56 protein-coding genes and 1 other RNA gene (1 of these 57 cut by a window edge) are annotated in these 57,671 nt (G+C 36.0%); 9 read left to right on the forward strand and 48 right to left on the reverse strand.

Translation table 11 applies throughout. The annotated features are described in order from the left end of the window. The 5 genes from HBN42_RS01655 to HBN42_RS01675 form a co-directional block, all read right to left on the reverse strand. Nucleotides 1-237 carry the 5' portion of a BMP family lipoprotein gene (locus HBN42_RS01655; RefSeq protein WP_165993086.1) on the reverse strand. 819 nt of this gene lie to the left of the window's left edge, so only the first 237 of its 1,056 coding nucleotides appear in the window; the start codon lies at nucleotides 235-237; its stop codon lies beyond the left edge, outside the window. Between the two features lie 88 nt (nucleotides 238-325). Then, on the reverse strand, nucleotides 326-715 hold the full coding sequence (locus tag HBN42_RS01660; RefSeq protein WP_165993754.1) for a cytidine deaminase: 390 nt from the start codon (nucleotides 713-715) through the stop codon (nucleotides 326-328). Beyond that, nucleotides 702-1,364 carry a deoxyribose-phosphate aldolase gene (gene deoC, locus HBN42_RS01665; protein WP_165993088.1) on the reverse strand — a complete coding sequence of 221 codons (663 nt, stop codon included), beginning with the start codon at nucleotides 1,362-1,364 and terminating at the stop codon, nucleotides 702-704. The genes HBN42_RS01660 and deoC overlap by 14 nt, the downstream gene beginning before the upstream one ends. 12 nt (nucleotides 1,365-1,376) lie before the next feature. Next, the gene (locus HBN42_RS01670) at nucleotides 1,377-2,654 is read right to left on the reverse strand and encodes a pyrimidine-nucleoside phosphorylase (RefSeq protein WP_165993090.1); all 1,278 of its coding nucleotides are present in this window, start codon (nucleotides 2,652-2,654) and stop codon (nucleotides 1,377-1,379) included. Next, entirely contained in the window at nucleotides 2,641-3,240 is a 600-nt protein-coding gene (locus tag HBN42_RS01675; RefSeq protein WP_328804271.1) for a class I SAM-dependent methyltransferase, read from the reverse strand. The genes HBN42_RS01670 and HBN42_RS01675 overlap by 14 nt, the downstream gene beginning before the upstream one ends. A 251-nt stretch (nucleotides 3,241-3,491) precedes the next feature. Here HBN42_RS01675 and coaA point away from each other — a divergent pair, with 251 nt between their 5' ends. Next, a complete protein-coding gene (gene coaA / locus HBN42_RS01680; protein WP_165993094.1) occupies nucleotides 3,492-4,412 on the forward strand; it encodes a type I pantothenate kinase in 921 nt (306 codons plus the stop codon). Between the two features lie 59 nt (nucleotides 4,413-4,471). Next, on the forward strand, nucleotides 4,472-4,714 hold the full coding sequence (rpsT, locus tag HBN42_RS01685) for a 30S ribosomal protein S20 (RefSeq protein ID WP_165993096.1): 243 nt from the start codon (nucleotides 4,472-4,474) through the stop codon (nucleotides 4,712-4,714). A 204-nt stretch (nucleotides 4,715-4,918) separates the two neighbouring features. Here the strand turns inward: rpsT and HBN42_RS01690 are convergent, their stop codons facing one another. The 19 genes from HBN42_RS01690 to HBN42_RS01780 form a co-directional block, all read right to left on the reverse strand. Next, complete coding sequence (locus HBN42_RS01690) at nucleotides 4,919-6,214, reverse strand: sensor histidine kinase (protein WP_165993098.1); 1,296 nt, start codon at nucleotides 6,212-6,214, stop codon at nucleotides 4,919-4,921. Further along, complete coding sequence (locus tag HBN42_RS01695) at nucleotides 6,207-6,881, reverse strand: response regulator transcription factor (protein ID WP_165993100.1); 675 nt, start codon at nucleotides 6,879-6,881, stop codon at nucleotides 6,207-6,209. The genes HBN42_RS01690 and HBN42_RS01695 overlap by 8 nt, the downstream gene beginning before the upstream one ends. 219 nt (nucleotides 6,882-7,100) lie before the next feature. Continuing rightward, nucleotides 7,101-9,638 (reverse strand): M1 family metallopeptidase, encoded by a 2,538-nt coding sequence (locus HBN42_RS01700; protein WP_165993102.1) that lies wholly within the window; start codon nucleotides 9,636-9,638, stop codon nucleotides 7,101-7,103. A 70-nt stretch (nucleotides 9,639-9,708) separates the two neighbouring features. After that, nucleotides 9,709-10,362: a phosphate signaling complex protein PhoU gene (gene phoU, locus HBN42_RS01705; protein WP_165993104.1), complete on the reverse strand. Its 654-nt coding sequence runs from the start codon at nucleotides 10,360-10,362 to the stop codon at nucleotides 9,709-9,711. A gap of 69 nt (nucleotides 10,363-10,431) precedes the next feature. Continuing rightward, complete coding sequence (gene pstB, locus HBN42_RS01710) at nucleotides 10,432-11,190, reverse strand: phosphate ABC transporter ATP-binding protein PstB (RefSeq protein WP_165993105.1); 759 nt, start codon at nucleotides 11,188-11,190, stop codon at nucleotides 10,432-10,434. Nucleotides 11,191-11,201: 11 nt separating this feature from the next. Then, entirely contained in the window at nucleotides 11,202-12,005 is an 804-nt protein-coding gene (gene pstB / locus HBN42_RS01715) for a phosphate ABC transporter ATP-binding protein PstB (RefSeq protein WP_165993107.1), read from the reverse strand. A 15-nt stretch (nucleotides 12,006-12,020) separates the two neighbouring features. Continuing rightward, nucleotides 12,021-12,908: a phosphate ABC transporter permease PstA gene (gene pstA, locus HBN42_RS01720; RefSeq protein ID WP_165993110.1), complete on the reverse strand. Its 888-nt coding sequence runs from the start codon at nucleotides 12,906-12,908 to the stop codon at nucleotides 12,021-12,023. Further along, nucleotides 12,898-13,833: a phosphate ABC transporter permease subunit PstC gene (gene pstC, locus HBN42_RS01725; RefSeq protein ID WP_165993112.1), complete on the reverse strand. Its 936-nt coding sequence runs from the start codon at nucleotides 13,831-13,833 to the stop codon at nucleotides 12,898-12,900. The genes pstA and pstC overlap by 11 nt, the downstream gene beginning before the upstream one ends. Nucleotides 13,834-13,843: 10 nt before the next feature. Further along, nucleotides 13,844-14,710, reverse strand: a complete 867-nt coding sequence (locus tag HBN42_RS01730) for a phosphate ABC transporter substrate-binding protein PstS family protein (RefSeq protein WP_165993114.1) — start codon at nucleotides 14,708-14,710, stop codon at nucleotides 13,844-13,846. A gap of 154 nt (nucleotides 14,711-14,864) precedes the next feature. Further along, entirely contained in the window at nucleotides 14,865-15,632 is a 768-nt protein-coding gene (locus HBN42_RS01735; RefSeq protein WP_165993116.1) for an inositol monophosphatase family protein, read from the reverse strand. Continuing rightward, nucleotides 15,622-15,900, reverse strand: a complete 279-nt coding sequence (locus HBN42_RS01740; RefSeq protein ID WP_165993118.1) for a UPF0223 family protein — start codon at nucleotides 15,898-15,900, stop codon at nucleotides 15,622-15,624. The genes HBN42_RS01735 and HBN42_RS01740 overlap by 11 nt, the downstream gene beginning before the upstream one ends. A 2-nt stretch (nucleotides 15,901-15,902) precedes the next feature. Next, nucleotides 15,903-16,307, reverse strand: coding sequence for a Spx/MgsR family RNA polymerase-binding regulatory protein (locus tag HBN42_RS01745; protein ID WP_165993120.1), 405 nt, complete (start codon nucleotides 16,305-16,307; stop codon nucleotides 15,903-15,905). 41 nt (nucleotides 16,308-16,348) lie between these two features. Beyond that, complete coding sequence (locus tag HBN42_RS01750; protein ID WP_165993123.1) at nucleotides 16,349-17,281, reverse strand: bifunctional riboflavin kinase/FAD synthetase; 933 nt, start codon at nucleotides 17,279-17,281, stop codon at nucleotides 16,349-16,351. 27 nt (nucleotides 17,282-17,308) lie between these two features. Further along, entirely contained in the window at nucleotides 17,309-18,190 is an 882-nt protein-coding gene (truB, locus tag HBN42_RS01755) for a tRNA pseudouridine(55) synthase TruB (protein ID WP_165993755.1), read from the reverse strand. 245 nt (nucleotides 18,191-18,435) lie between these two features. Next, a complete protein-coding gene (locus HBN42_RS01760) occupies nucleotides 18,436-19,686 on the reverse strand; it encodes a DUF2130 domain-containing protein (RefSeq protein WP_165993124.1) in 1,251 nt (416 codons plus the stop codon). Between the two features lie 82 nt (nucleotides 19,687-19,768). Further along, on the reverse strand, nucleotides 19,769-20,728 hold the full coding sequence (locus HBN42_RS01765; RefSeq protein WP_165993126.1) for an aromatic acid exporter family protein: 960 nt from the start codon (nucleotides 20,726-20,728) through the stop codon (nucleotides 19,769-19,771). 10 nt (nucleotides 20,729-20,738) lie between these two features. Next, nucleotides 20,739-21,335 carry a restriction endonuclease subunit S domain-containing protein gene (locus HBN42_RS01770; RefSeq protein WP_165993128.1) on the reverse strand — a complete coding sequence of 199 codons (597 nt, stop codon included), beginning with the start codon at nucleotides 21,333-21,335 and terminating at the stop codon, nucleotides 20,739-20,741. Nucleotides 21,336-21,470: 135 nt separating this feature from the next. After that, nucleotides 21,471-24,107, reverse strand: a complete 2,637-nt coding sequence (locus HBN42_RS01775; RefSeq protein ID WP_165993130.1) for an FtsX-like permease family protein — start codon at nucleotides 24,105-24,107, stop codon at nucleotides 21,471-21,473. Between the two features lie 12 nt (nucleotides 24,108-24,119). Further along, on the reverse strand, nucleotides 24,120-24,821 hold the full coding sequence (locus HBN42_RS01780; protein WP_165993131.1) for an ABC transporter ATP-binding protein: 702 nt from the start codon (nucleotides 24,819-24,821) through the stop codon (nucleotides 24,120-24,122). A 114-nt stretch (nucleotides 24,822-24,935) separates the two neighbouring features. Here HBN42_RS01780 and HBN42_RS01785 point away from each other — a divergent pair, with 114 nt between their 5' ends. Then, a complete protein-coding gene (locus tag HBN42_RS01785) occupies nucleotides 24,936-25,484 on the forward strand; it encodes a TetR family transcriptional regulator (protein ID WP_165993133.1) in 549 nt (182 codons plus the stop codon). 75 nt (nucleotides 25,485-25,559) lie between these two features. On the opposite strand, the gene tpx is transcribed toward HBN42_RS01785, so the two are convergent. The 9 genes from tpx to pcrA form a co-directional block, all read right to left on the reverse strand. After that, a complete protein-coding gene (tpx, locus tag HBN42_RS01790; protein ID WP_165993135.1) occupies nucleotides 25,560-26,051 on the reverse strand; it encodes a thiol peroxidase in 492 nt (163 codons plus the stop codon). Between the two features lie 135 nt (nucleotides 26,052-26,186). Continuing rightward, nucleotides 26,187-26,831 (reverse strand): GntR family transcriptional regulator, encoded by a 645-nt coding sequence (locus HBN42_RS01795; RefSeq protein ID WP_165993137.1) that lies wholly within the window; start codon nucleotides 26,829-26,831, stop codon nucleotides 26,187-26,189. A 154-nt stretch (nucleotides 26,832-26,985) separates the two neighbouring features. Then, nucleotides 26,986-27,474 carry an Asp23/Gls24 family envelope stress response protein gene (locus HBN42_RS01800; protein WP_165993139.1) on the reverse strand — a complete coding sequence of 163 codons (489 nt, stop codon included), beginning with the start codon at nucleotides 27,472-27,474 and terminating at the stop codon, nucleotides 26,986-26,988. A gap of 10 nt (nucleotides 27,475-27,484) precedes the next feature. After that, entirely contained in the window at nucleotides 27,485-27,682 is a 198-nt protein-coding gene (locus tag HBN42_RS01805) for a CsbD family protein (protein ID WP_165993141.1), read from the reverse strand. Between the two features lie 30 nt (nucleotides 27,683-27,712). Further along, on the reverse strand, nucleotides 27,713-28,231 hold the full coding sequence (locus HBN42_RS01810) for an Asp23/Gls24 family envelope stress response protein (protein ID WP_165993144.1): 519 nt from the start codon (nucleotides 28,229-28,231) through the stop codon (nucleotides 27,713-27,715). A 60-nt stretch (nucleotides 28,232-28,291) separates the two neighbouring features. Next, nucleotides 28,292-28,480: a DUF2273 domain-containing protein gene (locus HBN42_RS01815; RefSeq protein WP_165993146.1), complete on the reverse strand. Its 189-nt coding sequence runs from the start codon at nucleotides 28,478-28,480 to the stop codon at nucleotides 28,292-28,294. A 9-nt stretch (nucleotides 28,481-28,489) separates the two neighbouring features. Continuing rightward, nucleotides 28,490-29,071 (reverse strand): alkaline shock response membrane anchor protein AmaP, encoded by a 582-nt coding sequence (amaP, locus tag HBN42_RS01820; RefSeq protein WP_165993148.1) that lies wholly within the window; start codon nucleotides 29,069-29,071, stop codon nucleotides 28,490-28,492. A gap of 76 nt (nucleotides 29,072-29,147) precedes the next feature. After that, entirely contained in the window at nucleotides 29,148-29,393 is a 246-nt protein-coding gene (locus HBN42_RS01825) for a GlsB/YeaQ/YmgE family stress response membrane protein (protein ID WP_165993150.1), read from the reverse strand. A 319-nt stretch (nucleotides 29,394-29,712) separates the two neighbouring features. Then, nucleotides 29,713-31,995: a DNA helicase PcrA gene (gene pcrA, locus HBN42_RS01830; protein ID WP_165993152.1), complete on the reverse strand. Its 2,283-nt coding sequence runs from the start codon at nucleotides 31,993-31,995 to the stop codon at nucleotides 29,713-29,715. Nucleotides 31,996-32,275: 280 nt separating this feature from the next. Here pcrA and HBN42_RS01835 point away from each other — a divergent pair, with 280 nt between their 5' ends. Further along, nucleotides 32,276-33,073 (forward strand): LacI family DNA-binding transcriptional regulator, encoded by a 798-nt coding sequence (locus tag HBN42_RS01835; RefSeq protein WP_165993154.1) that lies wholly within the window; start codon nucleotides 32,276-32,278, stop codon nucleotides 33,071-33,073. A 97-nt stretch (nucleotides 33,074-33,170) separates the two neighbouring features. Here the strand turns inward: HBN42_RS01835 and HBN42_RS01840 are convergent, their stop codons facing one another. From HBN42_RS01840 to HBN42_RS01865, 6 genes are all read right to left on the reverse strand, one after another. Next, nucleotides 33,171-33,998, reverse strand: coding sequence for a maltodextrose utilization protein malA (locus HBN42_RS01840; protein WP_165993156.1), 828 nt, complete (start codon nucleotides 33,996-33,998; stop codon nucleotides 33,171-33,173). A 20-nt stretch (nucleotides 33,999-34,018) separates the two neighbouring features. Further along, a complete protein-coding gene (locus HBN42_RS01845; protein WP_165993159.1) occupies nucleotides 34,019-34,879 on the reverse strand; it encodes a sugar ABC transporter permease in 861 nt (286 codons plus the stop codon). After that, nucleotides 34,879-36,183 (reverse strand): carbohydrate ABC transporter permease, encoded by a 1,305-nt coding sequence (locus HBN42_RS01850; RefSeq protein ID WP_165993161.1) that lies wholly within the window; start codon nucleotides 36,181-36,183, stop codon nucleotides 34,879-34,881. The genes HBN42_RS01845 and HBN42_RS01850 overlap by 1 nt, the downstream gene beginning before the upstream one ends. 75 nt (nucleotides 36,184-36,258) lie before the next feature. Next, on the reverse strand, nucleotides 36,259-38,391 hold the full coding sequence (locus HBN42_RS01855) for an alpha-amylase family glycosyl hydrolase (RefSeq protein WP_165993165.1): 2,133 nt from the start codon (nucleotides 38,389-38,391) through the stop codon (nucleotides 36,259-36,261). Nucleotides 38,392-38,418: 27 nt separating this feature from the next. Beyond that, on the reverse strand, nucleotides 38,419-40,122 hold the full coding sequence (locus tag HBN42_RS01860) for a glycoside hydrolase family 13 protein (protein WP_165993167.1): 1,704 nt from the start codon (nucleotides 40,120-40,122) through the stop codon (nucleotides 38,419-38,421). Between the two features lie 149 nt (nucleotides 40,123-40,271). Further along, a complete protein-coding gene (locus tag HBN42_RS01865) occupies nucleotides 40,272-41,534 on the reverse strand; it encodes an extracellular solute-binding protein (RefSeq protein WP_165993169.1) in 1,263 nt (420 codons plus the stop codon). A gap of 554 nt (nucleotides 41,535-42,088) precedes the next feature. On the opposite strand from HBN42_RS01865, the gene HBN42_RS01870 reads away from it, so the two are divergent. Beyond that, the gene (locus HBN42_RS01870) at nucleotides 42,089-43,330 is read left to right on the forward strand and encodes a cation diffusion facilitator family transporter (protein WP_165993171.1); all 1,242 of its coding nucleotides are present in this window, start codon (nucleotides 42,089-42,091) and stop codon (nucleotides 43,328-43,330) included. A gap of 99 nt (nucleotides 43,331-43,429) precedes the next feature. Here the strand turns inward: HBN42_RS01870 and HBN42_RS01875 are convergent, their stop codons facing one another. From HBN42_RS01875 to HBN42_RS01910, 8 genes are all read right to left on the reverse strand, one after another. Beyond that, entirely contained in the window at nucleotides 43,430-44,200 is a 771-nt protein-coding gene (locus HBN42_RS01875; protein ID WP_165993173.1) for a CAMP factor family pore-forming toxin, read from the reverse strand. 497 nt (nucleotides 44,201-44,697) lie between these two features. After that, nucleotides 44,698-45,030 (reverse strand): zinc ribbon domain-containing protein YjdM, encoded by a 333-nt coding sequence (locus tag HBN42_RS01880; protein WP_165993175.1) that lies wholly within the window; start codon nucleotides 45,028-45,030, stop codon nucleotides 44,698-44,700. A 216-nt stretch (nucleotides 45,031-45,246) separates the two neighbouring features. Next, the gene (gene glmS, locus HBN42_RS01885) at nucleotides 45,247-47,061 is read right to left on the reverse strand and encodes a glutamine--fructose-6-phosphate transaminase (isomerizing) (RefSeq protein ID WP_165993177.1); all 1,815 of its coding nucleotides are present in this window, start codon (nucleotides 47,059-47,061) and stop codon (nucleotides 45,247-45,249) included. A 168-nt stretch (nucleotides 47,062-47,229) separates the two neighbouring features. Then, the gene (gene lepB / locus HBN42_RS01890) at nucleotides 47,230-47,787 is read right to left on the reverse strand and encodes a signal peptidase I (protein ID WP_165993180.1); all 558 of its coding nucleotides are present in this window, start codon (nucleotides 47,785-47,787) and stop codon (nucleotides 47,230-47,232) included. A 163-nt stretch (nucleotides 47,788-47,950) separates the two neighbouring features. After that, the gene (tnpA, locus tag HBN42_RS01895) at nucleotides 47,951-48,415 is read right to left on the reverse strand and encodes an IS200/IS605 family transposase (protein WP_165993182.1); all 465 of its coding nucleotides are present in this window, start codon (nucleotides 48,413-48,415) and stop codon (nucleotides 47,951-47,953) included. Between the two features lie 193 nt (nucleotides 48,416-48,608). Further along, on the reverse strand, nucleotides 48,609-50,111 hold the full coding sequence (pyk, locus tag HBN42_RS01900; protein ID WP_165993183.1) for a pyruvate kinase: 1,503 nt from the start codon (nucleotides 50,109-50,111) through the stop codon (nucleotides 48,609-48,611). Between the two features lie 74 nt (nucleotides 50,112-50,185). After that, on the reverse strand, nucleotides 50,186-51,199 hold the full coding sequence (gene pfkA, locus HBN42_RS01905) for a 6-phosphofructokinase (protein WP_165993185.1): 1,014 nt from the start codon (nucleotides 51,197-51,199) through the stop codon (nucleotides 50,186-50,188). Nucleotides 51,200-51,273: 74 nt separating this feature from the next. Next, nucleotides 51,274-54,384: a DNA polymerase III subunit alpha gene (locus HBN42_RS01910; RefSeq protein WP_165993187.1), complete on the reverse strand. Its 3,111-nt coding sequence runs from the start codon at nucleotides 54,382-54,384 to the stop codon at nucleotides 51,274-51,276. 184 nt (nucleotides 54,385-54,568) lie between these two features. Between HBN42_RS01910 and HBN42_RS01915 the strand changes: the two genes are divergently transcribed. From HBN42_RS01915 to HBN42_RS01925, 3 genes are read left to right on the forward strand one after another with little or no spacing between them, the layout of a single operon-like run. Beyond that, a complete protein-coding gene (locus tag HBN42_RS01915) occupies nucleotides 54,569-54,937 on the forward strand; it encodes a GntR family transcriptional regulator (RefSeq protein WP_165993190.1) in 369 nt (122 codons plus the stop codon). Between the two features lies 1 nt (nucleotide 54,938). Further along, the gene (locus tag HBN42_RS01920) at nucleotides 54,939-55,637 is read left to right on the forward strand and encodes an ABC transporter ATP-binding protein (RefSeq protein WP_165993192.1); all 699 of its coding nucleotides are present in this window, start codon (nucleotides 54,939-54,941) and stop codon (nucleotides 55,635-55,637) included. Between the two features lie 9 nt (nucleotides 55,638-55,646). Continuing rightward, a complete protein-coding gene (locus HBN42_RS01925) occupies nucleotides 55,647-56,438 on the forward strand; it encodes an ABC transporter permease (protein WP_165993194.1) in 792 nt (263 codons plus the stop codon). 29 nt (nucleotides 56,439-56,467) lie between these two features. Here HBN42_RS01925 and HBN42_RS01930 read toward each other — a convergent pair whose 3' ends face one another. Next, complete coding sequence (locus HBN42_RS01930; protein ID WP_165993195.1) at nucleotides 56,468-57,079, reverse strand: TVP38/TMEM64 family protein; 612 nt, start codon at nucleotides 57,077-57,079, stop codon at nucleotides 56,468-56,470. Nucleotides 57,080-57,171: 92 nt separating this feature from the next. Here HBN42_RS01930 and ssrA point away from each other — a divergent pair. Next, nucleotides 57,172-57,519: a transfer-messenger RNA gene (gene ssrA, locus HBN42_RS01935) on the forward strand. The last annotated feature ends 152 nt before the right edge of the window (nucleotides 57,520-57,671 follow it).

The raw sequence follows: 57,671 nt of genomic DNA on the forward strand, positions 1-57,671 counted from the left end.
ATAATCAAAACCAGCACCTTTTTTAAGGCCATTTTCTTTACCCCAAGCTTGTAGACCTTCCCAGGCAGATTGGTTAAATGACTTGTCATCAACACCGCCAGTATCAGTAACAATTGCTGCTTTCAAATCTGTTTTAGCATTTTTGCTATCAGATTTAGAAGCTCCACGATTTCCGCATGCAGCTAAACCTAAAACTGCTACAGAAGCTAAACCTAGACCAATAAATTTCTTGTTCATGAAAATGAACCCTCCTAAAAAGTTTCTAGCAATTGCTTGCTTAAAAAATATAAATAACCTTATGGTTAGTTAACGAAAATTAAACAGATTAAGTAAGATCTGTGAATGAATAAGGTAATAAGTCCCCTACTGTCGTAACTCGTGTCTGACCATCCTTAGAAATTAGAGTCACTTTTGCTGTTGAAGGGAAAAATTCTGCCATTACCTGACGACAAGCTCCACAGGGAGAGACGGGTTCATTGGTATTGCCAAAAATTGCAATTTCTGAAAATTCTTGATAACCCTCTGACACGGCTTTAAAAATAGCCGTACGCTCACCACAATTGGTCAAACCAAAGCTAGCATTTTCAACGTTACAGCCCGTAAAAACATGGCCGTCTTTTGTCAGTACAGCTGCCCCTACTGGAAAATGTGAATAGGGTACATAAGCATTCTTACTGACTTCCATTGCTAAGGAGACTAAATTAGTAGGCTCCATTGGCAATTTCTCCATTAATAATTTTCACTCCTGAAGAGGTACCAATACGAGTGGCTCCAGCTTCAATAAAGGCTAGGGCATCCTCTAAAGAACGTGCACCACCAGCTGCCTTAACACCGATATTTGGCCCAACAGTTTGACGCATAATCTTAACATCAGAAATGGTTGCGCCACCAGTTGAAAAGCCTGTTGAGGTTTTAACAAAATCTGCTCCAGCACTAACTGCTAATTGGCAGGCTTTGACTTTTTCAGTATCTGTCAATAGGCAGGTCTCAATGATAACTTTAACAAGCTTATCTCCACTTGCTTCTACAACTGCACGGATATCATCCTCCACAGCATCATAGTCACCTTGCTTAAGTAGACCAATATTAATAACCATGTCAATCTCGTCAGCACCCTTTTCAATAGCATCTTTTGTTTCAAATACTTTGGTTGCTGAAGTTGTTGCTCCTAAGGGGAAGCCAACAACGGTACAGACTTTAACATCAGTTCCTTTTAATACCTTAGCGGCATAGGCAACCCAGCTTGGATTGATACAAACGCTAGCAAAGTGGTGATCTTTAGCTTCTGAAAGCAGTTGATCAATCTGTTCTTTTACACTATCAGCTTTTAATAAAGTGTGGTCAATATATTTACTAATACTCAAGGATTTTTCCTCCTAGGAAATGATTTTAATGATCTCTTTTGACTCAGTATACTCTACACCTATTTTAACATTTTTTTCAAATTCTGTAAGCCCTTTTTTATCCAAAAGTTGACTAGAATAAATGACTGCTAGACGGTCTCCCTTAGAGACATAGTCTCCAATTTTTTTATCAAAAACAATACCATTTTCATAATCTAATGGATCCGTTTTCACAGATCGTCCAGCACCAAGGCGCATGGCAAATAAACCAAATGCTAAGGCTGGTAATTCTGTAATATAACCTTCTTTATGAGCAAAAACTTCAATTTTTTCTTTTGAATGTGATGGTCTGTACAAATCCTTAAGGTCTCCACCTTGGTAACGAACCATCTCTTCAAATTTTTGAAGGGCACTGCCATCAGTCAGATTTTTTTCAATGTCTTGAAGGGACTTATCAAGGCCTGCTAATTCAAGCATAATCTGAGCTAGGCGACAGATAAATTCTGTAATGTCTTGTCGTCCCTTGCCCTGCATAATCTCAAGTGCTTCCAGAACTTCCAGACGATTACCAATGGAGCGTCCCAAGGGTTGGTTCATATTAGTAATAACAGCTACCGTTTTTCGCCCTACTGCCTTACCTAAATCAACCATCAGTCGTGAAAGCTCTTCAGCTTCTTCAATTGTTTTCATAAAAGCTCCATCACCAACTGTTACATCTAGTAAGATGCTATCAGCTCCCGCTGCTATTTTCTTACTCATAACAGAGCTGGCAATGAGAGGTATAATATCAACTGTTGCAGTCACATCTCGTAAGGCATATAAGAGTTTATCAGCTTTTACCAGTTGATCTGATTGTCCTATTACGGATAGTCCAATCTCTTGAACCTGTTTAATAAATTCTTCTTGGCTCCGATCAATCTGAAAACCTTTGATAGATTCTAACTTATCAAGGGTACCACCGGTGTGCCCCAGGCCACGTCCACTCATTTTAGCAACAGGGACTCCAAAGCTAGCCACAAGAGGGGCTAAGATGAGGGTTACCTTATCACCAACACCACCTGTAGAATGCTTATCCGTCTTAATACCTTGAATGGTAGACAGGTCAATTTCATCACCTGTTTTAACCATAGCCATTGTTAAGTCGCGAGTTTCCCTAGTGGTCATGCCTCTAAAATAAACGGCCATAGCAAAGGCAGACATTTGATAATCTGGTATCTGTCCAGCTGCATAAGAGCTGATCAACCACTGGATTTCTTCTTTTGTAAGCTCATGTCCGTCACGCTTTTTTTGGATTAAATCAACTGTTCTCATCCTTTACGCTCCTTAGGATATAGTAGCCTTTATCTTTTTTAATGGTTTCAACATTGCCGAAGGTCATTGCCATTTTTTCTTTGGCACTCGGTGCGCCTTGTTTCTTTTGGATAACAATGGTTAAGTCACCACCTGTCTTAAGAAAGCGAATGCTTTCTTCTATGATCTGGTGTACAACTTTTTTTCCAGCTCTTATTGGAGGGTTACTGATGATATGATCAAAGCTCCCGCTAACCTTTTCATAGATATTAGACTGAAAGATCTGTGCTTCAACGCCATTTTTTAAAGCATTCTTTTTAGCCAATTCCAAAGCACGATTGTTGATATCAACCATGGTCACTTTTGTTCCTTGAACCTTGGCTAGAGAAATCCCCAAAGGTCCATAACCACATCCTAAGTCTAAAAGACTTTCCTTTTCTTTGAAGTCTAAGGCATTTAAAAGCACTTGACTTCCATAGTCAATCATCTTCTTTGAGAAAACACCTGAATCACTCAAAAAAGTGAACTTATGATCAAGTAAAGTCACCTTTAATTCATGAATGTCATGAAGGCTGTCTGGGTTTTCATCATAATACATTTTAGTCATCGTTTTTCCTATTCGTTTTTCATGCTTAAACATTTTAACACACTTTGAAACGGTTTACAAGACGCTTGTTCTAAAAGTATCTAGAGCAAACGTTAGTTAATAACCGAACATTATGTGGGAGATAAATGCTTTATATTCTCCTTTGTTTTATTCTATAATTTATCAGATATCAGATTTTTCAAAGTGATTTTTTTAATTTTTCCTAGAGAAATGTTATAATAATTGGACTGTAAATCCTAAGGGGAGCAATTATGACAAATGAGTTTATAAATTTTCAAAAGATTACGCGAGAGACTTGGAAAGAATTGCACCAGCAATCACGTCCTTTATTGACAGAAGAAGAGCTTGATACTATCACCAGTTTAAATGATAATATCAATATTGGTGACGTTACTGAAATTTACTTACCACTTCTAAATCTCATTCAACTCTATAAAATCAATCAAGAAAACCTGTCCTTTTCAAAAAGTTTATTCTTAAAAAAGGATGCTCACTATCGTCCTTTTATTATTGGTATTTCTGGTTCTGTAGCTGTTGGTAAATCAACTACTAGTCGCTTGCTTCAACTCTTATTGGCTCGGACCTTTAAAAGCAGTAGGGTTGAAATGGTTACCACAGATGGCTTCTTATACCCTAATAGCCATTTAGAAGACAAGAAGATCTTAAACCGCAAGGGCTTCCCTGAATCTTACAATATGGAATTATTACTGGATTTCTTAGATGCTATGAAAAATGGTTTTTCTGCCACTATTCCCGTCTACTCTCATGAAGTCTATGATATTGTTCCTGGCAAACTACAATCCATTTCCAGCCCTGATTTTCTCATTGTTGAAGGTATCAATGTCTTTCAAAATCAACAAAACAATCGCTTGTACATGAGTGACTACTTTGATTTTTCTATCTATATTGATGCCGATAGTAAGCATATTGAATCATGGTATTTAGAACGCTTTGAAAGTATTCTAGATCTGGCTAAGAACGATGATTCAAGTTTCTACTCCAAATATGCTAAAATGGATAGGTCAAAGGCCATCGACTTTGCTAAAGAAGTTTGGAAAACAGTTAATTTAGAGAACCTGGAAAAGTTTATTGAACCCACACGAAATCGTGCTGAAATCATACTTCATAAAGCTAGCGACCATAAAATAGACGAAATTTATCTTAAAAAATGATAAAGGCTTGCCAAACCATTATTATTTCTATATAATAGTGTAGTTAGATTAATACGGAGGTGAAAACATTGGCAAATATTAAATCAGCTATCAAGCGCGCTGAACTTAACGTTAAAGCAAACGAAAAAAATTCAGCACAAAAATCAGCTATGCGTACTGCAATCAAAGCATTTGAAGCTAATCCAACTGAAGAGCTTTTCCGCGCTGCTTCTTCAAGCATCGACAAAGCTCAATCTAAAGGATTGATTCACGCTAACAAAGCTAGCCGCGATAAAGCACGTCTTGCTGCAAAACTTGGCTAATAAATATCCAATGAAAACTCCTCAAGGAGTTTTTTTCTTTCCCATAAAAAGCTAATAGCAGAGCTTAAAGAAAAAAAGCGATCAAGCCACACCTTTAGAGTCATCAAAAGGTAGAAGCTGTTCGCTTTTTTTATATAAATGTTGGATTAAAAAATTTTATAAAGCATTTCTGGGTAGAAGCTTTTATCCCAGGCTTATTTGTTTTTAAATTTTCACTTCAAATATTGTGCCTTTAGGACTGTTATCTTTGATAGTAATGCTACCTTTTAAGGCTGTAACAATTTGTTGAGCTAGAGATAATCCTAGACCAAAACCGCCCTTACTACGACTTCTTGATTTATCAACACGGTAAAAGCGATCAAAGACTTTTTTCTTGTCACTGTCTTTGATTCCTGAACCATTGTCAGCCACTCTTATGTATAGATTTTTTTCAGTGGTTCTTACACTGAGTTGGATTTGACCATTGGCATCTGTATATTTGATGGCATTATCAAAGAGAATGGTAATAAGTTGTTTTAACAAGGATTTATCTAGTTTAATCCTATGCCTTACTAAATTTTCAGTTCTTAAGTTCTTACCGTAATCATGAGCCACTAACTGCAAGTTATCGAAAATAGAATCAAAATAGCTAGCGGTAAGCTCTTCATTTTCAGGATTGATGCCGTCATCTCGTCTTGCCAGATTAAGCAGATTAGTTGTCAATATTTTCATATTTCTGACTTCTTCTAAACTGGAAGCAATGGGCTCACTATTTTCTAAAATGGTTTCATTGGGTTTTCGAAAGAGGGTTTCCAACCTATTTTGCAAGACAGCCAGTGGCGTTCTTAATTCATGGCTGGCATTTTCAACAAACATCTTCTGCTTTTCGTAACTTTCCAAAATAGGTTTTCTACTCCAGTTTGCCAAATAGATACTGGCTATAATTGAAATTAACCAAAAAGTGATCATCACGAAAATAATAATTTTTTCATATCTTTCATTTGCCCGATCAAGTTGTTCAACATTAACCACAGCCATTAAATAAGCAAGAGCTGGATAGTTGCTGGAATGCACTTTAACAGTAATGGTATGATATTTTTCTAAATGGCCATAGAAATTGAGCTGCTTTCGTGTACTAATTTCATTTAATTCGCTGGTGTTTAATTTGAATTGTCGAAAATTGAGGCCATCAAATGAATTAAGGATTGTTCCATTAGTACTAAAGAGGATAATATCCGTATTTGCAACAGGCTGCTCCATGGTTTTTATCTTTAGATTCTGACTGTTTAGGTCTTGATTGTCAAAATAGAAGGAAGAAATCCTCTCCATGGTACGATTAGCATAATTTGAAGAATCTCTGGCGACCGCAATCAAACTACTATCAACTGATGAATAAACTCCAAACCGCATAATTTGCAAGATAATAATGGTCATGACCACAAAAATACCTGTAAAGATGGCAAAGAAATGAAAGAAATGATCAAAACTGTCTGATTTATGTATTAATTTAATTTTAGTCATAAGATTTCAAGATATAGCCTACGCTTCTTAAGGTTTGGAGATTTGCGACAAAATCAGTTCCTTTCAGCTTCTTTCTGATCTTTGAAACATAGACTTCTACAACTGAGATAGTTGTATCACTGTCAAAGCCCCAGATGCGATCAAAGATTTGGGTTTTAGGCAAAATAACATTCTGATTTTGAAGAAGGTAAATAAGCAGTTCATATTCTTTACCCAGTAGTTCCACTTCCTTGCCATCTATTAGTACCAAGTTTTGATCAAGGTTGATGGCAATATTACCAAAGTTTAACTGGTTGCTATTGATTTTTCCCGTTCTTTTTAAGAGAGCTTGGATACGCATCTTTAGCTCTTCAAGATAAAAGGGCTTGGTCAAGTAATCGTCTGCCCCCAGGTTAAAGCCATGACCTTTATCATCTATGCTTTCTTTTGCAGTCATGATCAAAACAGGTGTTTTGATGTCTTTTTCACGGATTTCCTTTAAGACTTCGAAGCCATTTTTTTCTGGTAGCATAAGATCCAAGAGGATCAAATCATAGACACCACTCTCAGCTTCATAGAGGCCTTCGTCACCATCAAAAACTTGTAAGACATCAGCAAAATCATCCAAAAAATCAAAGATAGAATTGGAAAGACTTAAGTCATCTTCTACTAATAATATTTTTATCATCTACTACCCCACTACTTTTTTCATAGAAAAGTTATCTACTTATGATCATACCACACATTTCTTAATCATTTCTAAAAAATGCCCCTAAAAGCTTGTCTTTCAAGAACTATTCCTTCTCATAATCATTTCTATTGAAAGTAAGAAATAGCTTTATAACTAGTAAAACTCTGATTGAGAAGTCTCAAAAAGCTTAGGATAGTTCCCTAAGCCTTTTTAACTTTAATAGTTTGCCAGAGCCCTTTTAACAGATTCTTTTTCAGTCTCAATCAGGCTAACACGTGCTGAAATTTCATTAATTCCCATGCTAATATTTCGGCTGATAGCCATATCATCAAGTTTTGGTTGGAAGAATGTTTTATACTCTTCCAGTCTTTCTTGTGTTCTGAAGTGGTTAGCAGGATAGATAACAAAACGGTCGAAACTCATATCGCCACCTAAGGCTGCCTTTATCCAATCCCAATCTTCTCTTGCCCATTGCCAAAGTTTTTCTTGGGTAAATGATTGGGTCAATAAGTAGTTATACCACATTGCCAAATCTTGAGGTTTAACAATAGACTTGTCTTTTAAACTAGCTAGGATTCGTCTTAAAGTGCTTTCGCTGTGTGTTCTAGAAAGAGCATAGGCTAAGTCCAGTCTGATATTGTTATTATTTGTCTTAACATAAGTGTCGAAGTAAAGATCAATAATAGAATCATCTTCATAATACTTGACTTGGTTAAGCAAGACATAACGACGAATGGCGGCTGGAATATCAGAAATATGGCTTTCATATTTTTCAAAAATAGCCTTAGCTTTTTCAACAACTTCCACATTTCCATTACTAATCAACTGATTGAGAGTAATCTGGCGAACCAGCTCTTCTTCGTCAGACTCATTTTCAGTTTGATCAAAGCCAAGTAGCCTATAGTCTTCTTCAAAAATGGATGAAGTCAGACGTTTAAAGGATAGTTCTTCTTCTGTCTCTTCCTCAACAAATCTTTCTAAACCAGCGATTACTTGTTGAATTGCAGAAGCTACCATGTATGATTTTTGACCTGTAAACTTAGCTATTAAATCCACTAGATCTGCATATAAAATCTTACCACTCTCAGCAAGCAAGCGACGTTCTTGGATCATTTGCAAGAGGCTGACATTATCTAGAGAATCAATGGATTCTACCAATAAACCTAATAACTGTCCTTGATAATCCGTGATATAATGAGCAGTGTTTTCGGTATTAAAACGTAATGGTCCCTCATTAGTAGCCCGCAGCTGATCAAAGTTTGGAATAACCATGGTTTTTTCAGTTAGGGTTTCTGGAAGGCCTTTCCAGCTACTGTTTAAAGGAATTGGCCATATACGATCTTGCTTATTATTGTCACCAATAAAGAATTGTTCTTGGCTTAAAATAAGCTGATTATCTTCAACCTTGGCTGTTAAAACAGGATAACCTGGTTGCTCTAACCAAGCATCCATAAAGTCTGCAACATCTTTACCTGAGCTTTCAGACAAGGCATTCCATAGGTCACTGCCTATAGAGTTGCTGTATTGGTGTTTTTCAAAATAAATGCCTAGACCTTTTGCAAAATCTTTGTCCCCAATCCAACGTCTTAACATATGCATGAGGCGACTACCTTTAGCATAAACGATTGCTGGGTCAAAGAGTGTATTGATCTCATCGGGATGGTTAACGTCCACATGAACAGATTGAACACCATCTGTGGCATCACGTTTTAATGCCAACTGAAGTCCACCTGTTTGGAAGTCTTCGAAAATTTTCCATGATGGTTCAATGGCATCTACAGACACATATTCCATCATATTAGCGAAGCTTTCATTTAACCACAAATCATCCCACCATTTCATGGTAACAAGATTACCAAACCACTGATGAGCCAACTCATGTGCGACAACCAGAGCCACTTGTTGTCTACTATGAACAGTAGAATTTTCATCCACTAACAAATAGATTTCTCTATAGGTGATTAAGCCCCAGTTCTCCATTGCTCCTGATGAAAAGTCTGGTAAAGCAATGTTATAAGATTGAGGTATTGGATATTTAACACCAAAATAGTCTTCATAAAAGTCGATAACTCTCAGTGCAATATCTAATGAAAACTCTAAAGAACTAGTTGGATGCGCTTTGGTCGCAAAAACACCCACTTCTGTTCCATTTTTAGTCTTTGCGGTGATTCCGTGTAAGTCTCCTAGAGCAAAGGCTAACAAATAAGAAGACATTCTCGGTGTGGTATCAAATGTCCAAAGACCTGTTTCTTGTCTCAAATCAACATTAATCTCTGGCATATTTGACAAGACTATTTCATCAGCCTCTTGATCAAACTTAATGCTTAAATCAAAGCTTGCTTTAGCCTGTGGTTCATCAATACAGGGGAATGCTTCACGTGCAAAGTGGCTTTCAAATTGTGTAGAAATGACCTCTTTTTCTTTACCGTCTACAGTATAATAAGAAGGATAAATGCCAGTCATATTATCTGTAATCTTACCAGAAAATTCAATGACTAGTGTCATGATCCCCGTAAAAGGTAATTCAACATGTAGAGTTTCATTGTCATGGTCTTCACTAAATAGAACGGGTTCATTATCTAAGAGAATAGATTGAATGGATAAATCTTTCTGGTGAAAAGAAACATTATTATCTAAAGCTTCACCATTTATAGCAACATTTCCGCTAAAAGTTTTCGTTTTACGGTTGATGTCCAAAAAGATATTATAGTTCTCTGGAACAAATTTCTCAATCAGGTGTTCTACTGTTTTCATAAAGCTCCTTTATGTAAATAAAAATAGTGGTATAGGAAAACTCTCCTATCCACTATTATAACACATTATATTACAATTCAATAATTTTACCAGTTTTAAGGTAAACGATCCACTCACAAATATTACGAGCGTAGTCACCGATTCTTTCCAAATACATTAGTACTTGGAAATACTCTTTACCGGCAAAGACAGCATCAGGAGTTTTTCTAATTTCTTCAACTGCTAAGGTTTGAATATCCCTGAAATAGTTATCAATGACTTCATCATGAGCAGCAATTTCATAAGCCTTAGCATCGTCTCCATTGATATAAGCATTTAAGGCATCTTCAACCATCTGCTTAACGACTTTACCCATCTGATTGATCTGTTCTTCAACAATAGGAATACGCTCTTCACCTTTCATCCGAATGGTTGCTTTAGCAATTGATGAGGCATGATCCCCAATGCGTTCGATATCACTTGAAGCCTTCAAAACAGTGATGACAGTTCTTAGGTCATTTGAAACAGGCTGTTGTAAGGCAATAATTTCAAGTGATTTCTTTTCTAGCTTTGTTTCAAATTCATTGACAACTTCATCTTCTTCAATAACTTCTTTAGCTAAATCGCGATCGTGACTAACAAAAGCTCGAACTGTTTTATTTAGCTGTGCTAAAACTTCAGTTCCCATTGAGTAGAATTGATTATGTAATTTATCTAACTCTTCATCAAATTTTGTTCTTAACATTATTTTTTCCTTCAATTCTTTGTTTATTTTGTACTACTTCTTAAAACAGTCTTGAAGATTACAGGTAGTCTATCCAAATTTCCCTGAAATATAATCTTCTGTTTCTTTCATCTTAGGATTCATAAACATTGTTTTTGTATTACCAAATTCAAGTAAGTCACCTGCTAAGAAAAATCCTGTACGGTCAGATAAACGAGAAGCCTGTTGCATAGATCTGGTAACAACGACCATTGTATAGTCTTTTTTGAGACTAAATAAAGTCTCTTCGATTTTACCAGCTGAAATAGGGTCAAGAGCTGATGTAGGCTCATCTAGCAAAATAATCTTTGGACTGGTAGCTAGTACCCTGGCTACACAAACCCGTTGCTGTTGACCACCTGATAAACCAATGGCTGAATCATGTAAACGATCTTTCACTTCATTCCAAATAGAAGCTCCCTTCAAAGAAGATTCCACAGCTTGGTCTAAAATGTGTCGATCTTTAATCCCTTTTAAACGTAATCCATAAACAACATTTTCGTAGATGGACATTGGAAAAGGATTGGGCTGTTGAAAGACCATGCCGATTTCCTTACGCAAGTCTACAGTGTCCGTTCTTGGACTGTAAATATTTCGTCCATTATATGTGATTGATCCTGTAACCGTAACCTCTGGATTTAAGTCACTCATCCGATTGATAGCTCTTAAAAGAGTTGACTTCCCTGACCCAGATGGACCAATAAATGCTGTGATCTCATTAGGGAATAAATCAAGTGTAACATTTTTTAAAGTCTTCTTTTTATTATAGTAAACAGAAAGGTCTCTTATTTGTAAAATAGGTTCAGACATGTGACCTCTTTCTATCCAAAGTGACCAGAAACATAATCATTGGTTGATTGACATTTGGCATTTTGGAAAATATTTCTTGTTTTGTCATATTCTATTAAATCGCCTAGATAAAAGAATGCGGTATAATCACTAGCACGAGCTGCCTGTTGCATGTTATGAGTCACAATGATGATGGTATAATTTTTTTTCAACTCAAACATGGTTTCTTCTAATTGCATGGTTGCGATTGGATCAAGCGCTGATGCTGGTTCATCCATCAATAAAATATCTGGCTTTACAGAGATGGCACGGGCAATACATAATCTTTGTTGTTGACCACCTGAAAGAGTAAAGGCTGATTTATGGAGGTCATCCTTAACCTGATCCCATAAGGCTGCCTGTTTTAAGGATGTTTCAACGATTTCATCTAAAACGGCCTTATCCTTAACTCCTGCTCTTTCATGGGCAAAGGTAATATTACGATAGATTGATTTTGCAAATGGATTAGGTCTTTGAAATACCATGCCAATATGTTTTCTGATTTCAAAAACATTCATATCTTGACGATTAATATCAATTCCTTGATAGAGTATTTCACCAGTTACCTTAGCAACATCGATGGTATCATTCATTCGATTGAGACTTCTTAGGTAGGTAGATTTCCCACAACCTGAAGGGCCAATGAGGGCAGTGATTTTATTTTTTTCAAACTGCATATCAATCCCCTTGATAGCTTCTTTTTCCCCATAATAAACATGTAAATCCTTAGTGGATAAAGCTATTGACTCTTCTTTGATGGTCATGATATGTCGTTCATTCCAATTATATTCTGTCATGTTCTCTCCTATGTCTTACTTAGCCGCTGTCATTTTAGAATGAAGTCTTTTACCAATAAAACGAGCTGATAAGTTAAATATTAAGATAAAGATTAATAGCACAGCAGCACTACCCGCAGAAACTAGGGTTCCATCAGGAATAGTTCCTTCACTGTTAACTTTCCAAATATGAACAGCCAAGGTTTCTGATTGACGGAAGATGGAAATTGGACTGGTAACACTTAGTGGGTTCCAATTTGACCAATCTAAGGCTGGAGCTGATTGACCTGCCGTATAGATAAGCGCAGCAGCTTCACCAAAAATACGCCCTGAGGCTAAGACAATACCAGTTACGATACCTGGCAAAGCTTCTGGAATAACAACATAAAAAACAGTTTCCCAGCGAGATAGACCTAAGGCTAAACCAGCTTCTCTTTGTGTATGGTGAACATGTAACAGGCTATCTTCAACATTACGAGTCATTTGTGGAAGATTAAAGACAGTTAGGGCTAAGGCACCAGATATAATGGAAAATCCATACTGAAATTGTACCACAAAAATCAGATAACCAAATAAACCAACTACCACAGATGGTAAAGATGACAAGATTTCAATACAGGTACGAATAAAATTGGTCAATGGACCCTTTTTAGCATACTCAGCCAAATAGATGCCTGCTCCTGTTGAAAGGGGTATTGAAATAATAAGTGTGACAATGAGTAAGAAAAAGGAATTATAAAGCTGAATTCCGATCCCTCCACCTGCTTCATAAGAAGAGGATTGGCCAGTTAAGAAAGACCAAGAAACATGGGGTAAACCACGAACAAGGATGAAGAGAATCAATGACGTTAAGATAGCTATTATTATTCCAGCAATAGCATACAAGCTACCAGTTGCTATTTTATCCACTTTTTTAGCGTTCATAATTTCTCTTTCTCTCTTTCGTAATTAATTTTACAAGTGAATTAAAGGCTAAGCTCATTAGTAACAATACTAAGGCCAATGACCATAGAACATTGTTTTGAACAGTTCCCATTACAGTATTTCCAATTCCCATTGTCAAAACTGAGGTTAGAGTGGCTGCTGGGGTTGTTAGAGAAGTTGGCATAACAGCGGAATTTCCTACAACCATTTGGATTGCTAAGGCTTCACCAAAGGCTCTGGCCATACCAAATATTATAGCTGTGAAGATACCTGGACGAGCAGCATTTAAAACAACTCGCCAAATGGTTTGCCAGCGCGTAGCTCCCATAGCTAAAGAAGCTTCACGGTAGTGTCTTGGAACAGCTCTTAAGCTATCAACTGTCATGAAGGTAACAGTTGGCAGAATCATAACAAATAGGACACAAACCCCTGATAAGATACCAAAGCCAGTTCCTCCAAAGAGAGTACGAATAAAGGGAACAATAACCTGAAGCCCAATAAAACCATAAACAACTGATGGGATACCGACCAGCAATTCAACTGCTGGTTGCAATATTTTAGAACCATATTTTGGTGAAATTTCAGTCATAAAGACTGCTGCACCGATCGCAAAGGGCGTTGCAATGATCGCTGATAAAATGGTAACGATAAAAGAGCCACTGATCATTGGTAGTGCACCAAGGATAGGCAATCCATTTTTACCCTTAATACTTGGTTGCCATTCAGTACCAAATAAGAAATCAAACAGATTAACTTTATCTACAAAAAATGTTGACAGCCCTTTTTGCGCTACAAAGATTAAAATCATTGCAACAATAAAAACGATTAATCCCAAACAAAGAAAAGTTAAGGTTTTCCCAAATTTTTCCAAGCGTGAATTTTTCGAAGGCGAAACTAATTTTTTTGCCAATTCCTGATTTTTCATACTTCCCCCACTACTTCTTAGTGACTTTTCCATCATGAGTTTTTACAACTTTCATGTCTGTGATTGGAATATAGCCCATATGTGAAACTATCTTTTTTTGTACTTCTTCAGACATCATATAAGACAAGAATTCTTCTGTTAAGTCATCTTTTTTTCCATTAGTGTACATGTGCTCATATGACCACAATGGCCAATTATTTGTTGTTACATTTTCTGCTACAGGAGCAAAGCCGTTCAGATTAATAGATTTAACGGAATCATCAACATATGAGAAAGCTAGATAAGAAATCGCCCCCGGTGTTTGTGAAACAATGGATTTGACCATACCATTTGAATCTTGTTCCTGACTTTGCTTAGGATGCACGTCTTTCATGATAACATCATCAAAAGTAGCACGTGACCCTGAGCTGGCCGCCCTATTGATCACTGAAATATCTAGATTCTGGCCTCCAACCTGTTTCCAGTTAGTGTATTCACCTGAAAAAATTCTTCTTAATTGGTCTGTTGTTAAATTGGATACCTTAATTTTAGGATTGACAATTACTGCTAGTCCCGCAACAGCAACTTGATGATCTTTTAGTTTTGAAGCATCAATACCATCTTTTTCCTCAGCAAATAAATCACTGTTTCCGATTTGAACAGATTTGGACTGTACCTGTGACAAGCCGGTTCCTGAACCACCACCTTGAACATTGATTGTTTTTCCCAAGTTGTTTTTTCCAAATTCATCAGCAGCAGCTTCTACCAAGGGTTGCAAAGCAGTAGATCCTACCGCAGTAATCGATTCACCTTTTTGAATCCAACTCGAACAAGCTGTCAAAAACACCGTTGAAAGCGTGAACAGACTTAATAAGAATAATTTCTTTTTTAAATTCATTGTACTTTTCCTATTCGTAAATTTTAAAGATTGAGATACCAAAATTATAGTCCAAAGGCTATACTATCACAAGTGAATGCTCATTTAAAGAGCTATTAACTTAAAAAATAATTAAAAATATTGCTCTAAGCTTACAAGACCTATTTAAGAGCTATCATGTTTCTGAATTTAGAAAGCTCTTAACAAGTGCTAACTCAACTTCTGGTATAAACATGACCTTTTCTCGACTTCTGAAATTGGGTAGCTGTCCATCTAGTGTTAACAAGCAATAGCCCAGTTTCTTACCGATTATTAAAGGGGCTGCATAGTCCCAAGGTTGAATATATGAAAAATAGGCAAAAAGTTTCCGAGTCATCACCTTCAACATGGTAATTCCAGCCCCTCCATATACCCTGACACCCAAGGTCTCTTTAATGAGATTACTGATTCCCCGATCATTATGAGCATACATCCCAGAGTTACAGCCAATCAAAGAACGGTTTAAACTTGTTTTTTGATAAGGTTCTAGAAGGTCTTCATTTAAACGAACATCAAAGGAACCACCGCCACATAAAAGCTGATCATTCATGACATCATAAATAAGACCAAACTGTCCCTTACCTTCTTCAAAATAAGCAATCATAATCGCAAAGTCTTCACCTTGAACAATAAAGTTCACTGTTCCGTCTATAGGATCTAATACCCAAACAGATCCATCCTGAATGGGATGACGAACATTATTTTCTTCGGCTAGGATATGATCATCAGGATACTCTTTTTTAATAAGAGAAATTAACAGCTCTTGGGTTTCTTGATCAACATTAGTAACCAAATCATCATATTGTTCTTTAATTTCAATGGCTAATTGCTCAGTCATTTTTTTCCTGACAAATTGTCCTGCTTCTCTTATTAACTTTTGGGCAAATACAAATTTATCTTCCAAGTGAGAAATATCCTTCCTTTACTTCCTTAGCTTTTTTGACCGCCTGATAAGTTGAATAGCCACTGCTTTTTTCAAAGGCCTTATCAATTTGTTTTTCTTGGGACTTGCTCGGTACGATTTTTTTGAAACCTTTGTAGGCAGCTAACAAGGTTTGAGCTTTGACCTTTTCCTCATAGGCCTTTTCTACCTGATTTAAAAAAGAAAGCACTGATGTGATTTCGTCAGTGCTCCAATTTATATCAAGTGGATAGTGATAATTTTCTGACATACTTATCCCTCAATCTCAGCTTTAATAGTTGCTTGACGCAATTCATGTTTACGATAGTCTCTTGGTAAAAAGGCTCTGATTTCGTCTTCGTTAAAACCAATTTGCATTCTTTTTTGATCCATGATAATAGGACGACGTAATAGACTAGGATTATCAGCAATTAAATCAATTAAGTCAGAAATAGCTAGTTCGTCAACATCTATATTTAATTTTTGAAAGACTTTAGAACGCGTTGAAATAATGTCCTCTGTTCCATTTTCAGTAAAGGACAAGATAGACAAGAGTTCATTACGACTTAGTGGACTTGTAATGATATTATGTTCTTCAAAATTCACTTCGTGTTTAATAAGCCATGACCTTGCTTTTCGGCAACTGGTACAGCTTGGTGATAAAAATAAGGTAACCATACTTTTCCTCTGACTTTTTTCTTACCTTATTATACAAAAATTTAATGAAAATGGCTATCTTTTTTCCAATTTAGTGCAATTTCTTTATCCCGATTCAATTGCTCTATCAAATCTTCAATTCCTTCAAATTTTGTCATGTCACGAATCTTATCTAACCAAATAATTTCTATTGATTCCCCATAGATAAGTCCGTCAAAATCAAAAATATTAGCCTCTAAACGCAAGTCTGTGCCACCAAAGGTTACATTCTTTCCAATACTGGTCATCGAACGATAAGTCTTACCATTTACAATGACATCAGCTACATAAACTCCGTCTGCTGGTAGAAAAGTCCGATCGATAGGAGCTAGATTTGCCGTAGGAAATCCTAAGGTTCTACCACGCGCATCCCCGTGCACTACCATACCTCTGGTAGAGAAGGAATAACCTAGGAGCTGATTAGCTGTTTTGACATCTCCTTTTTGGATCAGTTCTCTAATCCAAGTAGAAGAAATTTTACGATCTCGGAATTTTTTTTCTTCAATAGTATATACCTTGCCATCAAAATTCCTTTGGAGATAATCAGAGTTTGTTCTGTTGTGACCAAACTTGTAATCAAAGCCAACCACAATATACTTAGCCCTTAGTTGGCCAATATAGTTTTTTATGAAGTCGTCGGAAGAAACTTTTGAAAATGCCGTAGTAAAATCAATCAAATACAAACTATCAACACCATATTCCGCAAACTTTTCATAACGTTTTTTGGGATAGGCAATATGTAACAGTAAATCTGGACTGTAGCGAACAAAAGCCAATTTGGGTGATTCATTAAAAGTTAAACTTACAATTTTCAATGATTCCTTGCTAGCAAGTGACTTGGCCTTATCAAACAAAGCCTTATGCCCTCGATGTAACCCATCAAAGTAGCCTAATACCAAGACCGTTTCTTCTGCTTCCTTGATATCTTTGTAGCTTTCTATTCTCTGTATTTCCATGTTTTTCCATTCTACTTATCTACTTAATTAGATAAGGACCTTCTTGGGTTTATAGCCTTCTTCTTTTTTTTCTAAAATCGCCACGAGCTTTTCCTGATAAAAAGCTGCTAAGATGGGTTCAGAACTAGGCAGTGAAATTTTCCGACCAAAACCTAGGTCAGTTTTTTCAGTTTCATTAATGATCAAGCGAGGTAAATCAATGACCCCATATTCGATTGGCAGGAAGAAAGAATAATCCTCAGCTGCTACCATTTTTTCAATGTCTTCTAAGCTGAAGGCCTGATCTAAGGTCAGACCGGCAGAAGCCGTCCTGACTAGAGTTGACATGTGACTGGCATAGCCCAGATGTCGTCCTAAATCAACAGCTAGGGTTCTAACATATGTTCCCTTACTACAAGAAACTTTAAAATCAAAACGACAGACCTGGTCTTCAAAGGTTAGAGGACTGGTCCGCACAAATTGGTAGATATCAACCTGTCTTTCTGGCCGTTCAATGATTTGTCCTTCTCTAGCATATTCATAGAGTTTACGTCCCTTTACTTTCACAGCAGAATACATGGGAGGTATCTGTCTAATCCGACCTCTGAAGGAATCCATCATCTTATCAATATCATCTTCACTGAGGGTTCTAGCTACCGGAGTTTCTTCAAGAATGTCACCACTTGCATCTTCTGTGGTGGTGGAGTAGCCAAAGGTCACTTGTCCCTCATACACTTTTCCGGCTTCTGTCATGTACTCTAATACCCGGGTTGCCTTACCAACTGCTATGGGTAAGACTCCCACCACGTCTGGGTCAAGCGTCCCTCCGTGGCCAATTTTCTTTTCATGTAGTATCTTACGCAGCTTAAAAACGACATCATGTGATGTCATGCCTGCTTCTTTCTTGACATTAATAATTCCACTTCTCATCATCTACACTCATCTTATCTTTTCTAATAACTTTATCCATTATAACTGTTTTTAAAGAACTTTGACAAGAAAAACAGCTCTTATTTTAGGGACATATTGCTTTTTTTATCAGCGGTCAGTTGACCTAGCTTTGACCAGTCAGCTGACTTTCAATGATAAGGAAATACTGATCTTCTAAAAGCTAGATCCAAAGTCCCTGAAACTTCCCAGATTACCCTATAAGAAGAGTCTTATAATGGAGCTTTTTAATTTTTTAAATTCTCAAATTTCTCTCTCATGGTAGGGTTGTTTTTAGTTAATCTTTTGATGGTCACTTCATCTGCCTTATTATTTGCAAGACGCAGATTATTTTCTGAAGAAAGTAATGCATCCTTTGTCTTTTGCAAATGACTAATTGTTTTATCAATTTCATCTATGGCTGTCTTAAACTTACGGCTGGCAAGGTCATAATTCCGTGAAAAGGCAGATTTGAATTTATCTAAGTCTTCTTCAAAATGGGTGATGTCAATATTTTGCTCTCTAACCAAAGCTAGTTCCTGCTTATATTTCAAAGCATTCATAGCAGCATTTCTTAAAATACCAATCAATTGGATGAAAAGATGCGGACGGACAACATACATTTTTTCGTACTCATGACTGACATCAACAATACCAGTATTATAGTAATCATTTTCAGCTTCTAGCATGGTTACCAGTACAGCATATTCACATTTCTTTTCTCTACGGTCTTTATCTAATTCCTTAAAAAAGTCACTATTCTTATGTTTGGTTTTTGTAGTGTCAGCTTCGTTTTTCATTTCAAACATGATTGATAGGATTTCAACACCCTGATCATCGGTCTCTCGATAGATGTAATCCCCTTTAGAGCCACGGCTTGACAGTTCATTATCTTTTGTAAAATGGGCATTAGGAAAAGCGTAGCTCCGTACCTTGTTAAACTCTGTTTCAGCGTAGCGTTCCAAGCTTTCTCCAATAGCCTTGGTAGATTGTTGCGCCTTGAAATTTTTATAAAATTCCACCTGTTCATTTGCTGCTTTTAGTTGCACCTCAAATTCATTTTTCAAAGAAGCTAAGGATAAGGCGCTCTCTTTTTCTTGGAGTAAGATTTGGTTTTGAAGTTTGTCTCTTTCCTTCTCAAGATTACTGGTTGCACTTTGTAAATTAGCCTGGTTTTCCAAGGATACTTTTTCAAGTTGATGTTGCAAAGCAAAAAGCTCCTTATCTTTTTCTGATAAACTTTCAGCCAGTTCTAAAGCATTTTTAGAAGAAAGACTTTCAAGCTTTGCTTCTAGTTCAGCAATCATTTGGGCTTTTTGACTTAACTTACTTTGTAAATCATTTTTTGCTTTTTCTTCAAGAAGGGCTTTCTCATTGTGAAGACGTTCTTCCACTTCTTTTTCAAACTCCTGTCCTCTAACTTGTCTTAGGAGGTAGTTATAGTCACTTTCATCAATAGTAAAGACTGTATGACAATGAGGGCATTTAATTTCTTTCATGATTTTCTTCCTTTGGGCTTAGTGATTTTATTATACCAAAAAAAGACTAGGATAGGCTTTCCTAATCTTTAATAGCAGCCAACTACTTCTGGCTCTTATAGTTCTGATAAAAAGTTGTTTTTTCCTTAATAAAATAATCCAGATCCTGTAAAATTTTGAACAAGAGTGCCCTATTTTCAAATTCTTCACGAGTCTGAGGTAAATTCCCGTGACGGTAAGTTTCTAAAAGATCATTAATATCAGAAATCAGGGTGAGGGCTGAATTCGTCTCACTTAGCTGCTTGGCTGTTTCATGAATCAGGTGAGAAAGTAGGATTCCTTCTCGACAATTACCATTAATATGTCTACTGGTTTTAACCATATCCTTTAGCAGCCTATTCTGGTTACGCCTCATTTCAAAATAGTGAACCTGATCACTGGTTTGTTGAAAGAGCTGATTATTACTATCTCTATAGACCAAATCTAAAGCAAGCAACAACTGCTTATCAAGGTCTTCTACCATCTTTTCTAAGGGTGCATGGCTCTTATTTAAGATGGCATTTTCAAGTTGAAATAAAATAGCCTTCATATCATTTTCAATGATCTGATGCTGTAGTTGAATCTTTTTACTATTGGTCCCCATATAGATATTAAAGAGTAAGGCTAGACCTGTCCCAATGATAAAAAGCAAAAATTCGTTTTCTAAACTTGCTATGGATAGACTTCGTGATTGCATCAGATGACTGACTAATACTGTGATTGGTACTAGACCAGATTCAATCTTCAGATAATATAAGCTTGGAATGGCAAGAAGGAGATATAAGATAAAAGCCTTTAAACCATAACCACAAAAATAAAATATGCAAACAGCTATAGCAAAAGAAATCAAAAAGGAAATGAGTCTCTTTTTTGCAATGGAAAGACTGGATTGGCGTGTGTCTAGCACACTTAATAAGGCAATGATCCCAGCAGAATTAGCATAGCTCAAATTTAACCATTGGGCTAAAAGGATAGATAGGCCAGTTGCTAGGACCATTTTCAAGGTTCTCTCAAATAAATTCATAATTTCTAACCTAGTTTATCGTCTTTTCGATATCTTTGCGAATATGTTCCCACTCCTGCTCCGCCCTATTTAACTTGCGATGGTAATCATTTAGACCACGCAGATATTGGTTAATCAGATAGTCTTGCTTAACCATTGGAATAAGCGGGATAGGAATTTCCAATAATTCTTTGGTTGAAAGGTTGATGACATCCTTTCCATGGTCTGCTTGTTCTAAAAAGACCTGACCAACTCTTGACTCTAAAAAGAATTTTATATAGTAGCCACGGAAATAATCTCTTGGTCGCAAGATAGTTATATTTGAAGAAGCCACAATTTCCTGCCTTTGTTTTTGAAATACAGCAACTTTTTTAACAGTCCCCTTGGAAGCAATTAGGACATCTCCATCTTCAAGGAGATAGCGTAAAAGCTGTCTACGTTCCATATGAAAGGTCCGTAAGTTGCTGTAATCTATGCCATAGGCTCCCATATCTGAGAGGTTGATTAAACCATAGTCTCCTTCAGCCATTTTTTTAGTAACAGCCTTTCCTTTAAAGCACTCAACTCCCTGGCCTAGCGGCAGCTTTTTTCTACCATCTTTAAGGTAGTCTTCAATTAGAGTATCCACAATAGTATCTTTCTATCAGTTTATAGTATTTTAATACTATCACATTCATAAACCAATTTCAAGCTATAAAATAAGATTGAAGAACGAATCTAAAGAGACTTTTTCTTCAATCTTACTTTTTTAATTAACTTAAGCTTATTCTACAGATTTTAAGGCTTCTAACATATCCAACTTGGCTAACCTACGATCAACCATTAGACCAAGGGCTAGGATTAAAATAATAATTGACATGACTGGAAGAAGATAAACATAGGCATCCACTTGTGTGCCAAAATTCATATTATCAGCACCAATCAATGTCATAATCAATAAATGCAGATACTTTCCAGCAATAAGGCCAAATACAATTCCAATCACAGATAAGATGATGGTTTCCCTATAGATGTAAAGGGTCACTTCATGGTCATGAAAGCCAAGAACTTTAACAGTTGATAATTCTCTTATCCTCTCAGCAATATTAATGGTAGTGAGATTATAGAGAATAACCAAGGCTAATAAGAGTGATAAGAAAACAAGAAGAGCCATAACATTTTTTAAAGAAGCTACTATGGCATTGACAGAATCAACAATGAGAGCATTTTGAGAGAGCCCTTCTACTCCATCATAGGTCAGTAATTCTTTGGCTCTTTCTTTGATGGCATCCTTATTATTCTTTGCTAGATGAAGATAGTAGGCTGTTTTACTAGTGATTCCCTGGAACTTTTCCTGATAGTAAGAGTTTGACATGAGAATATAATGACCTACATTCATGTCAATAATACCTTTAACCTTGACCGTTATCTGATGATTTTGATCATCTCTTAAAAGTAGATTCTGACCTTCCTTAACGCGGTGAAGTCGGGCTAGTTTTTCTGAGATCAGAACTCCCTTCTCAGGTATCTTAAGCCAAGTATTGGACTTGACACTCTTCGTATAGAGATAGGGTTTTAAGTCTTCTTTATCAGTGGCCACTATATTTACAGGGTAGTGATTCTTTTGACCTTTAATTTTCAGATTAGTATTTGAAAACTTTACCTTTTCAAAAGAGGCTACCTGATCAGATCTTAAAAAGCTTGTCAACTCTTTTATTTCTTTTTCCCTAGGCTTTTCTTTTGTAATCACAAAGATATCATAGGGAGTCAAATTTGAAAACTGATGATCGACAACTTTAGAAAGAGAGGACTGAATGCCCAGACCGGAAAAGAGAAGAGCCACAGAACCAGCTACTCCAAAAATAGTCATAAACATGCGTTGCTTATAACGCATGATATTGCGGATGGTTACCTTTTGTGTAAAGGTAAGCCTCTTCCATAGGAAATTTATCCTTTCCAATAGGATTTTTGAGCCATTTGTAGGAGCCTTAGGCAATAAAAGCTGAGCTGGTGCTTGGAAGAGTTCTTTTCGAACAATTAGATATACTGGTAAAACAGCTGACACAAAGGCTATGCCGTAAGCTAAAAAGGCATAATTCCAATAAAAATAAAAATGTGTCCAATCAATGATCAAATTGGTCCGAATAATTTTGGCAATTAAAGAGGATAAGAGATAGGTTCCTCCCCATATGCCAAGACTAGTTCCAAGAAGGCTGGCTAAGAGACCATAGCTTAGAAATTTCGCTAAGATAGCCTGCTTAGAATAGCCTAGGGCTAAGTACAAGGCTGAGTTAGTTCTTTCCTCATCAACAAAACGTGTCATGGTTGTAAAGGTTACTAAAGCCGCAACAAAATATAAGACGACGGGGAATATATTCCCAACCATTGATATAGAAGAGGTCGATGTATTATAAATTTGATAGCCTTCTCCACCAGGTACGGTTGCGCGATTATAGATCTTATATGTGGGCTCGCTTAGATGGTCTATCTCTTTTTGAGCTTCATCTAATTGACTTTCCTTACTTTTGATCTCTTCTTTTGTAGATTCTAGTTTTTTCTCTGCTGCTTCTTTTTCCTGGGCCGGTAAGTAGCTCAGATATTTCTCATTAGCAGCAATTTCTTCCTTAGCCTTTATAATCTTCTTACGGCTACTGCTGATTTTTTCCTGTCCTTCTTTTTTTAATTCATCTAAACGTCTGAAACCATTATCAGCTAATAAATTTTCAAGGTGACTCTGATTTTTTAAGAGCTTACTTTCATAGGCCTCTGAGAAGCTGTTAAGGCCCCTTAAATTGTCGAATCTAAGTCTGGCTATATTCTCAGTCATCTTAAAGGAATCTGGGCTTAGAAGGCCATATAGGGCCAAATTCCCATCACCTGTCGTAGAACTCCCTAAATTGCTCTTAGACCAAATTTCTGAAGATGAGGCAAAACCGACAATTTTATAGGTGTCACTATTCAGTAGACCCTCTTTTTTACTTTCGAGCTTAATGTGATCTCCCAGCTTATACTTGCTTGACAACCAGCTGGATAAGACAATTTCATTTTTATTTTGAGGGTAGTGCCCCTTGCTCAAATCATAGAGTGATAGATTCTGAGGTCTTGAAAAGAGTCGGATGGATTTCTCTTCTGAGATAAGATTGGCATCCAAGAGATGTCCTAATTCCACTCTTGCTTTTGGAATGGTTCTGAGCTCTGCTCTATCATCTTTAGAAAAACCCGTCGAAGCAATAACAGTCAGATCCATGACCCGACGTTTAGAAATAAACTGGTCGGCTGTCCTTTCAAGGTTTGGCCCTGTTACCTTTAAACCAATTAGAGCAAAAGATCCCAAGGCCATGAGGAGAAATAAGGACAGGAACCTTCCTTTTGACTTTAGGAATGACCTAAAAATATCTTTCCATAATGTTTTGCTTTTCATAAGACAACCTCATTAGTATTCTATCTGATCAATAGCTTTGGGACTTTTATTGATCTCTATTTGATTGACTTTTGCATCATGCATATGGATAACTCTATCAGCTATTGGAGTAAGGGCTGTATTATGCGTTACAATAATGACAGTGGCTCCTTTTTCTCTGGTTAGATTTTGCAACAACTTCAAAATCTGCTTACCAGTCTGATAGTCTAAAGCTCCCGTAGGCTCATCGCAGAGCAGTAACTTTGGCTTCTTTGCTAAGGCTCTTGCTATGGAAACGCGCTGCTGTTCCCCTCCAGAAAGCTGACTGGGAAAATGATCCAATCGATTCTTCAGTCCAACTTCTATTAATACTTTTTCTGGATCCAAGGCATCGTCAACTATCTCTACAGCTAACTCAACATTTTCTTTGGCTGTTAAGTTGGGAACAAGGTTATAAAACTGAAAGACAAAGCCAATGTCATTTCGCCGATAGTCTGTCAGTTCTTTCTTGCTATACCTAGAAATATCTTGGCCATCAATAAAGACACTGCCCTGATCATTGGTATCCATTCCACCCAAAATATTCAGCACTGTTGATTTTCCAGCACCAGAAGCACCTAAAATGATGACCAATTCACCTTTTTCAATTTCAAAGCTGACATCCTGATTTGCAATTATCTTATTATCCCCAATATGATAATATTTGGAAGAGGATTTCATTTCAATATAAGCCAAACTTACCTCCTTATATGAACAGACTGTTGATTTTACTATGATACTATTATATAATGACCTCACTTAGGGATACAAGAACAAAAATTAACAATTTGTTGATTTAAGGAGTATTTTATGCAAAAAAGACAAAGAAATACTAAGAAACAGATGCAAAAGGCCCTGATTGAACTGCTGGAACAAAAAGATTTTGAGGCCATTACGACTTCTGAACTTTGTTTGAAAGCTGGCATCAATAGAGGAACCTTTTACCTGCACTATCAGGATAAGTATGATATGTTAGATCAGTTTAAAAATGATATACTCGATCAACTTTTCACCATTTTAGATGACCAATCCATCTATACGGATACCGAAAAAATCCTAGAAAAAACACTTTGGGCCATTAAAGATAATTTTACCTTTATTGCAGCCATGTCAAAATCAACTTACATCAATTTTAACCAAACCATGAAAGACTTTATTTACAAGGTTCTGCTAACTATCACTGATCATAAGAAAATTCTTAATAACTATTATGGTATCCCCTATCATTATGGACTAGAGGTTTATCTTTCTAGTATCGTGGCTATCATTTCTTTATGGATAGAAAATGATGGAATCGAATCACCACGACAAATTACTGATTATATCTTAAAAACAGTCAGTATCGAAACTGATCACTAAAAAAGAATGACAAGCAAGCAGGCTTTTCTCAACAAATCTAAAGAGCCAGGATTTTAAACCTGGCTCTTTGTGTACCTATTTTATAGCCTTTAAGGCTGTTATTGCAGAAACATAATCTGGTTCTGAATTGACATTTTCTAAATACTGGGTGTAAACAATTTTATTATCTTCATCAAGTACTAAAACCGCCCGCGCAAGCAGATGCCATTCTTCCATAAGAAGACCATATTGCTTGCCAAAAGAATGATCATAATAGTCTGAAAGCATGATCGCTTTATCTAATCCTTCTGCACCGCACCAGCGAGCTTGGGCAAAGGGTAAATCAACAGAAATAGTTAGGATATAAGTATCCTCTAAATCAGCCAAGGCTTGATTAAATGTTCGTGTTTGAGTTGAGCAGATGCCAGTATCTATAGAAGGTACAACACTAATAACTTTTTTACCTTTAAAATCTGATAAGGAGCGCTTTTCAAGGTCACTTGATAGCAAAGTAAAGTCTGGAGCTATTTCTCCAACTTGAAATTGTTTACCAACTAGTGTTACAGCTTTACCAATAAATATTGTCATATCTTTCCTCCATTTAATCATCTTTCTTAGAAATAGACTTCCTATTTCTTCTTTTATTGTAACTTAACTTATGGGACTTTACGAGTTTTTTGATTAGGGCTTATAAGAAAAAAGACCAGAAAAAGTCCAGTCTTTTTACAAGCCCATAGAAAGATTAAAATAATTTTTCATTCGGGAATAAACAGTGTCATCACCAACAAAATAAATATGATCACCTTTCTCAATAACTGCATAGGGACCAGGTGAGATCAAAAAATTTCCTTCGTGTTCAATAGCTACAACAGTTGCTCCTGTTTGATGCCAAAGATTTAAAACACCAATTGACTTTCCAAAGTGCGGCGTATCCTTACTTACAATAATTTCATAAGGGGCTAAGGGAAATTGCTTACTAATATTTTGACTCTGCATGAGAAAATCATTAACAAGATAGGATAGTTTTTCCATACTTTCTTGTTGATGATGGAGGTTATCTCGTATGTTTTCTTTAATCACTGCGATTGAATGAGTTGATTCATACCGATTAATAAACTCAATAGCTTTTTCTCGTGATAAAACGATAGCACCACTTCCATGTTTTAAAGTCAAAATGTTAAGGTCTGCTAAAATGTTTAACCCTTTTCTGGCAGTTTCTGGCGAAACATTGAAGGTCGATGCAATTGTAGTTCTTGATTTTAGTTTTTCACCGACTTCATATTCACCACTAGCAATTCTTTGTGCAACGGAAATAGCAATTTTTTGATATTTTGAACTAGTAATTTCACTCTTTCCACTTGAAGCCATATATTTCTCCTTTACTGACTAAATGAAGCAATCCTATTAAATCATAAATTCACAATGATTTCAATAGTGCCTTTTCAAGTTCATTACCATAAAATCGAGAGCCAGTCCAAAAACCAGCTCTCATTCTTCTTATCAAAAAGAGTATTCAGAAAAACTAGTTAACTGTCTTTTGATTGGTATCATCGCTAGATACAGATTCTTTTAATTTCTCTGATGTAGAACTTACAAATTCTGAAGTTGAATTAGCTACGCTAGTAACGCGATCTTGAATGGTTACTTCAGCTTCTTTTTGTTCTGCTTTAGTACGAATATCTACCACATTAATATTAACTTCTACAACTTTAAGATGTGTCATGACGTCAACATTTTGTGCCACAATTGCCTTGATTTGTTCAGCAACCTTAGGGACATCCTTACCATATTCAACAATAACGTCTAAGTCTACTGCAACTTCTTTACTACCAACTTCAACGTTAACACCATCTGTCACAGATTTAGAATTGACAGTGCTATTTTTCAAGTTTGAGAAGAAACCACCGCTGACAGCTAAGAGTCCATCTACATCCTCAAGAGCATGTCCGACGATCTTTTCAATAACTTTATCATCATAGGTCAATGTACTTTTAATATCATTAATTGTCATAGGTTCTCCTTTATTTCTTTTCTTTTAGACCTTCAGAAAGTCCTTTTAGAGAATCTTTGGCATCAGCTACATATTCATCTATCTTACCAGAAGTTTTTTCAACCTTACCTTCTGTTTCTAGTGATTTATCTCCTGAAACCTTACCTAAAGATTCTTTGATTTTACCACTAGCTTGATCAATTTTTGATTTCATTTTTTCATCTGACATATTAGAAACACCTACTTTCACATTCCTAAATTACTGTACACGTGGTTCTGATTGCATATTATCTACACCAGATTTAACGTTGTTAACTTGTTTGTTTGTAAATTGACTGGTTGCTTGAGCAGCCTCAGACACCTTATCTTGTAAGCTTACCTTATCTGCTTCATATTGTTCTCTTGTTTTAATATCAACAACATTGACATTGACTTCAATAACATCTAGGTCGGTCATTTTTTTAACTTCTTTTTCAACGATCTCTTTGATGTCATCAAAAATAGTTGGAACATGTTTTTGATATTCCGCTATAATGTCCAAGTCAACGGCTACCTGTTTTTTACCAACTTCTACATGGACACCGTCACGAACATTATTGGTATTGACGAGCTTATCTTTGATATTTGAGAAAAAGCCACCATTAACGGCTAACAAACCATCAATATGTTCAATTGCAATGCCAACGATTTTTTCAATAACTTTGTCTTCGTAAGTTAATTCCCCACGAATTGATGGAGTGGTGCTTGGTTGAGTATTTTTAATAAAAGTATCAGTCATAATCCTTCTCCTTTTTTAATATTACAAAATTAAAGTCTTCTCTTGTGTGTCATAAAGTGATTATTTGCGGTTCTTAAACTGTTCAATAATCCCAGTTTTCTTAGCATATTGACCAGCATAAACTCCAAGTACGATGAAAATGATAGCTAGTAATGTCTTGAAAAATCCAAAGGACATCAATAGAATTGCTATTATTAAGCCGATCAAACCACCAATAATTGGATATTTGTATCTTTCATAAAACTCCATACTAACCTCCTACTCTACACGATCCTTTTTCCCGCTTATCATTTCTGATTCTGATATATCTTTGACATAGACCTGAAAGTTCACAGGCCGATCAAGGCCAAAGAACTCCTTGAAGCCAGTTTCAATGCCTTCTTGGATACCATTTAGTTGTTCGGTGATTCCAGAACGAGCATTTAACTTCCCGTTAACATAAACCTTAAACTTACGTTTATAGAGTTTAGCTGTGACATTGGGTTTTGTCATCAAACCTGCACGCTGAATAGCTGAACGAACATAACCTTCAATGGCAGATTTCTTCAGAAGTAAAGTACCTTGTTTTTTACTAAGCTGAATCTCAGTGTAAGTACGTGGATAGAAGATGACTACCAATATTGCGATTAGAGTTAAGATGGCCAAAATAACAGCTGCCCAGAAGAAATAATAATATAAACCTGGATTTAAGAAATCTGGAACCCTGTCGATATCCCAGCCAATCCAATCATAACTAGATGGCATTTTAAGATATCCTTGCATTACTCCTATGACCATTATGAAGATGGACAATAGGATCAGTCCTAAGAGACTATAAATAATCTTTAGTGCTTTTGCCATACATTCCTCCCTTTGACCTGTAACTATTAACTATTTTAACTATTTTAACTAAGAAATCATTACTGTGATTTAAAATCTAGTTTAATTTACTTAGTACAAAAGAAGTAATGATAACAACTAAGACTGCACCAATAATAGATGGGATAAGTGCCATACCTGCTAGTGATGGTCCCCATGTTCCAAGCAATGCTTGACCAACATAAGCACCAACTAAACCTGCTACGATATTAGCTATCCAACCCATAGAGCCACCTTTTTTGGTAAGTGCTCCAGCAATAAGACCAATGATTCCGCCTACGATTAAAGTCCAAATAATACCCATAACGATATTCTCCTTTTCCCTAAGATACATTGTATCTTTATATTTTTTTAATTTATAGCACTTCTTTTTTAAAAAGTGACTATCTAAACTAAATAAGTAGTGTCATCAACTTTTTAAAATAATAAATTCACATTCAAATCATTAAACAATCCAGTAAAAATAGTATTCTTATAAGTGACCACTCGTTATTTAATTTATATTGTTATTATACATCTTCCTTTTTAAAATGCAAGAATTAAGCTCTGAATTTTTAAATTTTTTTGATTTTTTTATAAAAAAAGCTGAGAAGCCCAATATGACAGGCTTTTCAGCTTTTGCTTTATTTTACTTTTTCTATTGGCGCAACACTTGCCAACAATTTTTTCAAACCAACTTCAGGAAATTTTATCTTCAACTCCATATTTTTGCCAGAGCCACTGACTTCCAAGACTGTTCCATCGCCCCATTTTTTATGGTGAGCTATGTCTCCAATTTCCCAATCAATACCGCTTTTGCCATTATTAGAACCAAAAGCTAGAGAAGATGACTCTCTATTTACCTGCTGAGTACTAGATTTACGGCTTTGAATGGCTTGAGCCAGACTCATCCCTTGACCAAACTGACTTTTACTCTCATTAGAAAACCTCACGCCAAAAGAAGAGTTGACAGGTCTAGCTAAGCCTTGATAGGTTAAAAGCTCTGCACTTATTTCTCTTAAAAAGCGGGTTGGTTTATTGTAGTTACTTTTACCAAAGAGTGTTCTGGTATTAGCATTTGTTAAAAACAATACTTGTTCTGCACGGGTAATACCAACATAAGCCAGTCTACGTTCTTCCTCTAGTTCTGATGGATCTTCAGAGGCTCGTGATAGGGGGAAAACTCCTTCTTCCATACCAATAAGAAAGACAACAGGAAATTCTAGACCTTTAGCAGCATGCAATGTCATTAAGGTAACTTCTGCTACATTGGCATCCGCATCATCTGTATCTGCTATTAGGGCCAGATCATTTAAGAAGCGGCCAAGATGGTCTATTCCTGATTCATCTGCAATATGGTTGTCTGGATTGTCATCAAAATTTTTCGTTACTGTTAGAAATTCTTCAATATTTTCAACACGAGCTTGGCTTTCTAGCGTATTTTGTAACTGTAAGGTCTCTAGATAAGTTGTTTTGGCCAGAATCTCTTCGGTTAGTTCAGTCAGTGAAAGGTCATCAAGCCTGTTTCTAAGGTCTAAGAGAAGGTTTGCCAGATCCATAATGGCCTGAGCTGCCTTGCCCTTTAAAGGTGACATAAGAAGATTTGAGGAGGCTTCTAATAAGGAAAGTTGATTCTCATAAGCAAAGAGTCTTAACTTTTCCAGTGTTCCTGGTCCTACTCCTCGCTTAGGTTCGTTAACAATGCGTTCATAGGAAATATTATCAGCAGGGTTAGCCACAATATTAAGGTAGGCAATGACATCTCTGATTTCTTTTCTACTATAGAACTTGGTGCCACCAACCATGGTATAGGGAATATTCGACTTCAAAAATGCTTCTTCAATAGTCCGAGACTGGGCATTAGTTCTATATAAAACTGCAAAATCTTTAAAACTTTTACTCGCTTCAAGGGTCATATTTGAGATAGTGGAAGCAACAAAAACTGCCTCATCTCGTTCATCATTGGCACGGTAGTAGACAATTTGCTCACCTTCAGCATTTTGTGTCCACAATTTCTTTTCTCTTCTATTGATATTGTTTTTGATCACATCATTAGCAGCTTGTAAAATGGTCTTAGTGGAACGATAGTTTTCTTCCAAGAGCACAACTTTAGCTTGAGGGTAATCTTTTTCAAAATCTAAAATATTTTGCATATCAGCTCCACGCCAACCATAGATTGATTGATCGGCATCACCAACTACACAAATATTTTGAAACCTAGAAGCCAATAACTTAACCAACTGATACTGAGCGTGGTTGGTATCTTGATACTCATCAACGTGAATGTATTGGTACCTTTGTTGATAGTGTTTTAGAACTTCCTCATTTTTATCAAACAAGCGAAGGGTCATCATAATTAAATCATCAAAATCAAGAGCTTCACTTCTTCTTAACTCAGCTTGATAGGCCTTATAGCAACGAGCCACAATTTGGGCATAGATATCAGAAGCCTGGGCTTCGTAGGCCTTTTCATCTAGGAGGTCATTCTTTGCATTTGAAATAGTAGCTAGAATGGAGCGCTCACTCCATTTTTTAGGGTCTAGATTTAATTCTTTCAAAATGCGTTTCATTAAGGTTCGCTGTTCACCAGGGTCTACAATGGTAAAATTCTTACTGTAGCCAATATGGTCTGCCTCACGACGCAAAATTCTAACGCACATGGAGTGAAAAGTAGCAATCAGGGTATCCTGCGTAGCCGGATTTAAAGTCAGAGCACGTTCTCTCATTTCACGCGCAGCTTTATTGGTAAAAGTGATAGCCAGGATATTCCAAGGGTTGACGAATTTCTCATCAATTAAGTAGGCTATGCGATGAGTCAAAACCCGGGTTTTTCCAGAACCTGCTCCCGCCATAATTAAAAGCGGTCCTTCTGTAGTTTGAACTGCTTCTGCTTGTTTATCATTCATTCCATTTAGTAAAGGATTCATTCTTTCTCCTTATGGGTTTGTCCCAATTATTCTTTCAACTTCAAAATTATATCATGTTATGGGGAAAAATAAAAATAAAGCCCCAGCTTGAATTCTACTTTCATTGTCAACATATCCTATGTAAAAATCTGTGCTAACTATAGCTTTATTAGTTAAAAATAAGAAGCTACTATAAGCAATTTATTTCCATTTAAAAGGGCCCTGCCTATTTATGCTATCATGCCTTAAAAAGTTTAGAAAACGCCTTGACTTTTATATTTAATTTGTATATAACAAAACTATGAAATCTAAAGTTACTATCAAGGATATTGCACGAGAAGCCGGTGTTTCCGTTGCGACTGTTTCTTATGTCTTAAATAATCGAAATGACCAAAAAATCAGTGAGGAGACACGTAATAAAGTCCTTCACATCAGTAATTTGCTCAACTATACACCCAATCAAGCTGCTAGATCCCTAGTGACTCGCCAATCCAACAGTGTTGTACTTTATTACAAGTACGCTCATTCCATCCTATCTAGAGCAGAACAAATGCATAGTATTAGTTATCTAACAGGCCTCTTACATGCTAAGGACTACCAGCTGGTCTGCCTTAATCAAGATAGCATCGAAAAGTTTGACTGGTCTGATATGATTTTAACATTGGATATCGAAAAAGATGTTTTTCGTAAGATTGGAAAACTGAGTTTTAAACCATTGATTGCCTTAAACAGCTTTATTAACGATCCTCTCTTTTTCCAGATTAATACAGACTATGCTAAGCTCAAAGAAAAAGCAGATGCATTTTTTAAAGGGCAAAGCTATACTTTGCTGTCTCTACCTATTAACAATGAGGAACGATACCAGCATATGGCCTCTCTTTTCTCAAATTTAAGGATTGTTGATGATATCAAAGTCCTGGAAAACTTTAAAGAAGAGAATCTCTTGTTAATTGACAAAAGCCTGGATCAGTTCTTCAGGGATGCCCCACATAAACTCTATTTACCAAGTTTCCATCCTAAAAAAGAACAAGCAATTCTAAACGCCATTGAGTGGGCTAAGGAACGTCAACCAGATAAGGACCATAATTTACTGATTTAGAATGGTAATCAAACTCTTAAATAAACCTATTAAAAAACAACTGCCTTCCTTATTGGGGCAGTTGTTTTTATCTTAATCACTAGCAGCTTTCTTAGTATTAGTCTACTATTTCATCTCTAAAATGCGTTTTGTAAAATACCAAAGTAAGTATTAATAGGGTACCAAAGACCTGACAATTCATTACTAAAATAGGATTTTGAACAAAGAGACTGATCAAAATGGCAATAAGTGTAGGTATAAGAAAGCAATTAACCATTATGCCAAAACCTTCTGAAAAACCTGTAATTGAAAACAACTTGGATCTTTTTGTTAAAGATAAAAAGAAAGCTCCCAAACCAATAACAATTACTGTTCCGACATAGACTAGAAAGGCAAAAACAAACAAGAGAAGAGCTAGAACACTGGCTTTATTGCTTATATACCATTGTTGATTCACAAAGGATTTAACAGATTCCAAATCTTTCAAATCTGCCAAAGACTTCTTCACTCCTCTTACCGAAGCAGTCATTTCTTTACCTTCTGGACTTACAAAAATCCATTCTTTTTCATTTAAAATGATCTGTCTCATTTTACTTACTTTTAAAGCTTTTAGATCTGCCTTTTTTGGCAATACAGCTAGAGCCACATCCTTATCTTTGATCACAATTGACTTTCCTTGATAAGAGTCATTTCTTATTTGACCCTGAGTCAATGCTGAAAAGGTGTTAGCCCTTATGGGATCCAAACTATTTCGCACAATAAGTTCCATAGGATAGGTTTTCATAGACATATAGTGCAAGCTTACTGGAAACATAATTAAGGAGTTCAAAAAGACAATTATCAATAGGTTTTGCCACCAAGTAAATTGACCGCGATTGGCAAAAATAGCTTTAGGAGATAAGCAATATGTAAAATAAGAAAAAGGAAATTGTTTTTTCTCTAGCATTCAAATACTCCTTATCATCATTATCCTTTGGTTCCACCACTTGTTAATCCAGAAACAAAGTTCTTTTGTAAAAAGAAAAATAGAACTGAAATAGGAACTGCTATAAGTATTGCACCCGCAGCAAACAAGGTTACCTTAGGATTTCTGGCGTCGTTGGTAATAAATGACTGTAGTCCGACAGCTACGGTATAATTCTCCTGTGTCCGTAACAAGAACTTAGCAAGCATAAAGTCTCCAAATGGACCCATAAATGCCCATAGGGCTTGCACAGCTATCATTGGCCGAACTAGGGGAAGAACAATTTGATAAAAGGTTCTAAAGTGTCCTGAACCATCCAATTTAGCTGATTCATCTAAATCATAAGGAACTGTATCAAAATAACCTTTCATCAACCAGGCATTCATCGGAATACCGCCACCAACATAAATGAGGATTAAAAACCAATAGTGATTCAAGGCATTAAAGAGCCAAGCCATTACAAAATAAGCTGTCAAGGCCGCCATGGTCGGTACCATTTGCACTACCAAGAAAAACATTAGGCTTTTCTTTCGACCAAAGAAATTATATCGACTATAGGCATAGCCTGTCAAGGTAACGACCGTAACCTGTATAAGCATGGTAAAAAAAGCAACGATCAAAGTATTCCAATACCAACGTAAATAAAGGGTTTCTTTAAATAAGGTATTAAAAGTCGTCAAGGTCCAAGGACCATCAATATTAAAACTAAAGGCTGTTGTATTTCCAGGTCTAAAGGCTGAGCTGACCGTCACTAGTATTGGAAATAGAATCACAATAGCTAATAAGATAAGGTAGATATAGGTTGCTAATTGTGTCAAGAAGCGTTTGTGTTTCATTGAAGTTGAAAGATACCTTTTTCTCATTATCTATCCTCCATATCAAATGCTTTAAATTTTTTAAAGGTGATTAATGACACTGAAATCACAATCACTGAAATAATTAAGGTGACTGCTGATGCCATTGAAAACTGTGGTGAGGTTTGAGTGGTTAACTTATAAATCCACGAAATCAAAATATCTGTTGTACCTGCCCCACCACCTACAGTACCTGGTCCTCCATTATTAAAGAGATAAATAATAGAGAAATTATTAAAATTAAAGGTGTACTGAGAAATTAATGTTGGAGCTGCAACTGCAAAGATCATTGGCATGGTGATATGGCGAAACTTCTGCAAGACCGTTGCTCCATCCACTGTAGCAGCTTCATATAAGTCAGATGGAATGGACTGCAAAATACCTGAGACGAGAATGTAGATATAGGGAAAGCCCAACCATCCCTGGATCATAATAACAGCCACTTTTGTCCAAAATGGATCAGTTTTCCAAGGAATAATACCAAAATCTACAAAAGGAAGGAATTTTTCTATAAAAGGAAGAACCTGAACGTTCATTGCTCCGATAGAATCATTGAAAAAATTACCAAAACTCATGATAGAAATGAAGGCTGGAACAGCCCATGGCAGTAAGAAAATCACTCCAAAAAGACGTTTACCTTTAATAAAAGATTGATTGCTAATAACTGCTGTAGCAATCCCTATGACAATCTGAAGACTGGTTGCTGCTAAGGTCCAAATGATGGTCCATGATAAGACAGAGGTAAAAGCAGCTTTAAAAGTGCTTAACTCTAGAATATTCAGGAAGTTTTTAAAACCAACCCAATCTAGCAAACGATAAGGCGGAATATGCCTAAAATCATAATTGGTAAAAGCAATTAATAAAGTCACTAAGACTGGAAAAATAATTGCAAAAGCCATGGCCAAATAAGCCGGTATGATAAGCATATAGGGAAAGCCTTTTTTATAGACAAGTTCAAGCGTTTCCTTAGCACTTATAGGAATCTTTTGTCCTGCATTAATTTGACGAGCAACAATTTTTGCATCTCTCATGGCAACTAAATGAAAAATAACAAATAAAGCCAATAAGATTAGTTGCATTGCGCCCTTTATCAGTAAAAATAAGGAATGATCTTCCATTGGGGTGCTGCCCAGGCTATACAAGCCATGCAAGGCAGGAAATCCCCATAAAAGAATTTCTAACACTTCCAACAAGAACAATGCTAATAAAGCTATCCCTTTCACTTTTTGCCTATTATATAATTGACCTAGTCCTGGAATTAGAGATAGCCACATTGCCTGATATGGATTCTGCTTTCTTTTTTTACCTAACATTTTCTATTCCTCTTTCCATAAACTATTTGAGTTTACCCTCCTTAATTGTACAGAATTCTACTTACGGTGACTAGTTTAATTTTTTACTATAATGGTCTCTGCCTGATCCTTTGTTTTGATAGTATAGGTGTCATTACTAGTCCATAAAGCATTTCCATTACTATCTTTTTTAACAAGCTTGCAGTTTATACTTTGGTTGATTGGTAAATTAACATCAAAGAACCAGTTTGGATACTTGGCAATTGATGCTGTGTTATTAAACATTGGACCAATAGCTCTGCTATTATCATTAGCTCCTAATTCAAAGGCATCGCCCACAATATATAACTGCTCACCTGGTTGTGTCTCGAAATTATTGACCATTAAGCGTACTGGTATTTGTTTATCTGTCAATACTTCAAACCCTTTGTAGACATTACTTTTTTCTTGCTTAGCATTGGCTACTGATATATCGTAATAACCTGCTTTTACATTTGGAACCTTTAATTTAATAAGTGTATCTGACCAAGAGACAATATCTGCCGCTACTCCTCCAAAAGATATTTGTCCTTGACTTGTTCCAAATCCCTGTCCTGAGATAGTGATCTCATTACCAACAAGACCTATTGAAGCATCAACATCACCAAGCTGTGGGCTGTTGTCTTTGCCTTCATAAGTCCAAACTGCCACTTGGCCTGGGCCCAAATCAAAAGTATCAATTTTTCCACCACTTGTTACAGATAATTGTTTACCTCCAAGGAGTCCTCCCAATTTATCTTCATATTTATTAACTGGTAGAGAAGTTTTGGCATCCTTTATTTGATAACTATTTGTCTGGTCTTTATTGACAGCTACCAATGCAACGCTATTTCCAAATTTACGTTCAAATACTAAGACCTGATCATTAATCCAACGTTGTTCTGTCCCTCCATAAGCTAGAGCTTGATTTTGCTTTCTCAATGGAGCCAATTTGCTAATAACCTTATATGCCACGGAATCTTTATTAAAAGATGGCATATCTCCTCGATTTTCTGGATCATTAGCTCCTTGGGCGTATTGCTCTGATCCATAATAAAGATTAGGAACACCACGTGAAGTCAATAATAAGGCATAGGCTTGGTTAACAGCTGTTTGATTGCCAGCAACTTTGGTAGCAAAACGTTCCATATCATGGTTGTCAATGAAAGTGACCTGATCTGAAACTTCCTTAAATTCTGTTTCCGTAGCCTTAATCAGATTGTAAAAATCATGCATGGACGCTGACATGTCTGTGTATAATCGTCTGACTGAGTGAGCAAACCTAAAGTCTAAAAGCCCCATTCCACTGGTATTAGCAAAAGTAGTCATTTGAGGATCATTGAATCCTCCTTCAGTAAACCATTCTCCAAAGGTAAAGACATTATGTTTTTCATAGATATGACTGAGCCAGTTTTTCTGCCATCCCTGAGACATATGTTTAACAGCATCGACACGAATACCATCTATACCCATATCTAGCCATTTATCAACCGCTCCCTTTAGATAGTTGTCAACAGTGGGATTAACATTATTAAGATCGGCTAAACCATACATAGAATGGTAAATTGAATTTTCATAAGTTGTAAAATCAGTCCATGATTCATGATTAAAAAGCTTTTGCTTATCATCAGTAAACTTACCAACTAAGGTACCATCCTTGTATAGAGCCCCATCTTCTGGAAAAGTTAAGTCTTTGCATTCTGCTGTTGACGTATGATTAGGAGCAAAATCAATAACAACTTTAATATTTTTGGCATGCGCTATTTCAATCAATTGTTTAAAGTCGTTCATGTTCCCAAAATGGCTATTTGTTCTATAGAAATCCTTGCCCCAATAGCCATGGTAAGCAGCACCTTGATTTGAAGGATCAACACTATCAATATTTTCAACGGGCGAAGAAATCCAAATGGCAGAAATCCCCATATCAGTCAGATAGCCATCATTAATTTTATTAATAATACCTTTCCAATCTCCCCCGTGATATTTCTTAGGATCATTCTTATCAAAAATATTTCCCTGTCCATTATTTGAACTGTCCCCATCATTAAATCGATCTGTAACGATCTGATAAATGGAATCTGTCGAAAAATCTGCTTTATTAGTAACTGATTGATTATCAGAGGCAGAAACTGGCAAGGAAACAGATAGGAAACCAAGTAACATCATGCCAGTTGTTAACCACTTGGGAGACCTTAAATTAATATTTTTCATAAATTCTTCCTTTCTAAACAGAGTATCCTAATGTTCAATAACAATATAACCTCCACAAAGCAACTGCTTATTTGCTTCATCTACTTTATTTGCAGTTATAATCCGTCCTTTTTCCTCAATAGAATAAGGATTTAGACTGTTATTGATAATGAGCGTAATGACCTTATCTCCTAAAAGGCGTTTAATCAATAGACAATCTCCCTGACTATCTATAGTAATCCTACCTTCTTGAATAAGGTCTAATTGACGAAGAGCTATAATGCTCTTAACTTTCTTGAAAAAATCTTGGTCCCACTCTTTATTATCCCAATTAAAACCACGGCGACAATCAGGATCATATCCCCCTTCCATGGCTAATTCGGTTCCATAATAAATACAAGGAATTCCCATAAATGTAAAAAGCAAAGCTAAAGCAGCCAACAATTTGTCCTTAGATCCTTTCACCTGTGTGAAAAAGCGGTGCGTATCATGAGAATCAAGTAGGTTTAAATTCATACGATTAACCTGCCAGGTATTTCTCATCAGAATATTGCTTAATTTTTCAGCCATTCCTTTTGAATCAATCGTCTCAAAAGCAAAATAGTCTAGACAAGATTTGGTAAAAGCATAATTCATAATGCCATCATATTGGTCCCCAGCCAAATAAGGATAGGCATCATGCCAATTTTCACCAATTAAAATAGCATCTTCTTTTTCAGCCTTGATGGCTTTACGGAAACGTCGCCAAAAATCATGAGAGACCTCATCAGAAACATCTAAACGCCAACCGTCTATTGCAAATTCCTTAATCCAATAGAGTCCAACTTCAATCAGATAATCCTGTACATCTTTATTAGAAGTATTCCACTTTGGCATATAGTGACATCCTGCAAAAGTTTCATAATTGACCAAGTCCAATGATGGATGATCATCGTGAGGCATAAACCAATCAAAAAATCTTGAGTTTTTACCATGAAGGAGGACATCCTGAAATTCAACTATATCACTACTTGCATGGTTAAAAACTGCATCTAAGATGATTTTTATTCCCATTTGATGGGCAGACTCAATCAAATTTTGAAGATCATACTTACTTCCAAATTGAGGATCAATAGCATAATAATCACTAATATCATATTTGTGGTTACTGATTGATTGGAACATAGGAGTTAAGTAAATAACAGTGATCCCTAATTCCTTGAGGTAGCCTAATTTATCAGTAATCCCCTTTAAATCACCACCGGCAAAGCTTTGAGGTAAGGGTTTATCTAGCCAGTTCATATTAATGTAGGAACTATCTTTTTCCCAATCCCCACGATTAAAGCGATCAATGAAAATTTGGTAAAAAACAGCATCTTTAGTCCAAGGAATCAGATGATGAATGTCAACCTCATTAATGTAAGGCATCTGAAAGAAATTATAAAAGCCATTTGAAAAATCGTAAGTATCAGTAAGACCATCCTCACTAAAATAGTAAGTTTTACCACTTTCCTCGATTTTAAATATATAGGCTAATCTCACGTCATCAAGTCTTAACGTTGTCTCATAATAAGCATGCGTATGATCTCTAAAAGTTACTGACATCTCAAGCTCTTCTTGATAATCATGGTAACCATACTTAGGACCATAAAGTAAGCTAACTTTAATCTGAGTATCCTCTTTTGCAACACGTAATCGAATGACAAGTTCCTTTTGAGATATTGGAAAGCAGTATCTCGAATCAGGGATATGTAACATTCCGGCAATATTCATCTTTACCTCCACTCATGAATGAGTTTTATTTGACATTTTTCTAGAAAAAGGAATGGTATAAATATGCAGATCTCCTATCCTTTTCCAAATCTTTTGAAAACAAAGAAATAGAGGCTTAGGGAACTTTTATCCCAACCTCCCTTTCTTTATTATTCAGTGTATTTTTGCTCAATAGCTACTTTAATTGTTTTAGCGGCTTCTTTAGCGGCTTTAGAAGCTTCTTTTTTGCCAGAAGCAACATTGAAGAACATGTTTGCTCCAGGTTCCCAAACCTCAGACATTTGTGGAATGTTAGGCATTGGTTGTGCGCTAGCAAATTGGTTAACAACTGCCTTGGTCAATTCATTGCCTTGTTTTAAAGCAGAGTTTCTAGCTGTAAGATTAGCTGGAATTTCTTGAGTCTTATCATAGAAACGTTTTTGATTTTCAGCATTTGTTACATAATCAAGGAATTTCTGGGCAGCTGTTTTAGCTTTAGAATAGTTAGAAACAACCCAGGCTTTTCCGCCAGCAAAAGTTTTATATTTTTCACCGTTAGCAAGAGTTGGAATTTCAAGGACACCAAAATTCACACCTGCATCTTTAAATGAGCTGGCTGCCCAAGGACCATCAATGATCACACCTGCTTTTTTAGAAATGAATTGTTCAGTAATGAAATCTCCAGCTTTTTTAGCATCACGCATTCCTTGAGGCCATACTTCATACCATTTCTTAGCATAGTTCAAACCATTAATAGTACCTTCATTGCCAATACCTATATCACTTGGCTTAGTACCTTTATCACCGAAAATATAACTACCGTATCCAGCAATCAAACCATAACCATAGTAAAAATCAGTCCATTTAGCTAAAAAACCAACTGTTTTCCCTGGCTCAGAAGCAAAAGAAAATTTAGGATCTTTTTGTAATTCTTCAAGTTCTGCAAAGGTTTTCGGAGCTTTGGCAACTAAATCTTTATTATAGTAAGCAACTAGAGTTTCAACAACATTTGGTGCTCCATAGACCTTACCGTTAATAGTGACTAATTTTTTGACTGTATCATCATAGTCTTTGCTATTTCCTAGCTTAACTTCAGAAATTTGACCTTCTGTTCCAAGTCCACCGACACGATCATAAGGAGCTAGAAAAACATCTGGTGAGGCCCCTGTTGGCCCATCTGTTGACAGTTTATCAAGGGTATCCATCATACCTTCTTTTTTAACTTTAACAGTAACCTTGGCTGATTTTTCAAAGTCGCCCTTAATAGCATTAATATAATCAGCGTAATTTTCATCTACTGAAACAACAATTGTTTTGTCATCAGATTCTTTTGTTTTCTTAGTAGTATCACCGCTACCACAAGCTGTTAAGACACACAGCGAGGTCAATGAGACCATTCCTAGAATAGATGTTTTTTTCCAATTCCATGACATAATAAAATTCCCTCCTAAAAATTAGTCCCTTACTAAGACTGGGTAAAATTGCTTAAAATTGGGTAGAGTCCAAAATAAAGTGCACAAAACTAACTTTATTTAACAATATCACTTAAACGTTTAAGTTAATCTAATATTACCGTAATCGCTTACATTTGTCAATGGCTTTTCTTTAGTTTTAAAAAATATTTTAGGATCATTTATTTCCATAAATAAAAATTATCAAACCAAGGACTGATCTCAGCTTAGAGAAAAAAGCTTTTTTGATCCTTTTCTTAGCTGGTCTGGGAAAGCCATTTCCTTTTAAAGATTCCATTTCCCTAAGCTTTCAGATCCTCTTCTATAGCTGAAATAAAGCCACTCTCACCATCTTTAATAGCTTCACTAGCTTCCTCACTATTTTTGTCCATCAGAGGATCTCTCTGAGAAATAACAGCTTAAGAAACTTTACTCTTGAGATTTTCCAATATAGTAGAAAGTCAGACTGTTTCTCCTTTCTTAATCTTTGGCTGATTATATGATATAATGGTTTAATTCACTACAGAGGAGCAATAATGTATCAAGATCCCGTTAAAAATTTGAAATTGGCCAAGCGTGGGCCCATAGTTAGTATCTTTGCTTACTTGTTATTAAGCTTAGCCAAATTAATTAGTGGTTACTTTCTCAATTCAAATTCCCTTATCGCAGATGGTTTTAACAACTTGTCAGATATTGTTGGAAATGTCTCCTTGCTTATTGGTCTACACTTAGCCAGTCAGCCAGCCGATGCTAATCACCGCTTTGGACATTGGAAGTTCGAAGATTTATCTAGTTTAATAACATCTTTTATCATGTTTATTGTTGGTTTTCAGGTTCTGATCCAGACTGTCCAAAACATTTTCTATGGTAAAACAAGTCCCGTTGATCCCTTAGGTGCTATAGTTGGTGTCATATCAGCAATTGTTATGCTCTTGGTTTACTTTTACAATAGATGGTTATCTAAAAAGGTTAAATCCAGTGCTCTGGTAGCAGCTTCTAAGGATAACTTATCAGATGCTATAACATCAATCGGTACTTCCATTGCTATTCTTGCAGCTTCTCTGAAATTGCCTATCATTGATAGGATAGCGGCTATTATTATTACCTTTTTTATCTTAAAAACAGCCTTTGATATTTTTATGCAAAGTGCCTTTAGTCTTTCAGATGGCTTTGATAATAAGCATTTAAAACAATATGAAGCTGCTATTTTACAAATTCCTAAAATACTTGCTGTCAAATCACAGAGAGGTCGAACTTATGGCAGCAATGTCTATCTGGATATCGTTTTAGAGATGCATCCTGATCTTTCAGTCTACAAAAGTCACGCCATTACTGAACAAGTTGAACAACTCCTAAGTGATCGATTCTCTGTTTATGATATTGACATCCACGTGGAACCTTCTCAATTACCAGAAGATGATAAACTTGATCATATTGAGAAAATCTTGTCACGAAATGAAAAATACATTCTCTCTAAAATTCCTGATTATGAAAATCTCATTGATAAAGCCTTTCACTTTATTGATCAAGAAGGTAAGATTTATGACCGCCAACAGTTTTTAGCATTTGAAAATCACTACTCCAGTCATTTTCAAAATTTCACTATCCAATCCATTAGTCAAAAGACCAAATTAATCACTTATGAATTGGAAGGAAGTCGTCATAGCAGTATTTGGCGGCGAAATGAGACCTGGTTTTTAGTATTCCATCAGCTTAGTTCGAAAAAGGCAAAGCATCAGCAAAAAAACAAGTATATGGTCAAAAAGCTAAAGCCCTAGGCTTTAATCCCCTATGCCATAAAAAAACAAAAAGATTGAAGAAAACTTCCATTTGGACTTTTTCTTCAATCTTTTTTACTGTCACCAGTAATTTCTATATTATTGCAATGCTTTAACTAATGCAGCTTGTAGGTTTGCGATTTCTTGATCAACACCTTGCACTGTAACTGAAGGATTTAATTGCACGCCTACAGCGTGTGTGATGGCTTTATTTAGAGTATTATAAACTTGGAAACTCTTAACATTTAAAACCTTACGGTCTCTTTCAAAACGAGTATGCCAGATTGCCTTATCTAATTTAGACTTAGTATAGATGGTTGCAGTATCTGTTGGTTTTAAATCAGGGTAGGAAAGAACAGTAGTTTCCAATTTTTTAACAGCTTCTACTTGAGCTTTTATGGAATCTACAGATGCGAAAGGATCAGCTATACGAATAACGAGTTTTGTTATGCCAAATCCCATATCAATGTGAGCTTGTTGTACTTTATTACTTAGATGATTGGTTGAAAAAACAATGGCTTCGATAACATCGGAAATGGCTTCAATACGTGTTCCAATGCTTCCTAAATCATATATTGTCTCAGGATTAGCTCTTAGAGATGTTTTCATGTTTTCCACTGCATGGATAGCATTGTTAACAGATCTCTCAGCTGTAGTACCTTTAACTTGGCCTTTTAGTGCATCTAGCTGAGCAGTTTCTTCACTAAGAACTTCTTTAAGTTCTTGGCCTTGATTTGACTGACTACTTGCTTGAGTCTTGACTGTAACTGGGTTAGCAACTTGATCAGCTTGTACATTTAAAACAGCTGGTGAAAACAATGCTAAACCTGCCACAGTACTTGACAAAAATATCATATGTTTAATTTTCATCGTTCACTCCTTCTAATGAATTATTGCAATAATCGTAGAAACATAAGCGCTTACAAGCGTATCATACTACTTACTTTACCCTCAGTCAACTATCAACCTCTTAGGCTATTTTTACTTTATTATAAAGCAAAGCCTTATTTTTTAACTTCATTAATTCATTAATCTTATTATAAGAAAACAACTGATAGAACTTTCTAATTTTCTGAAAAAACACCTGGCTTCAAGGCCGAAATTTTCAAAAGCATCTATTTTTATTTTGAGATAAATGAGTATGTCTGACTATTTAACTTAACCAGTTAATTATTCGAGCCTTCAAATCTTTTTAAATAAAAAAAGTTTAAATTTAAAATTAATTATATGGCTTTAAAATAATAAGGGTTTTTTCTGAAAAGAGACCGCAACAACTGCTTAGATCTTGGCTTTAAGAAGCCTATAAAAAAAGATACCTGCTAAACAGATATCCTTAGGAATCACAAGATGAAAATAAGTATTTTTATTTATAATTTCTTTACAAACTCTGATTTCAATTTCATTGGACCAAAACCATCAATTTTACAGTCAATATTATGATCCCCTTCAACAAGACGGATATTTTTAACACGCGTTCCTTGTTTTAAATCTTTTAATGCCCCTTTTACTTTTAGATCCTTAACAATAGTTACAGTGTCTCCATCTTGTAAGAGATTACCATTGCTATCAAGAACTTTTAAGCCCTCTTCAACTTCTTCTTGACCTGGTGTCCATTCAAAGCTACACATTGGACAGATTAATAATAAACCATCCTCATAGACATATTCTGACTGACATTGCAAACAATTTGGTAGTGACATATTTTCCCCTTTTTTTGTAGACTTCTAATAGTTTACAGTAGATTTTGGAATTTTACAAGATGAATACGTTCACAAGACGAAAAAAACCTAGCCTTAGCTAGGCCAGATTGAAGACAGCAGCTTATCCTACTTGCTTGTCTTTTCTTTGTCTTAGAAAATGTATTTCTAAGGACTTTGTCTTCAATCTGAGATATCCTCATGGAACACAATAAGATCTTATTCTACTGTGACAGCTTTTGCAAGGTTACGTGGTTTGTCAACATCAAGTCCACGTTGCAAGGAAGCGTAGTAAGCAATTAATTGTGTTGGTACAATCATGGCAATGGTTGCTAAAAATGGATGAACTTTGTTAACGATGATATCATCGCCTTCACGTTCCAAACCTTCTTCTACAACTGTTAGGACACTAGCTCCACGTGCTACAACCTCTTGGATATTTCCACGTGTATGAGCTGCTATTAACTCACTTGATGAAATAATACCAATAACTGGTGTCTTATCCTCAATCAATGAGATGGTTCCATGCTTCAATTCTCCTGCTGCAAAGCCTTCACATTGAATATATGATATTTCTTTTAGTTTAAGTGCAGCTTCCATCGCTACGTAGTAGTCGTTTCCACGGCCAATATAAAAAGCATTTCGAGTGCTTGCTAATAGTTTTTCAACCTTTTGCGCAATGATATCTTTTTCTGTTAAAGTAGCCTCAATAGATTGAGCTACTAGTGATAACTCACGAACCAAATCAAAGTCTAAAGCTGTTTTTTTACCATTAGCTTCACCTACAGCTTTTGCAAGGAAAGCCAAGGTAGCGATCTGTGCTGTATAAGCTTTGCTAGAAGCAACTGCAATTTCTGGACCAGCATGAATGATCATAGTGTATGTCGCTTCACGTGATAAGGTTGATCCAGGTACATTAGTAATCGTTAAGCTTGGAATACCCATCTGGTTAGCTTTAACTAATACTTGACGACTATCAGCTGTTTCTCCAGATTGACTCAATAATATAAAGAGTGGTTTTTTGCTCAATAATGGCATGTGGTAGCCCCATTCAGAAGCAACACCCAATTCTACTGGTGTATCTGTTAATTCTTCTAGCATAGCCTTTGAAGCATAGCCAGCATGATAAGAAGTTCCCGCTGCTAGAATATAAATACGATCAGCCTCTTGGACAGCTTTTACAATTGCTGGATCAACGGTCATATGACCTTCTTCATCTGAGTAAGTCAAAATTAACTTGCGCATAACAGAAGGCTGCTCATCAATTTCTTTGAGCATATAAAAAGGATAGGTCCCTTTTCCAATATCTGATAAATCAAGTTCAGCAGTATAAGAATCGCGTTCAAGCTCATTACCCTGAAAATCCATAACTTTTGCCTGATCTTTAGTAAGGACAACAATTTCTTTATCATGAATTTCCATAAATTCACTTGTCTCACGAATCATTGCCATAGCATCTGAACAAACCATGTTATAACCTTGACCTAAACCAATTAACAATGGTGATTTATTTTTGGCAACATAGATTGTTTGAGAATCCTCTGCATCAATCAAGGCAAAGGCATAGGAACCTTCAATGATAGATAGTGCTTTTTTAAAGGCTTCTAAGACTGGAAGATTTTCAGCAAGAGCAAACTTCTCAATAAGGTGAATAACAATTTCTGTATCTGTCTGCCCCTTAAAATGGTCTTCTGAAAGATAGTCTTCTTTTATTTGTACGTAATTTTCGATAACACCGTTATGTACTAGAGCAAAGCGTCCACTTGCTGATAGATGTGGGTGAGCATTTTCTACGGTTGCTTGCCCATGTGTTGCCCATCTTGTATGTCCAATTCCAGTACTGCCTACTACATCAATACCAATTTTTGAATGCAAGTCAGCTATTCTACCAACTGATTTTACAATACTAGAGTTTGCACCATTTGCTACAAAAATACCAGCTGAATCATAGCCACGATATTCTAATTTTTCAAGTCCTTGCATTAATATGTCAGTTGCATTACGATTTCCAACAACACCAACAATTCCACACATAACTAATTACCTTCGTAAGTAAACTTACTACTTTCTAATTATTCTTACAATTGGTATAGTCGATTTATCTATACCAAAAATCTATGTTTCCAGTATATAATAATGATATTGCCTTGTCAATAAATATATTGGTATAGTCTAATTACAAAAAAGCAGTCAGGAAACTAACTACTCTTTTTCAATAAAACCAAAATCGCCCAGTGGTAGAATTCTAAAATTGACCACTCCTTTTATTTGCTTTTCATCGATTAAACCAAATGTCCGACTATCCTTCTTATTTTGTCTGTTATCATTTAATAAGAGATATTTCCCACTAGGGATAACAGTATTCTCCCCTTTTGAGATGGTTGAGATATTAAAGTCGTCTGTATACAGACTTCCCATGGGAGAGGTACTTAAATATTTGGTTTTTAAATCATCAATATAGGTTTGTGGTTCTACCTTGTTATTCAGATAGAAAATATCATCCATATAGGTGGCTCTTTGTCCCCCTTTTGCGATCACCCGACTCATATACTTCTTGTTATTGACCTTGTAAACAACAAAATCCTTATAAAGGGGTTTGATATTTTTTTTAACAATCACCACATCACCAGAATTGAGATAAGAATTTGCTGTTTCATCATTTACTTTAAAAGTTGAAAAGACAAATAATCTCAAAAGAACGATAACAACGATAAGTGCTAAAACTAAAATTATGTTTCTTATAAAATCTCTTTTTACCATATTAGCTCCTAGTCTTTTATCTATTATAGCATTTTATAAGAAATAACAAAAGTTAAGAAATTTCTATTTATTATCATTTATTGAATCATAACCACCCGTCAAACGGGTGGTTTGTTCCAGGGCTATAAGCCCAAATCACTAGCCTCTCAAAGAGGCGTTTGTATTACTTACCATTATCCCTAAAGGGATCTTCATATTCTTTTACGCTTAATTTATCTAGTGCTATATCATGTTTTTCTTGTTCTTGAATATATTTTTTTATAGTGGCTTCGTTTAGTCCAACTGTACTGACACAATAGCCTTCTGCCCCAAAATGTCGATTCCCAAATTTGTATTTCAAGTTGGCGTGTTTATCAAACATCATGAGTGCACTCTTACCTTTTAGATATCCCATAAAACTTGAAACACTTAATCTCGGTGGTATGCTTACTAACATGTGAACATGATCTGGCATTGAATGTCCCTCTATGATTTCTACCCCTTTATAGCTACATAATCTTTGGAAAATTTCTCCCAAACTCCCTCTATATTGATTAGAGATTACTTTTCGTCTATACTTAGGGGTGAACACAATGTGATATTTACACATCCACTTTGTGTGTGATAAACTATGTGCCTTTTGTGCCATATTTTTTACTCCTTTCGCTTTACAATTGGCTTGAACACCTATATTGTAGCGCGTTTGGAGTTTTTTGGTAGTATAACTATCGATGCGCACCCGCATAGCGGGTGGTTTTTTGTTTCGCACCTTCGGAGCGAAACGGACTGAAAGTCACATAATGAAAAAAATCGCAAGTTGTCACTTGCGATTTCAAAATCTTTTATTTTACTGTACGAACTCTCATTGTATTAGTTCCACCAGAACCAACAGGTACACCAGCCACAATAACAATATTGTCACCAGATTGAACAAGTCCTGATTGAAGTGCTAGCTCTTCAGCAACAACAAACATATCGTCTGTTGATGAAGGTTTCTTAGCAAGTACTGGAACAACTCCCCAATAAACCATCAAAGCTCTTTGAACTTTTTCGTCAAATGTAACTGCTAAAATATCAGCATCTGGACGGAATTTAGAAATAGCACGCGCTGTATGACCGGTTTCAGTGATTGTCACAACCAATTTAATATCCATTGAGTGTGTTGCATCTGTAACAGCTGAAGCTACTACATCTGTCTTGTTATCACGTGTCAACTTAGATGAATCTAAACGTCCATACTCTTTTAAGAGTGTTTGTGCATTTTTATCAATGGTTGCCATAGTTCGAACGGATTCAACTGGATATTTACCATTTGCTGATTCACCAGAGAGCATAGTTGCGTCTGTTCCATCAATAACAGCATTGAAAACATCAGATACTTCAGAACGTGTTGCACGTGGTTTTTCAGTCATTGTTTCAAGCATGTTTGTAGCAGTAATAACTGCTTTACCAGCCGCATTAACCTTAGTGATGATCATTTTTTGGAATACTGGAACCATTTCAAAAGGTACTTCAATTCCCATGTCACCACGGGCAATCATGATACCATCTGCTGCTTCAATGATTTCATCCAAGTTATCAATACCTTGTTGATTTTCAATTTTAGCAAACAATTGGACATGTTCATTTCCAGTTTCACGACAGATTTCACGAACTTCTTCAACGTCTTTTGCTGTACGTACAAATGAGATAGCAATGAAGTTAATACCTTGTTCAAGACCAAAACGAATATCTGCGTTATCACGTTCTGCTAAGGCAGGGAAAGGAATCTTAGTGTTTGGGATATTAACCCCTTTTTGTTTAGCGATAATGCCGTCATTTTCAACTTCAACAATAAATTCACGGTTAGCGATATCTTTTTCGATAACTTTTAGACCAAGTTTACCATCATCAATTAAGATAGTATGACCAACTTCAACTTCGTCATAGATGTCAAGTGAACCAGCTACGCTCAATGCGATAACATCGCGAGTTGATAAAATACCTTGAGCAGTTGCTACACGGATCTTTTCACCAGTAACATAGCTGTACTCTTTTGCATCATCTGCAAAGAGTTCTGTTCTCATTTCAGGACCTTTAGTGTCTAAAAGGAAACCAACTTTTTGGCGAGCAATTTCTTCTGCACGACGTACTGTAGCCATACGTGCACCTTGTTCTTGATGATCACCATGTGAAAAATTAAAACGGAAAACATTTGCACCAGCTTCAATTAATTCAGCAATTTTTTTTGCTGATGGTTCTACATCAAGTTCACCAGCCCAATAGCCATCTTCTCCGTACTTTTTACCGCCACGGATTTCTACCGCAGGCCCAAGTGTAGCAACAATTTTTACGCGTTTATTCATATTGATCTGAAACTCCCTCTTAATTCTGTCGTTTATCGACGTTTTTAAAACAAACCAGTTATCCTGATAGTTAATTATCTAGATAATGAAAGATTCAATGCAGCAAAGTCTAGACGAGCTTTATGTGGATTGTTAACCACTATTTTACCATCATCTGTTAAAGAGAACAATGCTCCTTCTTCGGCAGTTCCAAGAATTGGACTCTCAACAAGTTCTTCGTTGTGAATGCCAACAGCTAAACCGCCCCTACCTTCTTTTAGTAGTTCAACAGCATGTGCGCCCATCCAAGAAGCTATAACACGGTCACGGGCTGTTGGTGAACCACCACGCAAAATGTGTCCTAGATTAGTAACACGTAGGTCACTTGTATTACCAGCTTCTTTTAGTTTTTGAGCAAACTGATCACCACTCATAACACCTTCAGCTAAAACGATGATATGGTGATTCTTGCCTTTATTGATAAAGTCATCATCAATAGTAGCAACTACCTTTTTAATATCAAATTCTTCTTCTGGAACAATAATTTGGTCGGCACCACTTGCTATCCCAGCCCAAAGGGCAATATCACCAGCATTACGTCCCATAACTTCAATAACAAATGTACGTCCGTGACTGGATGAGGTATCTCTTAATTTATCAATTGCCTCAACTGCGGTATTTACTGCAGTATCAAAGCCAATAGTATAATCAGTACCGGCAATATCGTTATCAATTGTTCCTGGAATTCCAACAGCAGGAAAACCATGTTCAGTAAGTCTCATAGCACCGTGGTAAGACCCATCCCCACCAATAACTACGACTCCTTCAATACCATGTTTTTTGAGTTGTTCAATACCTGCAAGTTGACCTTCTAATTGTGCAAACTCAGGAAAGCGTGCTGAGTATAAAAAGGTTCCCCCACGAGAGATCTTATCACCAACCCCTCTTGAACCAATAGGAAAAATATCACCAGAAACCATGCCTGCATAGCCATGGTTAATCCCATATACTTCCATTCCTTCTGAGATTGCTTTACGAACAACTGCTCTGATAGCAGCATTCATACCAGGGGCGTCACCACCACTAGTTAAAACAGCAATACGTTTCATTATTCTGGTACTCCTTTTATTAGTTTAACCCCTTAATTATAGCATATTACATTGAAAATTACTTCACCAATTCCCTATTTTTCTTGATAAACCGTTTTCAGAGTGAAAGGTTTCAGATTATTTTCAAAGTCCTGACTAACTTCAACAAATTTATCTTGCACTTGAAGAGTTTCCTTACTATCTTGGTAATGAATGAAAACTGAGGTATCTCCTGGAAATTGCTTCAAAACTTCAGAGATTTCTTTATCAAACTGATGATTTTGGGTCAAGATCCAAAATTTCTTCAGGCTGGCAATTTGAAGATCTTTTAAGACAAGTTGTAAACGGTTATCACGCTCCTTGACTCTGCCAGTGATATAGGTAATAGTGCCTTCTTTTAGTTGCTCTTTGAAGATACTGTATTCTTCAGGAAAGATTGTCACATCAAGCTTTTTCTTGGTGTCAGTCACAGATAGAAAAGCCATTTGTTGACCTTGGGATTTGGTCCTGATAACACGTATGCTCTCAATTTGAACCAAGATGCAAGCCTCAGAATCCTTTACTAGACGAGATATTGAGGTAAAGGGGCGTTTTGCTGACTCCGCAATTTCTAAAAGGGGATGCTTGCTTAAACCTATACCCATAATCTCTTCTTCCATTTTGTATTTTTCACTAACGGTAAAATCTTCCGTTTCGATCCAATTAAAAGAAGAATCTGCAAATAAAGAGCCCAGTTCACTAACAAATGTTAATAAGGGTTCAATATTAGCGAGAACTTTCTTACGATTTGGTTCAAAAGTATCAAATAGACCGATACTGATTAAGGGTTGTAAATAATCTCTCTTCTGATATTTTTCTGGAAGTCTGGTGAAAAAGTCTTCAATGGCTGAAAAAGGACGATTCTCTATAATCCAGTAGGCTAGATCCCTAGGCAAATTCTTGATGTTTTTCATGCCCATCATGATTTTTGTCCCTTCTACTTTGTCTGTAAAAGGAATCTTATTGATTGTCAAGGGAACAACTCGAAAGTCTGAATCTATAGCATCACTAATGTAATCACTATTAGAATAGTTCATTATGACGTCAAAAAAGACCGAAGGGTAATGAGCCTTAAAGTAAGCCAACTGGAAAGCAAGAGCCGAATAGGCAAAGGCATGACTGCGATTAAAACCGTAGCCCGCAAATTTTTCCATACGTTTAAAGAGCAAAAGCGAGGTATCCTCAGACCGACCTAAAGATTTTGCTCCTTCTAGAAACTCTGCCTCTAGTTTTTTCATTTCATTACGATTTTTCTTTGACATGGCTCGTCTCAGTAAATCCGCCTTACCCAGTGAAAATCCAGCAAATTCTTGGGCGATCTGCATAACCTGTTCCTGGTATAACATAATCCCATAGGTTGGTTTTAGGATAGGTGCAATCACAGGGTCTATCAAGTCAATCTTTTCTTGACCATTACGCCTTTTGATAAAGTTATTAGTATAATCACTTGCACCAGGTCTATTTAAACTAGTAGTTGCTACAATTTCTTCAAACCTTTTGGGTTTAATTCGTTTTAGCAAAGAAATAGCCCCATTTTGCTCAAATTGAAAAATTCCTTTAGTATCTCCTCTAGCAAATAAAGCCAGAGTTTTTTTATCTTCAAGATTTATCTCTTCAATGTTAATCGTTTTACCAAAATCTTTGGCTACTTTTTCTTTCATTTTTTGAACAAAGGTTAAATTTCTTAAGCCCAAGAAGTCCATTTTTAGGAGTCCATTTGATTCCACAGCATTGGCATCATACTGGGTAATCATCATGTCGTCTCCACGTTTTAGAGGAATGTGATCTGTTAGATTATCATCACTCATCACTATTCCTGCCGCATGAATGGAGGTTTGTCTTGGATTGCCTTCAATTTTTTTGGCTATCTGATAAGCTTTTTGGTATTCTAATTTTTCATTGATAGCCTGCCTAAAACTGATATTCTTTTCATAGACAGAACTTAAATTATCTCTTGGTCCAATTTTTTTACTAAAATGCCCAATTTCGTACTCTGGAACACCAAAACGTTTTAAAACGTCTCTGATGGCCTGTTTGGCACCAAAAGTTGAAAAGGTAACGATTTGTGCAGAATGATCGCTACCATAGCGATTTCTTACATAGTGTAAAAATTCCGAGCGGTAGATATCAGGCAAATCGATATCAATATCAGGCATTGAATAACGTTCTTTATTGAGGAATCTTTCAAAGAGCAGATTATTTTTCACAGGATCAATCCCTGTGATATTAAGAGCATAGGCCACCAAACTACCAGCTGCAGACCCTCTTCCCATCCCCATATAATAACCATTACTACGGCCAAATCTCAAGAGATCCCAAACAATGAGAAAGTAATCATCAAAGCCCATATCAGAAATAATGGAGAGTTCCTTGTCCAGTCTTTTTTGATAAGCCTCTTGCCAAAGCCCTTGTTCTTTAAGCCCTTGTTCTGTTAATTCTTTCAGCTCTAGCTTTGCTGCCTTATCACGGTTAAAACGAGGTAACTTAAAATCATTATCAAAACTATAATGAATATCAGAAACCAACTCTTCCAAATGGCTGAGCGCCTGAGGCAATTTTTCTTTAAAAATAGATGTCATTTGCTGACAGTCTGCAAGGGACTGTCCCTTTTCAACCAAGGCTACTTCTCGAAGCGTAACATTATCTCTAATAGCATGAAGAGTCTGCAAGGTTTCTGTATCTTCATCTTCAAAGTATCTGACCTGACGCAGTGGAATTAAAGGATAGGCTTGATCATCTAAATGCGTCTGTTCATCAACGCCAATATAATAAGAAAAAGGTAAGGAGATTGCTTGATCGTAGTCCTGCTCAGGTAAAATAAAGGCTAGACCTTGAGCATGCTCTAGAAGATCCTCGTTTTTAAATTCCCCTGACATCTTTAAGGTTGACAGTTTCAAGAGATTCTTATAGCCGTCATTATTTTTAGCAATCAGATATAAAATGATATTGCGATCATCCAGTTGATAATCAATTTCTAAACCGACAACTGCTTGAAGTCCATGTTTTTCACAACCTTTTATAAAATGATAAGCTCCATACAAGTTATCCTTATCCATTATACCAATAGTCTGATAACCAAGGCTTTTTGCCTTTTCAAAATAGTCATCTAAAGTGACCAAACTATCCATAAGGGAATAAACTGTTTTAGTTACTAATTGAGCATACATGGGCTTCTCCTTTCAGATCCTTTCTTTATATTATACTATGAAAATACCAATGTTGCTCTCTTTTTATTTTAGCAGGGACTAAGTAATGATTAGAATATTGCCTTCTCCTTGACATTTCTCATTATTTTTTGTACCATTTGTATAGTACAATTAGTATTTACAATTATTATTGAGAGGAGAAGCTATGTCTTGGAAATTTGATGAAAAATCTCCCATTTACACTCAGATTGCACAACATATAAAAATGCAAATTGTCAGCCAGGAGGTGAAAAGCGGAGATCAATTACCCACAGTAAGAGAATACGCTGAAGCTGCAGGCGTTAATCCTAATACCATGCAAAGAGCTTTTACTGAATTAGAGAGAGAAGGTATCGTTTATTCTCAACGTACTGCTGGTCGCTATGTCACAGATGATCAAGAAATGATTACCAAGAAAAGACACGAATTATCACGTAGTGAACTTGAGTCTTTCGTCGATAATATGCTTAAAATGGGTTTTAATAGGAAGGAAATTATACCTGTACTAGAAGCTTTTTTAAAGGAGAAATTATAAGATGTCGCAACTTTTACAACTACACCATGTTTCAAAATCCTACAAAAGTAAGACTGTCATTGATGACTTAACACTGACTATTCCTTCTGGGAAAATCATCGGTCTTTTAGGACCAAATGGAAGTGGTAAAACGACTCTGATCAAACTGATCAACGGTTTAATTCAGCCAAACAAAGGAGACATTGTCATTGATGGTTTTCGTCCATCTGTAGAAACTAAGAAAATCATCTCCTATCTACCTGATACTACCTATCTTAGAGATGAAATGAAAATTAGGGGTATTATTGAGTTTTTTGCAGATTTCTATGAAGACTTTAACAAGGATCAAGCCCATAGCCTCTTTAGAGATCTACATCTTGATTTAGATGAACGTCTCAAAAACCTATCTAAGGGTAACAAAGAAAAAGTCCAATTAATCCTTGTCATGAGCCGTAAAGCAAAGCTATACATTCTAGACGAGCCAATTGGTGGTGTTGATCCGGCTGCTCGTGACTACATTTTAAGAACAATTATCAATAACTATTGTGAAGATGCATCTGTTCTCATTTCTACCCACCTCATATCAGATATTGAGCCCATTCTTGATGAAGCTATTTTCTTAAAAGACGGAAAAGTTTCACTTGCTGGAACTGTGGATGATTTACGTGAAAGTTATGGTACATCTATAGACGCACTCTTTAGAGAAATTTACAAGGTATAGGAGGTAGTGATGTTAAAAAAATTATTAAAATACGAATTTAAATCAATTGGCAAATGGTATTTCGCCCTCAATGCAGGAATCATTGCTATTGCAGCCCTTCTATCCATTTCCATCAAGTGGTTTCATCTAGAATCTGAAACCAACAATGCTACCTATGTGATTTTTAATCAAATTTTACCCTTTACCCTGATTTTAATATTTGGGGCATTGGTCGCGGGCTCCCTTTTAGCGACTTTGTTAATTATTATTAACCGTTTTAACCAAAATATCTATGGTCGTGAAGGTTATCTAACCATGACCCTTCCTGTTTCTGAGCATAAGATTATTTTAACCAAACTTATTTCATCTATGATTTGTGGCTTCTTTAATGCTCTTGTTTTAGTTGTAGCTACTGCTATTTTGGTTATCCCTCAGATAAGTTCATCTGATCTCGAACGTTTTGTAAATATCACTTTCCCATTCATTAACAAAAATTGGGAAGTTGCATCACTGTTTATAACGTCTTACATTCTTTCTTCTATAGCAGGCATTTTAGTGATCTACTTATCAATCTCACTTGGTCAGTTATCAAATAATCGCAGAAGATTAAAAGCCTTTATGTATTATTTTGCTATTACGATTATAGTCAGCACTGCTGTGACCTTTATCAATTTTAAATTGCTCAACATTGGTCCTAAGGATACAACTTACTTATTAGGTATCCGCTATTATTTAATCATCTGTGTAGAGACTTTACTTGAAATCATTCTTTTCTATTTTATCACCTTTGGTATTATGAAAAATAAATTGAATCTACAATAAAAACTGGGACTGAAAAGTCGCCAGTTTTTTTAATGGAAATAATGCTGAATAATGTCCTTTCCAAAAATGAAAAAATAACTATAACCAATAATAGAAATCGGCTTAGTAATAAAGATAATGGTCATAAAACGTCGTACAGTCATGTTAGTCAATCCCGTAATCATAACCATAATATCAGCGGGAGAAACTGGGGAAGCCATACAAAAGATGAAAAGTTTTTCATAGCCTGGCGTTTCTAATTTTTTCTCATATTTCATGAAGGTCTTTTCATCAAGAAATAATAAAATGAAGCGTTTCCCATAGATTCTTACCAATATAAATAGCAGATAACTACCAATAAGGATACCTACATAATTGTAAATGAAACCTTGCCAAGGCCCAAAGATAAGAAAACCAGCAACAGTTGTTAAACCTCCTGGAATAACGGGAAAAACAATTTGAAAAATTTGGACCATGATAAAAATAAATGGTCCCCAAAATTTGTAATGATGGACAACATCTTTTAAAACATTGCTATCATTGAGTATACCCAATTTATATAGCCATATAGCTAGAAAAAAAGATCCAACTAAGGCCAGTATGCCTAAAACCTTAAATAGTCGTTGGAAAAATAGATAGGCTTTATTATTTTTCATTTTCATGCTTTTATCATACCATAAGAAGCTGTTTTTTGCTATCTGAAAAAATATTTGTTATAATAGATTAAGAAAGTTTTAAGACTTCTTTTTTATTCGGGGTTGTTACGGATTCGACAGGCATTATGAGGCATGTTTTGCGACCCATCGGCAGATGTAAAATGCCAGTTAAATATAACTGCAAAAAATACACAAACTTACGCTTTAGCTGCCTAAAAACCAGTTAGCGTGACTTCTACAAGATTGCTTGTGTCCTGCTAGAAGTCTCAAAACAGCAAGCTACGCTAAAGAATCTGTCTAGCTTCTTTAGAAGAGATTTTTAGACTCGCAAGTTAATGGCTTGAGTTATGTGTCCTTAGCTTGTTAAAATAAGACATAACCTATGGTTGTAGACAAATATGTTGGCAGGTGTTTGGACGTGGGTTCGACTCCCACCAGCTCCATCATAGCTTACTAAAACTTTCTATAAGTTCTTAAAACCTTGTTAAATCAAGGTTTTTTATTTTAGACTTGTTCGTACATTACCGTAATTTTCTATAAAAGAGAGAACAAAAAGGAGAACAAAGAAGAAAATCCCAAAGTTTAGTATCCGTAAGGA

The organism is Streptococcus catagoni, assembly GCF_011421425.1.
Taxonomy (GTDB): Bacteria; Bacillota; Bacilli; order Lactobacillales; family Streptococcaceae; genus Streptococcus; species Streptococcus catagoni.

Excerpts from the sequence above, each read along its gene's own strand:
- HBN42_RS01660 (WP_165993754.1), bottom strand. The coding sequence starts at position 715 with ATGGAGCCTACTAATTTAGTCTCCTTAGCAATGGAAGTCAGTAAGAAT.
- HBN42_RS01670 (WP_165993090.1), bottom strand. The coding sequence starts at position 2,654 with ATGAGAACAGTTGATTTAATCCAAAAAAAGCGTGACGGACATGAGCTT.
- HBN42_RS01675 (WP_328804271.1), bottom strand. The coding sequence starts at position 3,240 with ATGACTAAAATGTATTATGATGAAAACCCAGACAGCCTTCATGACATT.
- coaA (WP_165993094.1), top strand. The coding sequence starts at position 3,492 with ATGACAAATGAGTTTATAAATTTTCAAAAGATTACGCGAGAGACTTGG.
- HBN42_RS01690 (WP_165993098.1), bottom strand. The coding sequence starts at position 6,214 with ATGACTAAAATTAAATTAATACATAAATCAGACAGTTTTGATCATTTC.
- HBN42_RS01695 (WP_165993100.1), bottom strand. The coding sequence starts at position 6,881 with ATGATAAAAATATTATTAGTAGAAGATGACTTAAGTCTTTCCAATTCT.
- HBN42_RS01700 (WP_165993102.1), bottom strand. The coding sequence starts at position 9,638 with ATGAAAACAGTAGAACACCTGATTGAGAAATTTGTTCCAGAGAACTAT.
- phoU (WP_165993104.1), bottom strand. The coding sequence starts at position 10,362 with ATGTTAAGAACAAAATTTGATGAAGAGTTAGATAAATTACATAATCAA.
- pstB (WP_165993105.1), bottom strand. The coding sequence starts at position 11,190 with ATGTCTGAACCTATTTTACAAATAAGAGACCTTTCTGTTTACTATAAT.
- pstB (WP_165993107.1), bottom strand. The coding sequence starts at position 12,005 with ATGACAGAATATAATTGGAATGAACGACATATCATGACCATCAAAGAA.
- pstA (WP_165993110.1), bottom strand. The coding sequence starts at position 12,908 with ATGAACGCTAAAAAAGTGGATAAAATAGCAACTGGTAGCTTGTATGCT.
- pstC (WP_165993112.1), bottom strand. The coding sequence starts at position 13,833 with ATGAAAAATCAGGAATTGGCAAAAAAATTAGTTTCGCCTTCGAAAAAT.
- HBN42_RS01730 (WP_165993114.1), bottom strand. The coding sequence starts at position 14,710 with ATGAATTTAAAAAAGAAATTATTCTTATTAAGTCTGTTCACGCTTTCA.
- HBN42_RS01740 (WP_165993118.1), bottom strand. The coding sequence starts at position 15,900 with ATGTCAGAAAATTATCACTATCCACTTGATATAAATTGGAGCACTGAC.
- HBN42_RS01745 (WP_165993120.1), bottom strand. The coding sequence starts at position 16,307 with ATGGTTACCTTATTTTTATCACCAAGCTGTACCAGTTGCCGAAAAGCA.
- HBN42_RS01750 (WP_165993123.1), bottom strand. The coding sequence starts at position 17,281 with ATGGAAATACAGAGAATAGAAAGCTACAAAGATATCAAGGAAGCAGAA.
- truB (WP_165993755.1), bottom strand. The coding sequence starts at position 18,190 with ATGAGAAGTGGAATTATTAATGTCAAGAAAGAAGCAGGCATGACATCA.
- HBN42_RS01760 (WP_165993124.1), bottom strand. The coding sequence starts at position 19,686 with ATGAAAGAAATTAAATGCCCTCATTGTCATACAGTCTTTACTATTGAT.
- HBN42_RS01765 (WP_165993126.1), bottom strand. The coding sequence starts at position 20,728 with ATGAATTTATTTGAGAGAACCTTGAAAATGGTCCTAGCAACTGGCCTA.
- HBN42_RS01775 (WP_165993130.1), bottom strand. The coding sequence starts at position 24,107 with ATGAAAAGCAAAACATTATGGAAAGATATTTTTAGGTCATTCCTAAAG.
- HBN42_RS01785 (WP_165993133.1), top strand. The coding sequence starts at position 24,936 with ATGCAAAAAAGACAAAGAAATACTAAGAAACAGATGCAAAAGGCCCTG.
- tpx (WP_165993135.1), bottom strand. The coding sequence starts at position 26,051 with ATGACAATATTTATTGGTAAAGCTGTAACACTAGTTGGTAAACAATTT.
- HBN42_RS01795 (WP_165993137.1), bottom strand. The coding sequence starts at position 26,831 with ATGGCTTCAAGTGGAAAGAGTGAAATTACTAGTTCAAAATATCAAAAA.
- HBN42_RS01800 (WP_165993139.1), bottom strand. The coding sequence starts at position 27,474 with ATGACAATTAATGATATTAAAAGTACATTGACCTATGATGATAAAGTT.
- HBN42_RS01805 (WP_165993141.1), bottom strand. The coding sequence starts at position 27,682 with ATGTCAGATGAAAAAATGAAATCAAAAATTGATCAAGCTAGTGGTAAA.
- HBN42_RS01810 (WP_165993144.1), bottom strand. The coding sequence starts at position 28,231 with ATGACTGATACTTTTATTAAAAATACTCAACCAAGCACCACTCCATCA.
- HBN42_RS01815 (WP_165993146.1), bottom strand. The coding sequence starts at position 28,480 with ATGGAGTTTTATGAAAGATACAAATATCCAATTATTGGTGGTTTGATC.
- amaP (WP_165993148.1), bottom strand. The coding sequence starts at position 29,071 with ATGGCAAAAGCACTAAAGATTATTTATAGTCTCTTAGGACTGATCCTA.
- HBN42_RS01825 (WP_165993150.1), bottom strand. The coding sequence starts at position 29,393 with ATGGGTATTATTTGGACTTTAATCGTAGGCGGAATCATTGGTCTTATT.
- pcrA (WP_165993152.1), bottom strand. The coding sequence starts at position 31,995 with ATGAATCCTTTACTAAATGGAATGAATGATAAACAAGCAGAAGCAGTT.
- HBN42_RS01835 (WP_165993154.1), top strand. The coding sequence starts at position 32,276 with ATGAAATCTAAAGTTACTATCAAGGATATTGCACGAGAAGCCGGTGTT.
- HBN42_RS01840 (WP_165993156.1), bottom strand. The coding sequence starts at position 33,998 with ATGCTAGAGAAAAAACAATTTCCTTTTTCTTATTTTACATATTGCTTA.
- HBN42_RS01845 (WP_165993159.1), bottom strand. The coding sequence starts at position 34,879 with ATGAGAAAAAGGTATCTTTCAACTTCAATGAAACACAAACGCTTCTTG.
- HBN42_RS01850 (WP_165993161.1), bottom strand. The coding sequence starts at position 36,183 with ATGTTAGGTAAAAAAAGAAAGCAGAATCCATATCAGGCAATGTGGCTA.
- HBN42_RS01855 (WP_165993165.1), bottom strand. The coding sequence starts at position 38,391 with ATGAAAAATATTAATTTAAGGTCTCCCAAGTGGTTAACAACTGGCATG.
- HBN42_RS01860 (WP_165993167.1), bottom strand. The coding sequence starts at position 40,122 with ATGAATATTGCCGGAATGTTACATATCCCTGATTCGAGATACTGCTTT.
- HBN42_RS01865 (WP_165993169.1), bottom strand. The coding sequence starts at position 41,534 with ATGTCATGGAATTGGAAAAAAACATCTATTCTAGGAATGGTCTCATTG.
- HBN42_RS01870 (WP_165993171.1), top strand. The coding sequence starts at position 42,089 with ATGTATCAAGATCCCGTTAAAAATTTGAAATTGGCCAAGCGTGGGCCC.
- HBN42_RS01875 (WP_165993173.1), bottom strand. The coding sequence starts at position 44,200 with ATGAAAATTAAACATATGATATTTTTGTCAAGTACTGTGGCAGGTTTA.
- HBN42_RS01880 (WP_165993175.1), bottom strand. The coding sequence starts at position 45,030 with ATGTCACTACCAAATTGTTTGCAATGTCAGTCAGAATATGTCTATGAG.
- glmS (WP_165993177.1), bottom strand. The coding sequence starts at position 47,061 with ATGTGTGGAATTGTTGGTGTTGTTGGAAATCGTAATGCAACTGACATA.
- lepB (WP_165993180.1), bottom strand. The coding sequence starts at position 47,787 with ATGGTAAAAAGAGATTTTATAAGAAACATAATTTTAGTTTTAGCACTT.
- tnpA (WP_165993182.1), bottom strand. The coding sequence starts at position 48,415 with ATGGCACAAAAGGCACATAGTTTATCACACACAAAGTGGATGTGTAAA.
- pyk (WP_165993183.1), bottom strand. The coding sequence starts at position 50,111 with ATGAATAAACGCGTAAAAATTGTTGCTACACTTGGGCCTGCGGTAGAA.
- pfkA (WP_165993185.1), bottom strand. The coding sequence starts at position 51,199 with ATGAAACGTATTGCTGTTTTAACTAGTGGTGGTGACGCCCCTGGTATG.
- HBN42_RS01910 (WP_165993187.1), bottom strand. The coding sequence starts at position 54,384 with ATGTATGCTCAATTAGTAACTAAAACAGTTTATTCCCTTATGGATAGT.
- HBN42_RS01915 (WP_165993190.1), top strand. The coding sequence starts at position 54,569 with ATGTCTTGGAAATTTGATGAAAAATCTCCCATTTACACTCAGATTGCA.
- HBN42_RS01920 (WP_165993192.1), top strand. The coding sequence starts at position 54,939 with ATGTCGCAACTTTTACAACTACACCATGTTTCAAAATCCTACAAAAGT.
- HBN42_RS01925 (WP_165993194.1), top strand. The coding sequence starts at position 55,647 with ATGTTAAAAAAATTATTAAAATACGAATTTAAATCAATTGGCAAATGG.
- HBN42_RS01930 (WP_165993195.1), bottom strand. The coding sequence starts at position 57,079 with ATGAAAATGAAAAATAATAAAGCCTATCTATTTTTCCAACGACTATTT.